At 33.4% G+C, this 57,671-nt stretch carries 47 protein-coding genes (2 of these 47 running past the window's edge); 26 read left to right on the forward strand and 21 right to left on the reverse strand.

What is annotated here, in order from left to right; genetic code table 11:
- The 6 genes from bshA to RT99_RS12275 all read right to left on the reverse strand — a co-directional run.
- Nucleotides 1-44, reverse strand: partial view of an N-acetyl-alpha-D-glucosaminyl L-malate synthase BshA gene (gene bshA, locus RT99_RS12250; RefSeq protein ID WP_042565047.1) — the 5' end (the start) only. The gene continues 1,102 nt to the left of window position 1, outside the view; the window shows 44 of its 1,146 coding nt (coding positions 1-44); its start codon is at nt 42-44; its stop codon lies beyond the left edge, outside the window.
- A gap of 1,155 nt (nt 45-1,199) precedes the next feature.
- Nucleotides 1,200-1,682 carry a hypothetical protein gene (locus RT99_RS12255; RefSeq protein WP_042565048.1) on the reverse strand — a complete coding sequence of 161 codons (483 nt, stop codon included), beginning with the start codon at nt 1,680-1,682 and terminating at the stop codon, nt 1,200-1,202.
- An 84-nt stretch (nt 1,683-1,766) separates the two neighbouring features.
- Nucleotides 1,767-2,558: a (Fe-S)-binding protein gene (locus tag RT99_RS12260; protein WP_042565049.1), complete on the reverse strand. Its 792-nt coding sequence runs from the start codon at nt 2,556-2,558 to the stop codon at nt 1,767-1,769.
- Between the two features lie 142 nt (nt 2,559-2,700).
- Nucleotides 2,701-4,032 carry a (Fe-S)-binding protein gene (locus RT99_RS12265; RefSeq protein WP_042565050.1) on the reverse strand — a complete coding sequence of 444 codons (1,332 nt, stop codon included), beginning with the start codon at nt 4,030-4,032 and terminating at the stop codon, nt 2,701-2,703.
- A 16-nt stretch (nt 4,033-4,048) separates the two neighbouring features.
- Nucleotides 4,049-5,014 carry an MlaD family protein gene (locus tag RT99_RS12270; RefSeq protein WP_042565051.1) on the reverse strand — a complete coding sequence of 322 codons (966 nt, stop codon included), beginning with the start codon at nt 5,012-5,014 and terminating at the stop codon, nt 4,049-4,051.
- A 51-nt stretch (nt 5,015-5,065) separates the two neighbouring features.
- Nucleotides 5,066-6,187: an N-acetylmuramoyl-L-alanine amidase gene (locus RT99_RS12275; RefSeq protein ID WP_042565109.1), complete on the reverse strand. Its 1,122-nt coding sequence runs from the start codon at nt 6,185-6,187 to the stop codon at nt 5,066-5,068.
- Between the two features lie 82 nt (nt 6,188-6,269).
- Between RT99_RS12275 and RT99_RS12280 the strand changes: the two genes are divergently transcribed.
- Entirely contained in the window at nt 6,270-8,966 is a 2,697-nt protein-coding gene (locus RT99_RS12280) for a putative LPS assembly protein LptD (RefSeq protein ID WP_042565110.1), read from the forward strand.
- A gap of 83 nt (nt 8,967-9,049) precedes the next feature.
- The gene (locus tag RT99_RS12285) at nt 9,050-9,430 is read left to right on the forward strand and encodes a RidA family protein (RefSeq protein ID WP_042565052.1); all 381 of its coding nucleotides are present in this window, start codon (nt 9,050-9,052) and stop codon (nt 9,428-9,430) included.
- On the opposite strand, the gene RT99_RS12290 is transcribed toward RT99_RS12285, so the two are convergent.
- The 5 genes from RT99_RS12290 to RT99_RS12310 form a co-directional block, all read right to left on the reverse strand.
- Nucleotides 9,411-9,785 (reverse strand): methylglyoxal synthase, encoded by a 375-nt coding sequence (locus tag RT99_RS12290; protein WP_029273108.1) that lies wholly within the window; start codon nt 9,783-9,785, stop codon nt 9,411-9,413. The two genes, RT99_RS12285 and RT99_RS12290, sit on opposite strands and share 20 nt — an antisense overlap.
- Before the next feature lie 10 nt (nt 9,786-9,795).
- Complete coding sequence (locus RT99_RS12295) at nt 9,796-10,647, reverse strand: N-acetylglucosamine kinase (RefSeq protein ID WP_042565053.1); 852 nt, start codon at nt 10,645-10,647, stop codon at nt 9,796-9,798.
- Nucleotides 10,648-10,778: 131 nt separating this feature from the next.
- Nucleotides 10,779-11,783, reverse strand: coding sequence for a type I glyceraldehyde-3-phosphate dehydrogenase (gene gap / locus RT99_RS12300; RefSeq protein WP_042565054.1), 1,005 nt, complete (start codon nt 11,781-11,783; stop codon nt 10,779-10,781).
- A gap of 92 nt (nt 11,784-11,875) precedes the next feature.
- Complete coding sequence (gene pfkA, locus RT99_RS12305) at nt 11,876-12,862, reverse strand: 6-phosphofructokinase (RefSeq protein WP_042565055.1); 987 nt, start codon at nt 12,860-12,862, stop codon at nt 11,876-11,878.
- A gap of 299 nt (nt 12,863-13,161) precedes the next feature.
- Complete coding sequence (locus RT99_RS12310; protein WP_042565056.1) at nt 13,162-17,649, reverse strand: translocation/assembly module TamB domain-containing protein; 4,488 nt, start codon at nt 17,647-17,649, stop codon at nt 13,162-13,164.
- A gap of 205 nt (nt 17,650-17,854) precedes the next feature.
- On the opposite strand from RT99_RS12310, the gene tsaD reads away from it, so the two are divergent.
- The 8 genes from tsaD to RT99_RS12350 all read left to right on the forward strand — a co-directional run bounded on the left by tsaD (nt 17,855) and on the right by RT99_RS12350 (nt 25,050).
- Nucleotides 17,855-18,877 carry a tRNA (adenosine(37)-N6)-threonylcarbamoyltransferase complex transferase subunit TsaD gene (gene tsaD / locus RT99_RS12315; protein WP_042565057.1) on the forward strand — a complete coding sequence of 341 codons (1,023 nt, stop codon included), beginning with the start codon at nt 17,855-17,857 and terminating at the stop codon, nt 18,875-18,877.
- A gap of 2 nt (nt 18,878-18,879) precedes the next feature.
- Nucleotides 18,880-19,590, forward strand: coding sequence for a 16S rRNA (uracil(1498)-N(3))-methyltransferase (locus RT99_RS12320; protein ID WP_042565058.1), 711 nt, complete (start codon nt 18,880-18,882; stop codon nt 19,588-19,590).
- Between the two features lie 254 nt (nt 19,591-19,844).
- Nucleotides 19,845-20,483 carry a DUF4159 domain-containing protein gene (locus tag RT99_RS12325; RefSeq protein WP_042565059.1) on the forward strand — a complete coding sequence of 213 codons (639 nt, stop codon included), beginning with the start codon at nt 19,845-19,847 and terminating at the stop codon, nt 20,481-20,483.
- Nucleotides 20,484-20,493: 10 nt separating this feature from the next.
- On the forward strand, nt 20,494-20,988 hold the full coding sequence (locus RT99_RS12330; RefSeq protein ID WP_042565060.1) for a TrmH family RNA methyltransferase: 495 nt from the start codon (nt 20,494-20,496) through the stop codon (nt 20,986-20,988).
- A gap of 158 nt (nt 20,989-21,146) precedes the next feature.
- Nucleotides 21,147-22,097 carry a zinc metalloprotease gene (locus tag RT99_RS12335; protein ID WP_042565061.1) on the forward strand — a complete coding sequence of 317 codons (951 nt, stop codon included), beginning with the start codon at nt 21,147-21,149 and terminating at the stop codon, nt 22,095-22,097.
- A gap of 111 nt (nt 22,098-22,208) precedes the next feature.
- On the forward strand, nt 22,209-23,300 hold the full coding sequence (locus tag RT99_RS12340; protein WP_042565062.1) for an AI-2E family transporter: 1,092 nt from the start codon (nt 22,209-22,211) through the stop codon (nt 23,298-23,300).
- A 2-nt stretch (nt 23,301-23,302) separates the two neighbouring features.
- A complete protein-coding gene (locus RT99_RS12345; RefSeq protein ID WP_042565063.1) occupies nt 23,303-24,490 on the forward strand; it encodes a class I SAM-dependent methyltransferase in 1,188 nt (395 codons plus the stop codon).
- Entirely contained in the window at nt 24,487-25,050 is a 564-nt protein-coding gene (locus RT99_RS12350) for a hypothetical protein (RefSeq protein ID WP_042565064.1), read from the forward strand. Before RT99_RS12345 ends, RT99_RS12350 begins: the two co-directional genes overlap by 4 nt.
- A 72-nt stretch (nt 25,051-25,122) precedes the next feature.
- Here the strand turns inward: RT99_RS12350 and RT99_RS12355 are convergent, their stop codons facing one another.
- Nucleotides 25,123-28,668: a T9SS sorting signal type C domain-containing protein gene (locus tag RT99_RS12355; RefSeq protein WP_042565065.1), complete on the reverse strand. Its 3,546-nt coding sequence runs from the start codon at nt 28,666-28,668 to the stop codon at nt 25,123-25,125.
- Nucleotides 28,669-29,235: 567 nt separating this feature from the next.
- Complete coding sequence (locus RT99_RS12360) at nt 29,236-29,901, reverse strand: M15 family metallopeptidase (RefSeq protein WP_042565066.1); 666 nt, start codon at nt 29,899-29,901, stop codon at nt 29,236-29,238.
- A 157-nt stretch (nt 29,902-30,058) separates the two neighbouring features.
- On the opposite strand from RT99_RS12360, the gene RT99_RS12365 reads away from it, so the two are divergent.
- A complete protein-coding gene (locus tag RT99_RS12365; RefSeq protein WP_042565067.1) occupies nt 30,059-31,810 on the forward strand; it encodes a CocE/NonD family hydrolase in 1,752 nt (583 codons plus the stop codon).
- A 5-nt stretch (nt 31,811-31,815) separates the two neighbouring features.
- On the opposite strand, the gene RT99_RS12370 is transcribed toward RT99_RS12365, so the two are convergent.
- Both RT99_RS12370 and RT99_RS12375 read right to left on the reverse strand, forming a co-directional pair.
- The gene (locus RT99_RS12370; RefSeq protein WP_042565068.1) at nt 31,816-32,511 is read right to left on the reverse strand and encodes a LytTR family DNA-binding domain-containing protein; all 696 of its coding nucleotides are present in this window, start codon (nt 32,509-32,511) and stop codon (nt 31,816-31,818) included.
- Entirely contained in the window at nt 32,508-34,226 is a 1,719-nt protein-coding gene (locus RT99_RS12375; RefSeq protein ID WP_042565069.1) for a histidine kinase, read from the reverse strand. Before RT99_RS12375 ends, RT99_RS12370 begins: the two co-directional genes overlap by 4 nt.
- 58 nt (nt 34,227-34,284) lie before the next feature.
- On the opposite strand from RT99_RS12375, the gene RT99_RS12380 reads away from it, so the two are divergent.
- Nucleotides 34,285-36,657 (forward strand): TonB-dependent receptor domain-containing protein, encoded by a 2,373-nt coding sequence (locus RT99_RS12380; protein WP_042565070.1) that lies wholly within the window; start codon nt 34,285-34,287, stop codon nt 36,655-36,657.
- Between the two features lie 113 nt (nt 36,658-36,770).
- Here the strand turns inward: RT99_RS12380 and RT99_RS12385 are convergent, their stop codons facing one another.
- The 3 genes from RT99_RS12385 to RT99_RS12395 form a co-directional block, all read right to left on the reverse strand.
- Nucleotides 36,771-39,044, reverse strand: coding sequence for a polyprenyl synthetase family protein (locus tag RT99_RS12385; RefSeq protein WP_042565071.1), 2,274 nt, complete (start codon nt 39,042-39,044; stop codon nt 36,771-36,773).
- A 637-nt stretch (nt 39,045-39,681) separates the two neighbouring features.
- On the reverse strand, nt 39,682-40,503 hold the full coding sequence (locus tag RT99_RS12390; protein ID WP_042565072.1) for a phospholipase A: 822 nt from the start codon (nt 40,501-40,503) through the stop codon (nt 39,682-39,684).
- Nucleotides 40,504-40,646: 143 nt separating this feature from the next.
- Entirely contained in the window at nt 40,647-41,666 is a 1,020-nt protein-coding gene (locus tag RT99_RS12395; RefSeq protein ID WP_042565073.1) for a hypothetical protein, read from the reverse strand.
- A gap of 200 nt (nt 41,667-41,866) precedes the next feature.
- Here RT99_RS12395 and RT99_RS12400 point away from each other — a divergent pair, with 200 nt between their 5' ends.
- From RT99_RS12400 to RT99_RS12445, 10 genes are all read left to right on the forward strand, one after another.
- Nucleotides 41,867-42,382 (forward strand): RNA polymerase sigma factor, encoded by a 516-nt coding sequence (locus RT99_RS12400; RefSeq protein WP_042565074.1) that lies wholly within the window; start codon nt 41,867-41,869, stop codon nt 42,380-42,382.
- 48 nt (nt 42,383-42,430) lie between these two features.
- Entirely contained in the window at nt 42,431-43,330 is a 900-nt protein-coding gene (locus RT99_RS12405; RefSeq protein ID WP_042565075.1) for a FecR family protein, read from the forward strand.
- A gap of 27 nt (nt 43,331-43,357) precedes the next feature.
- On the forward strand, nt 43,358-45,865 hold the full coding sequence (locus RT99_RS12410) for a TonB-dependent receptor (RefSeq protein WP_242607198.1): 2,508 nt from the start codon (nt 43,358-43,360) through the stop codon (nt 45,863-45,865).
- Between the two features lie 296 nt (nt 45,866-46,161).
- Complete coding sequence (locus RT99_RS12415) at nt 46,162-47,043, forward strand: hypothetical protein (RefSeq protein ID WP_042565077.1); 882 nt, start codon at nt 46,162-46,164, stop codon at nt 47,041-47,043.
- A gap of 80 nt (nt 47,044-47,123) precedes the next feature.
- The gene (locus tag RT99_RS12420; RefSeq protein ID WP_052483657.1) at nt 47,124-47,519 is read left to right on the forward strand and encodes a hypothetical protein; all 396 of its coding nucleotides are present in this window, start codon (nt 47,124-47,126) and stop codon (nt 47,517-47,519) included.
- 2 nt (nt 47,520-47,521) lie between these two features.
- Nucleotides 47,522-48,364 carry a DUF5777 family beta-barrel protein gene (locus RT99_RS12425; RefSeq protein WP_042565111.1) on the forward strand — a complete coding sequence of 281 codons (843 nt, stop codon included), beginning with the start codon at nt 47,522-47,524 and terminating at the stop codon, nt 48,362-48,364.
- Nucleotides 48,365-48,374: 10 nt separating this feature from the next.
- Nucleotides 48,375-48,725: a hypothetical protein gene (locus RT99_RS12430; protein WP_042565079.1), complete on the forward strand. Its 351-nt coding sequence runs from the start codon at nt 48,375-48,377 to the stop codon at nt 48,723-48,725.
- 12 nt (nt 48,726-48,737) lie between these two features.
- Entirely contained in the window at nt 48,738-49,283 is a 546-nt protein-coding gene (locus RT99_RS12435; protein ID WP_042565080.1) for a YceI family protein, read from the forward strand.
- A 133-nt stretch (nt 49,284-49,416) separates the two neighbouring features.
- Nucleotides 49,417-49,818, forward strand: coding sequence for a hypothetical protein (locus RT99_RS12440; protein ID WP_042565081.1), 402 nt, complete (start codon nt 49,417-49,419; stop codon nt 49,816-49,818).
- Nucleotides 49,819-50,327: 509 nt separating this feature from the next.
- Nucleotides 50,328-51,629, forward strand: coding sequence for a hypothetical protein (locus RT99_RS12445; protein ID WP_042565082.1), 1,302 nt, complete (start codon nt 50,328-50,330; stop codon nt 51,627-51,629).
- Between the two features lie 306 nt (nt 51,630-51,935).
- On the opposite strand, the gene RT99_RS12450 is transcribed toward RT99_RS12445, so the two are convergent.
- The 3 genes from RT99_RS12450 to RT99_RS12460 form a co-directional block, all read right to left on the reverse strand.
- Nucleotides 51,936-52,937, reverse strand: coding sequence for an NADP-dependent oxidoreductase (locus RT99_RS12450; RefSeq protein WP_042565083.1), 1,002 nt, complete (start codon nt 52,935-52,937; stop codon nt 51,936-51,938).
- Between the two features lie 22 nt (nt 52,938-52,959).
- Nucleotides 52,960-53,727 carry an SDR family oxidoreductase gene (locus RT99_RS12455; protein WP_042565084.1) on the reverse strand — a complete coding sequence of 256 codons (768 nt, stop codon included), beginning with the start codon at nt 53,725-53,727 and terminating at the stop codon, nt 52,960-52,962.
- Nucleotides 53,728-53,882: 155 nt separating this feature from the next.
- A complete protein-coding gene (locus RT99_RS12460; protein WP_042565085.1) occupies nt 53,883-54,473 on the reverse strand; it encodes a TetR/AcrR family transcriptional regulator in 591 nt (196 codons plus the stop codon).
- A gap of 267 nt (nt 54,474-54,740) precedes the next feature.
- Between RT99_RS12460 and RT99_RS12465 the strand changes: the two genes are divergently transcribed.
- The 4 genes from RT99_RS12465 to RT99_RS24695 all read left to right on the forward strand — a co-directional run.
- Nucleotides 54,741-55,316 carry a porin family protein gene (locus RT99_RS12465; protein WP_042565086.1) on the forward strand — a complete coding sequence of 192 codons (576 nt, stop codon included), beginning with the start codon at nt 54,741-54,743 and terminating at the stop codon, nt 55,314-55,316.
- 310 nt (nt 55,317-55,626) lie between these two features.
- The gene (locus RT99_RS12470) at nt 55,627-56,544 is read left to right on the forward strand and encodes a sensor histidine kinase (protein ID WP_165587199.1); all 918 of its coding nucleotides are present in this window, start codon (nt 55,627-55,629) and stop codon (nt 56,542-56,544) included.
- On the forward strand, nt 56,525-57,286 hold the full coding sequence (locus RT99_RS12475; RefSeq protein WP_042565088.1) for a LytTR family DNA-binding domain-containing protein: 762 nt from the start codon (nt 56,525-56,527) through the stop codon (nt 57,284-57,286). Before RT99_RS12470 ends, RT99_RS12475 begins: the two co-directional genes overlap by 20 nt.
- A gap of 193 nt (nt 57,287-57,479) precedes the next feature.
- On the forward strand, nt 57,480-57,671 hold the start of the coding sequence (locus RT99_RS24695; protein ID WP_052483659.1) for a DUF2141 domain-containing protein. 252 nt of this gene lie beyond the right edge of the window; 192 of the gene's 444 nt are visible here — the first part of the coding sequence; it begins with the start codon at nt 57,480-57,482; its stop codon lies off the right edge, out of view.

Genomic DNA, 57,671 nt, shown 5'->3' on the forward strand with positions numbered 1-57,671 from the left:
CCACTACCGCCAAATGTCGGATAACAAACTATAGCTATTTTCATGTATTAAATTTAATAACTACGAAAGTACTCAAAAATAGCTTTTAATTGATCGTTTAAATTGTTAGATTTTTGTGAATTATAGATTGATCAGATTATTAGAATGTTAGATTATTAGAATGTTAGATTATCGACTTTTTTATAGATTAAGATTTTACTGTTATCCTGAGCGAAGTCGAAGGACTTACCACTCATAATTCATAGCTTATAATCCATAATTTTTATCAGGAGCAGAAAATTTCGTTTTCAAAAGAACCAGTTGTCCCGCTGTCCACTATATCTTTTCTGCCGTCCCGAGGCTTCGGGACCGGCAAAAAAGGATGCCGCTCCCATCGGGGCTAAATTAGAGGTTTTGGCTTTCATAAGGGCCTCATTCTAGACCCGACAGTCCCGAAGTCTTGGGATAAAAACCTGTCGGGTTTACTGCGATTTATCTTTGTCAAAGTTTTAAACTTTGACAAAGATTTCCACAATCTTGTCATCGTATAAACAATAAACTGCACGAAATTCTACAAATATTGGTGATTATACAAAATATGTAGTCCCTACGGGACAATATTATTATGTGTGCATTTTTTTTGCTACCAATATGTAACTCCTAACGGAGTATTTAAAGATTTGCTTTTTAATAAACAGAACAGGCAACAAAATATTTAAACCGCAAAGAAGTGGTTACCTCGTAGAAGTTAAATATTAATAGTCTCTACGGGGCATATTATCATGTGTGTATCTTTTTTGCTACCAATATTTAGCTTCTAACGGAGTATTTAAAGATTTGTTTTTTAACAAATAAAACAAGTAACAAACATATTTAACCAAAAAGAAGCGATTACCTCGTAGAAGTTAAATATCAATAGTCTCTACGGGGCATATTATCATGTGTGTATCTTTTTTGCTACCAATATTTAGCTTCTAACGGAGTATTTAAAGATTTGTTTTTTAACAAATAAAACAAGTAACACATATTTAACCAAAAAGAAGCGATTACCTCGTAGAGGTTAAATATTGGTAGAAAAATATAATTAAGTTAAATACAATTTCCCGTAGGGAATACATAAACAACACGCACAAACTTTAAAAAAAATCAAACAATTTAATTACAAAAAAAGGCATAAAACCAAAGTTCCATGCCTTTTTAAATATGTTATAAATTTTCTCTTAGAAAAACCTGCTATGCCAACTATCAGCGGCAGGAACTTCCCATGATTCATTAAATTCTTCAATATTGTTTACGAGATTATTAAACACAATCGTATTCTCAGAAACTGATTTATCCTTAACCATTTTCTTGAAATCGATTAAAGGTTTGTGCGCGATATGTTCACCAAGTTTAAAAGTTACGTTCATTTTATCTAACAAATCAACGTTGTATTTTTTCTCTAAACTTTGAATAAATTCAACAGAACTATCAATAGAACATCCCGTAGCCGCTTGTACATCCTGATTTACAGCTAATATGATAAATCGGTTATATTTTAAAAGATATGAAGCTTCTAAACTAGTTCCGTGTGCTGCCCATTCTTCTACAAAAGCTTTTAGATCAGTTTCTATTTCAGAAAATTCTTCCTCAGAAAATTTTCTGTTTGATTGATAAATCCAGATTCTGGATTCACCAGGTAAATTTTCAAAAGGTATATACATTTTAATTCTTCTTTAGTTTAATTTGTTTCAAGTTTCAAGTTAACGCCTTTGTTCCTTTGAACCTTTGCAACTTTGAACCTTTATTTATAAATCCTGTGCATTAGCAATTAACTCTGCAATATCCATTACTTTTACTTGTCCTTCTTTTTCCTGATGTTTAATACCATCGGTTAACATGGTGTTACAGAAAGGGCAACCAGCAGCAATAATATCCGGTTTTACTTCTAAGGCATCTTCTGTACGCAATACGTTTACTTCTTTATTTCCTGGCTCAGCATCTTTAAACATTTGTGCTCCACCGGCTCCACAACATAATCCGTTTGCTTTTGAGCGTTTCATTTCGACTAATTCAACATCTAATTTCTGAATTAAATCTCTTGGTGCTTCGTATACTTTATTTGCTCTTCCTAAATAACAAGGATCGTGAAAAGTGATTTTTTTCCCTTTAAACTGCCCGCCTTCAACAGTTAATCTTCCATCATCAATTAATGACTTCAAAAACTCTGTATGATGAATTACGTCGTATTGACCTCCTAATTCAGGATATTCATTCTTTAAAGTATTAAAACAATGCGGACAAGCTGTAACAATTTTTTTTGCTTCATAAGCATTTAGAACTTCAATGTTCATCATAGCCTGCATTTGAAACAAAAACTCATTTCCTGCTCTTTTTGCCGGATCTCCAGTACAGCTTTCTTCAGTACCAAGTACAGCAAAAGAAACGTTTGTACGATTTAAAATACGTACAAATGCTTTTGTAATTTTTTTTGCTCTATCATCAAAACTTCCTGCACAACCCACCCAAAACAAAACTTCTGGCTGTTTTCCTTCGGCAAGCATTTCTGCCATTGTTGGTACTACTAAACTTTCTGACATCTTCCTTTTTTTGTTTTAATCGGTTAATCGCTTATTTGGTTAATCGTACTCTTTACTATAACCTCCACTAAAAAACCTTAAATATTTTATTCATCAATTAAACGGTTAAACAAATAACCAATTCAACGATTAAACTATAATTTTAATTTTCGTTTTTCCAATTCAATCTGTCTTGTTGATTGTATTGCCAAGGAGCCCCATTATTTTCGATATTGGTCATCATGGCATTCAACGACATAGGAGCAGCACTTTGTTCCATCACCAAATAACGACGCATATCGATAATAATAGATAACGGACTAATATTTACCGGACATTCTTCAACACAGGCATTGCATGAAGTACATGCCCACAATTCTTCCGGAGTAATATAATCGTTTAATAATGTTTTATTATCAGGAACAAAAACACCTTTATTGGCATCTATATTTTTTCCTACTTCCTGTAAACGGTCTCTTGTATCCATCATAATTTTACGAGGAGACAATTTTTTACCGGTTTGATTTGCCGGACAAGCAGATGTACAACGTCCACATTCTGTACAGGTGTAAGCATTTAATAACTGAACCCAGTTTAAATCCTGAACATCACTGGCACCAAATTTACTTGGCGCAGCATTTTCATCAACCGGAGCCGCAGCGAAAGGGTCAGCATTAGGATCCATCATTAATTTCACCTCTTTTGTAACTGACTCTAAATTATCAAATTTCCCTTTCGGATTTAAATCTGCAAAATAAGTATTTGGGAACGCTAAAAGAATATGTAAGTGTTTTGAGAAGTACAAATAGTTCATAAAAACTAAAATACCCGCAATATGCAACCACCAAAATACTTCAAATAAAATCACTACTAATTCATTTGACATCCCGTTAAAAATAGGCGCAATGAATTGACTTATTGGAAAACTTCCCGCTTTATGAAAAACTCCACCCGGTACATTTTGCAAATGATAATCAGATGCATTCATTAATAAAAACAAAATCATTAAAACTGTTTCAAAATACAAAATGTAATTTGCATCACTTTTAGGGAATCCCTTTAAATCTGAATGTATAAAACGTTTTAATCGGATCAGGTTTCTTCTTATCCAAAAAACTGTCACTGCAAAAATTACAAGGAAAGCCAATATTTCAAAAGAAGCAATTAAAACATCATAAACTACACCCAAAAAAGGGGCAAAAACTCTATGAGTTCCAATTAATCCATCAATGATGATTTCCAGTAATTCGATATTAATAATAATAAAACCTACATAGACAACAATATGTAATGCACCCGCTACCGGACGTTTCACCATTTTAGATTGTCCAAGCGCAATCAAAGCCATGTTTGCCCAACGTGCCTTAGGATTGTCTTTTCGATCTACATCACCTCCTAAATTAATGTTTCGGATAATTTTTTTTACACTCGTCGCAAAAAAACCAAAACCAGCTATCAGAAGTATAGCGAATAAAATATTGTCTAAATAACTCATTCTTTATTATTCTTAATTATTTTTTGTCAGTCGTTTTTGCATCATCTGCAGGCGCAACGTATGGTTTGTTCTTCTTTCCAAAAAGAGAAACATTTACGTAACGTGTTGGGTAAAGACGAACATCTTGCAATAACAATTCTAATTCTTTTGAAGTTTTAGAAAGATTGTTATACAAAGCATCATCGTTTAATAATTTACCTGCTGTACCTTTTCCTGAGTTTAGGTTACTCATAATTCCATCAACTTTAGCCAAAGTTTGGTTTAGGTTTCTCACTGTTTTACCTAAATCTGCTTTGTTTAAAGAATCTGATATTTTATTGAAGTTACTTGACATTTTATTGAAATTTGTCACAACTCCGTTAATCTGACCTTTGTTTGTATCCAAAATAGAATTTAAACTTCCGGAAGCTCTATGAAATTGCTCCATAGTCTCGCTCAATTCTGACAAAGATTTTTTAAGATCTTCCTGCCCTTTTTTATCCAGAACATTATTCAATCCTACAACCAGTGTATTAATGTTCTCAAGCATTAAATTTAATTTTGCCTGGATTGGCTCAATTTTACCTCCTAAAGATTCTGTTAATCCTAATTCTACAGCAGCTTCTAAATTTTGTCCATCAACTGCGGGATCTTTATCTGCAAGATTCGGAATAATTTTGATTTGTTTTCCTCCAATTAAACTTGGAGAATATAATGCAGCTTTACTGGTTTTAGAAATTGGAAAATCAGTCTTTAACTGAAGTTCTACTAATAATTTACCTGTAGTTTCATTGATTGTAATTTTATGTACTTTACCAATTCCAAGTCCGTTTAAAGTTACGGGAGCAGATTGTGGTAAATCTTCAACATTATCATATTCAACATATAATGTTTGATAATTTGTAAAAAGGTCTCTGCCTTTTAAAAAACTATAACCCCAAATAAATAATAATATTGACGCGATGACTAATATAGCCGTTTTAATTTCTCTAGTTATTTTCAAAATTCTAAGTGTTTAATACAAAATTAATATAAATATCCGAACTTGTTGCTATTATTTAATTGCGTCCTGAATATTGATTTTTTCTCCGTCTTTATAAGCAATTAAAAAAGCTGCTCCATATCCTTTACCTTTAGCCTCTTGCAGATATTTCTTTGCAGTTTCGTAATCTGAGGTTTCCTGATAAAAATACTTATATATATTGTTTTCAAATAACATCGTTACATTTTTAAGTCCTTTAAAGTTTTTAGGTTCTAATGGTGTTTTTTTAATGCTGGCAATAAGCTGTACCTTGAAAAATGTACCTTTTGGAGCATTTTTCACTACTGCGGGTGCTTCAACAGTTTTAGGCTTTGCTGTAGAAGTATCTTTTACCGGTCTTGTATCTGGTTCCGGAACTCCAGAGCCGAAATACTCTCTTTTATAACTTATGATTGCCTCTGCAATAGCTTTAGCAATATCATCTTGTCCTTCTTCAGAATTTAAAATATTTCCTTCTGTAGGATTAGAAACGAATCCTGTTTCTACCAATACCCTAGGCATATATGCTTTATGAAGCACCATAAATGGCGCTTGCTTTACTCCACCCTGACGTAATTTTTTTCCTAATTTATCAAAATTATCTTCAATTTTACTGGCTAATGAAATACTATTATCCAGATATTCTTCCTGCATTAAGGTCATTCCGATCATTGATTCAGGAGAATTAGGATCGAAACCTTCATATTTACGTTTATAATCTTTTTCTAATGTAATTACCGAGTTCTCTTTTTTCGCAGCTTCAAGATTCGACGCAACTTTACTCAAACCCATTACATAAGTTTCGGTTCCGTCTGCGGCAGTATTTTTATTTGCATTACAGTGAATAGAGACAAAAATATTCGAATTTGCACGGTTGGCAATATTGGCTCTTTCCACAAGATCTATAAAAACATCTGTTTTACGAGTATAAATAACATCAATATTAGGACTAGCTTCCAGTAATTTTCCAACTTTTAACACAATAGCCAGCGCAATATTCTTTTCGATCCTTCCACTATAAACGGCACCAAAATCATGATCACCGTGTCCTGCATCAAGAGTTACTTTAAATACATTTGTTTGACTGTAAGCACAAAAAGTTGTTATCGTTAGAAAAAAACTAAAGATTAGTCTAGTTTTGTTAAATATGTTCATAAATCTAAAAGTTAATTTTAATAAAATGCAACAGCTATAATTTTTACAATTGATTATTTTTGACAAAAAATTATATGTAAGTTTGACATGTCAAAAAACAAGCCATACTTTTACAAAAATAGCATTTAAACCTTTGCATACAAACTTATTTAATATCGTTTTATTATCATTTTTCCTAACACTAGGTTGTGGTAAATTATATTCGCAAGAGATAAAATCTAAAAAAGCTCCTTTATCAACTGAAAAACAAACAGATAAACCTGAAATTGTTGTTGCAGACACCATAAAGCTGGATACTGTTAGGCCAACAAAGACTTTTCTGGATGGAAAAGTAAAATACAGGGCAAAGGACTACGCAAAAATCGATCAGAAAAAGAAAAGAATCACTCTTTATAATGAAGGTGAACTATACTATAAAGATGTTGAATTAAAATCTGGTATAATTGTACTTGATTATGAGAAAGATGAAGTATATGCCGGAAGGATAAAAGATTCCGCAGGCGTATTAACTCAATATCCTAATTTTAAACAAGGAGCAAGCGAAGTTCAGCCCGACTCTATCCGTTTTAACTTTAAAACAAAAAAGGCTTTAATTTATAATTCACGAACGGAACAAGGCGAATTTAAAATCAAAGCAGCCGTTACCAAGAAAGAAAACGATTCGGTTTACTTTTTAAAAGGCGCCAGATTTACGACTTCTAAGGATATTGACAATCCTGAATATTATTTCCAGACCAATAAAGTAAAATTTATTCCGGGCAAAAAAGTAATTACCGGTTTAACCAATATGGTTATTGCAGATGTACCTACCCCACTGGCTTTACCTTTTGCTTATTTTCCGATGAGTGAAGAAAAAAGTGTTTCCGGAATCATTATACCTAGTTATAATGACTCAAATACACGTGGATTCTCCCTTCAAAATATGGGTTATTATTTTGCTTTAAGCGATAATTATGATTTAACCGTGTTGGGGGATTATTACACAAACGGAAGTTATGCCATGCGATTTGAATCAGCATATGCAACCCGATACAAGTATAGAGGGAATGTCAATATTCGTTTTGAAAACCTTATAAACAGTGAAAGAGGTTATCCGGATTATTCTAAACAGAATATTTACAACATTCAGTGGTCGCATTCGAAAGACACAAAATCGAATCCGAATTCCACTTTTTCTGCCTCTGTAAATATGGGTAGCAGTAAATACTTTAAACAATCTATCAATCAGGCCAACGTTGGATCTAATTTGAACAACACCTTAAGTTCTTCTATTTCCTACAATAAAACGTTTAATACGATTCCGCAGGCGAGAATATCGTTAACGGCGACGCACTCTCAAAATACACAAACCGAAGTAATCAACATGACTTTACCTACTTTACAGGCAAGTGTCGATCGTGTTTATCCTTTTGTTGGTAAAGATGGCGTGAAAAAAGGTTTTATAAAAAACATCAACTTACAATATAATTTAAGCGGTAAAAACAACATAGTAACTACCGATTCATTATTCTTTAAGCCACAAATGTTTAAAGATGCACAAATTGGAATGCAGCATTCGATTCCGATTAGTACCAATTTCAAGATATTTAAATATTTTAGTGCCGGAGCTTCTACAAATTACCAGGAAACATGGGTTACCAAAACAATAGACAGGCATTACGATACAAATCTAAGCAGAGTTGATACAACAACTGTAAATGGTTTTGATGCGTTTAGAACATATAATTTGAGTACAAATTTAGGTACTACTATTTACGGTACTTTTAATTTTGGTAATGATAAAAAAATCCAGTCTATTCGCCACGTAATGCGACCAACTATTACGTACGCATATACACCTAGTTTTGAAAAATATTATGATACTTATGCAGTAGATGCTTCAGGCAGAATTACGAGTCAATACACCCGATTTGAAGGTGGTGTTTATGGTGTTCCAAGCAAGGAAAATTCTAATATCGTGGCATTTGCTTTAAGTAATACCTTTGAAGCAAAAGTAAGGGACAGTGACAGTACAAAAACTGAACCTAAAAAAATAATGCTACTGAATAACTTAAACTTCAGTACAAGTTATAATTTTAATGCTAACGGTAAAGAAACTTTAGCATGGCAGCCTGTTCTTGTAAGTGGTGGAACTCAGTTTTTTGACAATAAAATGAATGTCAATTTTGGTGCAACTTTAGATCCTTATGCCATAGACAACTCAGGAACAAGAATGAATACTTATAACATTGATAATGGTGGAAGTTTGTTTCGAATGACAAGCGCCAACGTAACTTTGAATTATTCTTTTTCAAATAAAGGCACCAAGGAAGAAAACAAACAAAGTGAACGGAACGGAGGTCGTAAAGATGATTTATTTGGTACCAATACCGATTTGAACGACAGCCGAAACAGTCAGTTTGCAAATGAAAAAGACGATGACGAAGATGTAATAACGGAGTTCTTTAACTCAAAATTACCGTGGGATATGACATTGGCTTATTCATTGACTTATTCTAATGTAAATCGTGAAAACAAAATCACAGGAAACTCTATCATGGTCTCTGCCAATATGGATATTACTCCAAAATGGAAAGGCGGAATTTCTACAGGTTACGATTTTGTACAAAATGGAGTTACATTTACGCAATTTCGTTTTGAAAGAGATTTATTAAGCTGGAGAATGGCCTTTAACTGGAGTCCATTAGGAACAAATTCTAACTGGAATTTCTTTATCGGAATTAAATCCGGTGTTCTTAGCGACATTAAATGGAATAAACGAAGTACTTCTAATCGATAATAAAATCGTATTTTAGATCAATAATTTTCTCAGCCATGCTTAGTGGCCGAATAATCTATTTTGGTATTTAACAATCAATTACTATGAAAAAAATAATCTTTACAGAAAAAGCACCTGCTCCAATCGGACCTTATAATCAGGCTGTATTATCAGGAAATACACTTTATGCATCTGGTCAAATTGCAATAAACCCTGCTTCAGGAGAACTTGTAACTGACAATATAAATGATGAAACACATCAGGTAATGCAAAATATTGCTGCTATTCTGGAAGCCGCAAACATGACTTTTGAAAATGTAGTAAAAGCAACAATCTTCATTATGGACATGAATAACTTTGGCGCTATTAATACGGTTTACGGATCTTATTTTAACGAAAAAACCGCTCCAGCTCGTGAAACGGTTCAAGTGGCTTGTTTGCCAAAAAATGTAAATGTTGAAATTTCTATAATTGCAGTGCAATAGCATCTAATAGTAATTGTGCCGTTGCTTCGTTTGTTGCCAGCGGCACATTATGTACATCACAAACGCGAATTAACATATTAATATCAGCTTCGTGTGGATGACTTGACAATGGATCTTTAAAAAAGAAAACCATTTGTGTAATTCCTTCTGCCACTCTTCCTGCAATTTGCGCATCTCCGCCTAAAGGCCCGGAAAGCATTCTTTGAGTTTTAAAACCCGCAGCTTCTGCTTTTCCTCCGGTAGTTCCTGTCCCAATAAGCTTTATTTTTTCATGATGTAAAACTGCTTCATTTTTAATTAAAAAGTCAATTAAATCTGCTTTTTTACCATCATGTGCAATAATAGCAATTTCCATAAAACCGGAACTATTGGTTAGCAACATGGTATGCAATTAAACCATCAATAGGACGTCTTAAAACATTACCTAACTGAAGTTCATATTTATCAAATGTTTCTTGTAATTCATCTTTAAGATAAAAAGCAATAGAACCTACAAAATGAACAGGAACTTCTTTACAATTATCAAATTGTTTGATATAGTTTTTAACGAAAGATTTCATTCCTTTGAAAATGATTTTTCTGCAGAATTCTGAATCTTTATGTTTGATTAAAAACTTAGCAAAAGTTGCTAAATAAGCATTTGGATTTGGCTCTTTGTATAATTTGTTTTTGATATAATCAGCATCTAAATTATATTCTTTTTCAAATTCAACCGCCAATTCTTTCGGCATTTTATTGAAATAATATTTTCTGATTAATTCTTTTCCGAAAACATTTCCACTACAATCATCCATGGCAATATAACCTAATGACTGTACTTTTTGATGCAATACCTTTCCATCAAAATAGCTACAGTTTGAACCTGTTCCTAAAATACTAACAATTGCTTCTTCTCCTTTTGGAGTTGTAGCGTAAACTGCTGCATAAGTATCTTCGTGAACTTCAACAATAGCGTTATTAAAATATTCCTGGAATATTTGCGAAAGCGCAGTTTGCATTCTCTCTGTTCCACAACCTGCTCCGTAGAAGAACAAATGTGTTGCATTTTTTTTATTTTGCAGAATATCAAAACGATCATTTAATCTTGAAACAATTTCAGGACCGTCAAGAATTTCAGGGTTTAATCCCAAAGTTTGTGTCGTGAATAATACTTTTCCATTATCATCAATTGCAATCCAATCTGCTTTTGTAGATCCACTATCAACTATTAATTTCATTTTTTTTTAGTTTTTGGATTTAGTTTTTCTTCATCAATTTAAAAGTGTGTTTTTTACATTAATTAAAGTCAAAACAAAATAAGAAAATCCCGTTACCTTGAGATAACGGGATTTGCCAAATTTATACAATATTATTTTAAACCTGCGATATGCACAGATAAATCGATCAATTTAGAAGAGTATCCGTACTCATTATCGTACCAAGATACAAATTTAAAGAAAGTTGAATTCAAACCAATTCCTGCAGTAGCATCAATGATTGAAGTTCTTTTGTCTGAAATGAAATCCTGAGACACAACTGCATCTTCAGTATATCCTAAGATACCTTTCATTGTAGTTTCAGAAGCCGTTTTCAACACAGCTAAGATTTCTTCGTATGAAGTTTCTTTAGAAACTTTTACAGTTAAATCTACTACAGAAACGTCAGCAGTAGGTACACGGAAAGACATTCCAGTTAATTTTCCATTCAAAGAAGGAATTACTTTTCCAACCGCTTTTGCAGCACCTGTTGAAGAAGGAATGATATTGATTGAAGCAGCACGTCCACCTCTCCAGTCTTTTCTAGAAGGTCCGTCAGCTGTCATTTGAGTTGAAGTTGTAGCGTGTACAGTTGTCATTAAAGCCTCTTCAATTCCGAAGTTATCATGAATAACTTTAGCTAAAGGAGCTAAACAGTTTGTAGTACAAGAAGCGTTAGAAACAACTAAATCAGAAGCTTTTGCAGTTTCGTGATTTACTCCCATTACAAACATTGGAGCATCTGCAGACGGAGCAGAAATAATTACTTTTTTAGCACCACCTTTAATGTGCTCATTTGCAGTTTCGATAGTTGTGAAAATACCAGTACATTCAGCAACTACATCAACATCAACTTCATTCCATTTTAAGTCAGCTGGATTTCTTTCTGCAGTGATACGGATATTTCTTCCGTTTACATAAAGTTTTCCTTCTTTTACTTCTACAGTTCCGTCAAAACGACCGTGAACTGAATCATATTTTAATAAGTAAGCTAAGTGATCTACATCTAATAAATCGTTGATTGCTACTACTTCTACATTATCTCTATTGAATGATTCTCTAAAAACGATTCTTCCAATACGTCCAAATCCGTTTATTCCTAATTTTACTTTTGACATTTTACTTAATTTTTGCTTTTGTTTTTATTACACTAATTTAAAGTCTAATTTCCTCACAATAAACTTCATTCCTTTTTTAAACTTTTATCTTCTTATGTCGACATGATGTCAGACACTCTTAATAATTCTCTGTCAATCTCAGATTTTCCTTTGATTGCTTGTTCCAACGGAGTTAAAGCTACTTTATCCTGTTGTAAACCAACCATATAATTAGATTTACCTTCGATTAAAGATTCTACTGCTTTTACACCTAAACGGCTTGCAAGAACACGGTCAAAACAAGATGGAGAACCACCACGCTGCATGTGTCCTAAAACAGAAACTCTTACATCGTACTCCGGTAAATTAGCTTCAACATAATCTTTTAATTCGAATACGTTTTTACCAATTTTATCTCCCTCAGCAATAACTACTATACTTGATGATTTTCCTGAAGCTTTACTTTTTTGAAGAGAGTCCAGCAATCTTTCCAGACCTAAATCTTCTTCAGGAATAAGGATTTCTTCGGCACCAGCTCCAATACCTGCATTTAGAGCAATATGCCCCGCATCTCTACCCATAACCTCTACAAAAAATAGTCGGTTATGCGAACTTGCAGTATCTCTAATTTTATCAATACAATCTACCACAGTATTCAAAGCAGTATCATATCCTAAAGTATGACTTGTACCAAAAATATCATTATCGATTGTACCCGGAATTCCCATTACAGGAAAATCAAATTCTGAATTAAAAATCAAACCTCCGGTAAAACTTCCGTCACCGCCAATTACTACAAGAGCATCAACTCCTGCTTTTAAAAGGTTTTCGTGTGCTTTTTTTCTACCTTCCGGAGTTCTAAACTCAGTAGAACGAGCTGATTTTAAGATCGTTCCTCCTTTATTTACAATATTATTTACACTTCGGGGACCCATTTCTTTGAAATCTCCTTCGATCATTCCCTGATACCCTCTATAAATTCCTATGCATTCTATATTATGATAAGCACATGTTCGAACAACTGATCGTATTGCGGCATTCATTCCTGGTGAGTCTCCCCCTGAAGTTAGAACACCAACTTTTTTTATTGTTTTTGGCATTATTTAAGTATTAAAGTGTAAAATTAGCAAACATTCACCACTTTACAGGTGGTAATTGTCATAAATTAATAAAATATGTTAAATTCAAACGTTTTCGTTAATAAGTTTTTTGATATGAAAAAATTCATTTAAAATAATAAAAGGCACATATTTTAATTAAATCTTTAAAATTAACAATACATAAATGAAGTGTTATAAAAATCTGGATATAGCTGATTTTCAAAAAACTATTAATTTATAAATTTAGCATAAAAAAAACCATTATAAAAATGGTTTTAGAAAAGTTAACAATTCACAGACTAATAATCGTTATCGTCGGGAATATATCCCTGATTATTTCCTGGCTGAACCTTCGGTTTTTCTTCGTCTTTTTTATTCGGTTTCTTTTTATCCTTCTCTTTCTCTTTTGAACTTGAAAAATTCATATAATCGGGATTTGCATAAGAATCCGGCAAATCATCAGGAGAAGTTTTTAAGGCTTTCTCTAATTTATGGTTTTTGAAAATTTTATTTACCAGTTCGCTAAAAGTATCAAAATCTACTTCATACGAAATACCAACTCCCTGAGTATAACCAATTCCCTGACCAACATAATTAATATCATTTTCCTTATTAAACAAACGAAGGTTCATAGATCCGTCTTCGTTAACTCTGTAAAGAATTTCAATATCTCCCACAATTGCCGATTCGTTAACACCTCCAACCGGAACTCCAAGTTTTCCGTTTATGGATATTTTTTCATTAATCTGAGAAGATATATTAGCCACAAACTGACCGTCGGCTTCCTGACCAATTCGTTTGTCTGCCGATACAAAATTCAAATCAATATTAAATTTATCATTATCTGATTTAATAATTCCACCCAGTAAACTTGCGGCAGTTTCTGCAAATGTTCCGGATAAATCGCTTTGGTTAAATCCATCCGGACTCATAAACGAACCTGTTGACAATAAATACAATGCCTGCGTTTGGCGCACATCTTTATCATCTAACTTATATTGTATTTCTGATTTTAAAACATTACTTACAGATGGAAACTGAATATCAAAATTAGGTTCCGGGCTTGTTAAATCTCCCCTCAGACCAATAACAACTTCTACAGGCACTTTTTTATTGAAAGATGAATTATCCAACAATACAGCAGGATTTGCCGTGGTTCTGTAAACGGCTTCTAAATTTAACTGAGCCTTCATTGGGTTACCCTCCCAAATAATAGATCCTCCTTTTTTAACTGCGAATTTTTTATCAATTAAACCTCCGTACTTAAAGTTATAAGTCCCTTCGTATGCCTGGAAATCTCCCCACATATTAAATTTACCCAATGTATTGATCTTAAACAACAACGAACCGTATCCTTTTCCTTTCATTCCATGACCGGAATTTCGATCCAGAATTACCTCGACTTCGGCGTCTGGCGTAATATCAAAATCAAATTCTAACTCAAGTCCGTTATAGTTTCTGGTTTTCTCGACAATACCGTTTGCTAAATTATATTTCTCTTTTGGCGTCACAAAATGTATCCAACTGCTCTCTCCTACACTTTGTACATTATTAATAGGTATCTTAACTTCTGTTCCTTTTTCAGACTTGGCATCTACCTTAATAAATAAACTTTCTGTTGGTCCTTTTATACTTGCCGTACCATTAATAAATGCTGTACCAAAATAAGCGGCATCGTCACTGTCTTTTGTATCAAGTGCCAATAATCTTTTGGAAGTTATAGTTAAATCTAATTTCCAATCGCCAAAATTGTGATGTTCGATACTTCCGTTCAGTAATCCTTTCGTACCATATTTAGTATCTGTTAACTGATTATTTCTAAACAAAAACTTTTCATCAGTTAAATCAATAACTGTTCGATCGCTTAATTCATAATCTGTATTAAGGTACGGAATTGTCATTCCTGCTTTTTCTACATATAATCTACCATTGATTTCAGGTTTTTTAAGATTACCCACAACAGCGGCATTTCCGGAAACACTTCCTCTCACATTCGACAAAACATCTCCACCAACCGTTCCTAAAGTTGCCAGATTAAATCCTTCGAGTTTTAGCTTTAAATCAAGAAAAGTCTCTTTGTTTTCTATCGAAAAATTTCCGTTGGCACTAAACGATTCTGTAAAACCATTTTGTATAGACGAATTTATGGTAAATTTTCTCAGGCTCTCATCTCCGGAAATATCAAAATTTAATGTTCCAAGTTCCGTTTTATTTAAGTTAAGATGGTCAATGACAATAGATGCCGTGGGCTGATATACATCTTTGTTTTGTTTAAAATTGACGCTTCCGTTCAAATTACCATTAAAGACAAACTTCGAAGTGAGCGGTGTAATTTTATTGATATCAACATCTTCAAAATTCAGTACTAAATCTTTATAATCGGTGCCTTTTATAACTCCGTTTAAGTCAATTTTCTGATCTTCATGCGAAAGAACAATATTGTCTATATTAAAGTTGCTGAAGTTTTTATCAAAAATAATTTGATTATCTGATCCGTCTTCTTCATTTAAATACCATAAATAATCTTTAAATTTCATTTCAGATTTTTTGATACCAACAATATTGTTTTTGTTTTTATCAATAGTATGGTACAAGTTCATATTAAAATAATCATTGCCCTTTTCGCCTCCTTTAAACTCTGAGCGCACAAATAAAGTATCTTTTGAAGTTACATTAATTAAATTAAAATCTCGGATTTTATAATAAGGCGTTTTAATGCTATCCAACTCTATAAATGCATTATAAAGCGGGTTTTTATTATCGATATTGATTCTGATATTATCAAAAGTATTTTTTGCTGCCGTAATTTTTTGTGATTTAAATCTAAACTTAAATTCATTTAAATCGGCATCAATTCTACCGCGCACAACAGTTGAAGAATCTATATTAATTTCAGGATAAAGCATTTCGACAACTTTATCATAAACATGAAAATTGAAACGCAGAAACTGTCCTTTTTTAATTTTATATGGCTTATAATTGGTGTAAAGACTTCCTACTGAATTCATCACCAATTTATCTAGTTGCGCAAACTGAAATTTACCCACAATTTTCCCGTTAACTACATCCGTAGAATTTATAGTTATGGTACGCAATTTATCCGCATCAAAACTAGAATTGATTGTTAGTTCATCAAAAGCATAAGTCGACTTTGGATTTTGATATACAGCATCTTTTATATAAATATTTCCCTGAAGATTTTCGATAGAATTTCCTGTAACTTCGACAACTGCATCGCCTTGAAAATGAGATATGGAATCGTTTACAAACTTCAGTTTTTTCAAATCGGCATTTTCAACATTGATGTGGAAATCATATTTACTTTCACGCTTGCTCAAATCAACTAAACCATCAAATGTTAAAGTCAAATTAGGATCATTGACAGAAATTTGTCCTTTATAATAAGGCAATTTAAAATTACCATTTACTACAATATTATTATAAGTGTATTTATTATAATCCAGTTTTGCAATATCACCTTTTATAATTGTGTTTAGATATTTCTCTGTAAAACCAACACCGTCAACATCTAAATTTAAAGTAGTCCTGCCGAGATCCTTTCGCTGCAATAGTGCACCAACATCAAAATTATCCAAAATAATATTTCCCGAATAAGAAGCTTTATCAATAAAATCCATGTGGTTCAGATGCAAATCTACCTGACCATTTCCTAAATCTGTCGCAATTCTAAAATCACTTTCTAATTCTGTTGTCGAAACCTTTGCTTTTCCAACAATATTAAATTTACCAATTCGCTTAAGCTCTTTAGGAAGTTTTTTTCCTAAAACAATTGGCATCAAAACCACCAAATTATCATAGCTGGAAGTTAATCTGTCAAACTTTCCCTCCATGGCAAACTTTTGCTCTTTTGTACCTAAAAGATTTCTGAAATTAATGTTTCCGATAATTCTTGAACCATTTGTATCAGAAAGCCTAAGTTTTTTTAAATTAAGATTATTAAGCGTTCCTTTTATCTTAGATCGAAGTTTAAAATGCTGATTTTTACCCAATCCGTCATAAAAATAACGAATATCATTTGTAGCAATTGAAGCCGAATCAAGCGCAACATCAAACTTAACTTTATCTGTAAAAGCAAGAAAATCTCCTAGTTTATAATTTAAAATCGCTTTACCATATATTGATGATCTTTTGGTTTTTATGGCTAAATTTTCAAGCTTAATTTGTTTTTTGGTATAACTGAATTTCGCAGCCAAATTAGAAACATACAAACCACGATGATCCAGAAAAGAAAACCTGTGAATCGTCGTATTTACATCCGGCCCATATAATTTGAAATCACTGATATAAGCATTAAGCTTTTTAAAATCAAGAAATTGTGGGTTTTTCTTATTTTCATCCACAACCGAAAAAGTACCTTTTGAGATATAGGCATTTTTGGCCGTCAGTAAAAAATGTTTATTGGTTTTTGAAGGCTTATCAGAATCAAATAAGCGAATAAATTTATTGATATTATTTTCGTTTTCGCCTTTGTAGGTTTTCAAATTAAAAATCAAACCCGTTAAACGAAGATCGCCGAAAATCAAATCACCATCAAGAAGTCTTTTAATACTCAAAATATCAGTACTAATAATGTCTGAATAAATTAAAGTCTTTTTATGATGATCACGAATCAGGACCGTTTTTAGTTTAACTCCGCCAAAAATATTGATGGCAACTTTATCTACAGTAATATCTGTTTTAAAATCTTCATTTAAGGAATCTGTAACATATCGTGCAATTTTAGTTTGCACAATAGGCAAAGAGAGTGTTATAGCCAATGCCAACAAAAGTAAAATTAACCCAATTAGGGTTCGTGATATTATTTTCTTTACTTTTTTGATAGCTCTTTAATTTTAGTTTTCTTTTAAATTTACTTTGAACAGACAAAGAACGACTGTTTTTGATAAAAATTCTTTAATTTTGGCTTCTACTTCAATCAAAGAAATTTAAAAATTTGATTTGTCAAATATAATCCAAAATTCGTGCCTTTATATGCAAAATTCAGAGGTTTTTATTCTTGCCATCGAAAGTTCTTGCGATGATACTGCGGCTGCAGTTTTACATAACGACAAAGTACTTTCAAATGTTGTGGCTAACCAGCTAATTCATAATCAATACGGCGGCGTTGTTCCTGAGTTGGCTTCGAGAGCACATCAGCAAAATATTGTTCCTGTGATTGATGCTGCACTTCGCAAAGCAAATGTACAAAAAGAACAATTAACTGCCATTGCCTTTACACAAGGACCTGGCTTGATGGGTTCTTTATTGGTAGGAAGTTCTTTTAGCAAATCACTTTCATTAGCATTAAATATTCCGCTAATTGCTGTAAATCACATGCATGCCCATATTTTGGCGCATTTTATTGATGAAGAAGGTTTTGATAAGCCAGAATTTCCGTTTTTGGCCCTGACCATTAGTGGCGGCCACACGCAAATTGTAAAAGTAAATGGTTTTTTTGATATGGAAATTATCGGTGAAACCACTGATGATGCAGTTGGAGAAGCTTTTGACAAGAGTGCAAAAATTCTCGGACTTCCTTATCCCGGCGGACCTTTGATCGATAAATATGCCAAAGAAGGAAACCCAAAAGCTTTTGCTTTTACAAAACCAAAAGTACCCGGACTGGATTTTAGTTTCTCTGGTTTAAAAACAGCAATTTTATATTTTATTCAGAAGAAAAAATTAGAAAACCCAAATTTCATCGAAGAAAACCTCAATGATATTTGCGCTTCTATTCAATATACAATTATCGAAATTTTGATGGACAAGTTAAAATTAGCGGTAAAAGAAACCGGAATTAAGCAAATTGCCATCGGCGGTGGGGTTTCGGCAAACTCCGGAATCAGAACGCGTTTGAAAGAAAGTGAAGGCAAATATGGCTGGAAAACTTTTGTTCCAAAATTTGAATACACTACAGATAATGCTGCCATGATTGGAATTGTAGGATATCAAAAATATTTATCAAATCGCTTTGAAACTCAGGCAGTAGTTTCAAAAGCACGAATTCAATTTTAATTATGCAATTATTTTACAATCCGGATATAGACGAAACGACTAAAACTTTTTCTTTTGATAAAGAAGAAAGCCGTCACATTATAAAAGTTTTACGCAAAAAAGACTCTGATATTCTTCATGTTACAAACGGCTTAGGTTTAGTGTTTGAAACAGAAATTACACTGGCTTCAGACAACAAATGTATTGTTGAAGTACTTTCGATAAAAAAAACTCCGGAACCAAAATTCCGTTTGCATCTGGCGGTTGCGCCAACCAAAATGAACGATCGTTTTGAATGGTTTTTAGAAAAAGCTACAGAAATTGGTATTCAGGAAATCACGCCAATTTTTTGTGATCGCTCTGAAAGAAAAGTGGTTAACAAAGAACGGTTTGAAAAAATTATCCTTTCGGCGATGAAACAATCGAATGAAACGTATTTGCCAAAATTAAACGAGGCTATTTCATTTAAGGAATTTATCAAACAAAAAAATGAAGGTTTACAATTGATCGCACATTGCGAAGAAACCGATAAAAAATCATTGAAAGAAGTTTTAAAACCAAATGAAAACGTAACCTTATTAATTGGTCCCGAAGGCGATTTTTCTGAAAAAGAAATTGCATTGGCTTTAGAAAATAATTTTCAGCCGGTAATGTTAGGAAATACACGATTACGCACTGAAACTGCTGCTGTTGTGGCGTGTCATAGTGTTGTGTTTTTTAATGAGAATGTTTAATTAGCTCAAAACCTTTGTCAAAGTTTCGAACTTTGACAAAGGTAGCTGCAGAGATCTTTCCTCCGTCGAGATGACAAGATTGTGTAAACCGGACAGGTTTTTAAAACCTGTCCGGTTTAATTAGCGTAAAACCTTTGTCAAAGTTTGAAACTTTGACAAAGGTTGTTGAGGAGCTACTTGCGGAGATTTCTCCTCCGTCGAAATGACAAAACAGGCCGCATATAAAAGCAAATTACCAGATAATTTATAATTAAATGAAAAAAATATTTTACTTATTATTCCTTCTTTCCCTTCCTTCTTTTTCGCAGGAAATAGCTTTATTAAAATACAGCGGTGGAGGCGATTGGTATGCAAATCCAACCTCTTTGCCTAACTTAATTCAGTTTTGTAATTCAAATATCAATACGAGAATAAAAGCGAAACCATCAACGGTTGAGCCGGGAAATCCTGACTTGCTTTCGTATCCTTTTGTACATATGACAGGTCACGGAAATGTGGTTTTTAGCGATACTGATGTCGAAAACTTAAGAAATTATCTTACTGGCGGAGGTTTTCTTCATATTGATGATAATTACGGAATGGATCAATATATTCGAAAAGAAATCAAAAAGATATTCCCAAATAATAATTTGATTGAAATTCCCGCAAATCATCCTATTTTTCAAAAGCCATTTCCTTTCCCTAATGGTTTGCCAAAAATTCACGAACACGATGGAACACGTGCTCAGGCATTTGGCATTTTTATCGAAAACAAACTGGTTTTATTATATACGTACGAATGCGATCTGGGTGATGGCTGGGAAGATGCAGAAGTACACAATGATCCGCTTGCAGCAAGAGATAAAGCGCTAAAAATGGGCGCAAACATTATCAATTATATTTTTACTAATTAACATCTAAAAGGTGCAGCTTACTCACGAAGAAAATCAATTTGAGCGAAAAACATTTCCCATAACTTTGGTTTGTGATCATATTTATTTTCAACAAAATATCGGTTCTCTCTTTAGAATTGCCGAAGCTTTTGGTGTAGAAAATATTATTTTTTTAGGAAAAGATATTCCGCTTACGCCAAGAAAAATTAATAAAACGTCAAGAAGTACACATCTTTATGTGCCACATACTGTAATAGAACAAACGGCTGAAGTTGTCGATTATTTAACTTCAAATAACTTCGAAATCATTGCTTTGGAAATTGCAAGCAGCAGCAAACCTCTTAAAGAAGTTACAATTCCTGACAATCAGAAAATTGCATTGATTGTAGGAAGTGAAATTAACGGAATATCAGATGAAATTTTAAAAATTTCGAACCAAATTGTGCACATTAATATGTTCGGAAAGAACAGTTCGATGAATGTTGTACAAGCCGCAAGTATAGCTTTGTACGAAATTACTTCTTAATAAATTTTGTTAAATTTTTGTAAGAACTAGATTATATAAGGGATTGTAAAATTCTCACAAATAATTATTTGTAAATATTTTGCTACGTAAAACTTTTGTTATAAAATTGCGATATTGTTTAACTAATCAACAATATTATAACAAAAACCCCTATTATTATGAAAAAAGTTTTTTTATCCGCAGTTACAGCCTTGTTGCTGTTTTCTTGTCAAAATGACTCAACAGAATCAGGAGATTCAAATGTAAGTGCAATTGCCCACAGAGGATGTGCGACTCAGGAAGTTTTAGAAGCACAATTAAAAGCTGATCCGACGTTAGCTATCAGAATGAATGAAATTGAAGCTTTTACAAACAACGCGTTATTAACCAAACGCTTAGTAAACGGAAAAGTTGAAATTCCGGTAGTTGTAAACGTACTTTACAGAACAACAGCACAAAACATTTCTAATGCTCAGATTCAATCTCAGATTGATGTATTAAACAAAGATTTCAATGCTTTAAACTCTGATTACAACAGTGTTCCTGCTTTATTTTCTGGTGTTAAGGCTAACGTAGGAATTACGTTTGTTTTAGATCAGGTAATTAGAAAGTCGACTACAAAAACATCTTGGGGAACAAATGATGCCATGAAAAAAACGGCTCAGGGTGGTATTGCTCCAACTTCTCCAACTACAAAACTTAACTTATGGTCTTGCGCTATTGGCAATGGAATTTTAGGTTATGCACAATTTCCAGGCGGGCCTTCTGCTACTGACGGAGTTGTAATCGATTCAAGATATTTTGGATTGTCAGGATCTGCAAATGCTCCGTTTAATTTAGGAAGAACTGGTACTCACGAAGTGGGTCACTGGATGAATTTACGTCACATTTGGGGAGATGCAACTTGTGGAAGCGATTTAGTATCTGATACTCCAACTCATAACGAAGAAAACTATGGTGTACCAGCTTATCCACACTACAGTACTTGTTCTGGTACTCCGGTAGAAATGACAATGAACTACATGGATTATACTGATGATAATGCAATGTACATGTTCTCTAACGGACAAAAAAGCAGAATGGCTGCGATTTTTGTAACCGGAGGTCCAAGAGCTGCATTTGGTATCTAAAAAGACATTCAATTTCATACACTAAAAGCGAGATAGTATATATCTCGCTTTTTTTGTTTTACCCCAAAAATCTAAAAGCTTTTTCCTATATTTATAATCTAAAACTGAATCATGATCACTTCAAAAATTATTTCTAACGGGATATTACGAGCTTTAACCACTATCTTAGTTGTTGGTATAATTTTATATTTTTTATACGAAATTCAAACCGTAATTGTCTATTTATGTATTTCATTGATATTATGTTTGATAGCAAATCCGTTAGTACAATTTTTAAAAAACAAATTAAAATTCAGTAACTCATTGGCTGCCACAACTACCATAATTGTTTTCATATTAACAATGATTGGTTTTATATTTTTGTTTGTTCCGTTGATTATTTCACAAGCCAATAATTTATCTCTTTTAGATACAAATCATTTACAGGCGCAATTTTTAGAAGCCGAACGAAGCATTGAAACTTACTTTAACATTCCTCACGTAGATTTGAATAAAGTATTGAAAGAATCTAAGATAACATCCATGCTTAGTTTTAGTTATTTTACAGGATTTATCAATTCTATTTTAGGATTCGTTGCTGATATGGGAATGGGATTAGTCTCTGTATTTTTTATTACTTTTTTCTTTATTAAAGATCAGGATAATTTTAAATCGACAGCCAGAAAAATTTTGCCAGATAATAATGAAGATAAAATCATCAATTCTGTTACTAAAATCAATCACTTTTTAACCCGTTACTTTATTGGTTTGCTGCTTCAATTAACGGTTGTTTTTATTTTGTATTTAATTGTCTTAATGATTTTTGGAAACAGAAATGCCTTCGTAATTGCTTTTCTGTGTGCTATACTAAATATTATTCCGTACATAGGGCCAATTATTGGAACTGTTTTAGCAGGACTTTTAACAATGATAAGCATGATTGGAAGTGATTTTCAAACAGAAATTTTACCAAAAACTATTTATGTAATCATCGGTTTTATGATTGTTCAGGCAATTGATAATAATATTAGCCAGCCGATAATTTCATCAAAAAGTGTAAATTCGCATCCGTTAGAAATATTCCTGATTACTTTAATTAGCGGAATTACTTTTGGAATCGTAGGAATGATTATTGCAATTCCGGTTTTTACAATGGTGAAAGTAATTTTGAAAGAATTTTTTCCTGACAACAAAATTGTCTCCGTATTAACCGAAAGAATTTAGCATTGAACACTTCTATTTTACAACAAAATATTCAAGAATTCATTACCCAAAATAGCGGTGTTTCGATTACAAAATTAGCGCTTCAGAAAAGCCCTTTTCCTGAAGTAGAATGGATTTTAATTCTAAATCAAATTGAAGCCAAATCAAAAGCAAAAGACAAATTGCCAAGCTGGTTTTCAACAGAAAATATAATTTATCCAAGCAAAATTTCTGTAGAACAAACCTCATCAGAAAAAACAGCAGCTTACAAAGCTTCTTTAATTTCGGGTGAAAGTTTAATTGATCTTACAGGAGGTTTTGGTGTAGATGATTATTATTTTTCTAAAAACTTTAAAGCTGTTGCACATTGTGAAATAAACGAAGATTTATCGGCTATTGTAAAACACAATTTTGAGCAGTTACAAGTTGATAATTGTACCTTTTATGCTGATGATTCTTCAACTATTTTAAATAATTTAGAGCAAAAGTGGGATTGGATTTATATTGATCCTTCTCGAAGAAATGATGCAAAAGGCAAAGTTTTTATGCTGAAAGACTGTTTGCCAAATGTTCCGGAATCTTTAGATTTTTACTTCGAAAAAAGCAATTCAATTTTAATTAAAACAGCGCCTTTATTAGATATTTCGGCAGGTTTATCTGAATTGAAATTCGTAAAAAATATTCATATCATTGCTTTGGAAAATGAAGTAAAAGAATTGCTTTTTGAAATTCACAATCATTATTCAGGCGAAATAACCATCAAAACAGCTAATATTTTAAAAGATAAAACTGAAACTTTTGAATTTATTTTGGGCGATCAGTTAGATTTGCCTTTTTATCATTTACCACAAAAATTTCTGTACGAACCCAATTCGGCCATTATGAAATCCGGTGGTTTTGATGAAGTTAGTACTTCTTTCCAAATAAATAAACTGCATAAACATTCTCATTTATATACTTCTGATGAATTGATTGATTTTCCGGGAAGAGCTTTTGAAATTGAAAAAGTGATTTCATACAGCAAAAATGATATGAAAACCGAACTCTTAAATCAACAGGCAAATATTACCACGAGAAATTTTCCGGACACGGTAGAAAACATTAGAAAAAAATGGAAAATAAAAAATGGAGGAAATTTGTATTGTTTTTTTACAACAGATAAAAATGATAACAAAATAGTTTTAATTTGCAGAAAAATAACTGAAAAATGAAACAACTAATTACATTAACTTTTTTCCTATTAACCTTTACCGCTTTTGCTCAAAAACCATGTGAATACAGTGCAAATGTATCTGATTCTATTGGTACTTATAAAGTTACAAACGAATACATGATAAGCGAAAAAAACTTTGGCGGAACTTCAAATTATGTGTTCTTTTCATTGGCACAAACTGATGGTTTACCAACTTTAAACCTGCAATTGATTCAAAAAAGCAAAGATTTTGTAAAAGCAAATTGTTTTGACAAAAACTCAAAAGTATTTTTACAATTGCAAAACGGTAAAATTGTAACGCTAATTCATATCGATCAGGAAAACTGCGGAACTCTTATTCGCGATAAAGAATATAATAACAGGGTAACTACCGGAATTTTCATGTTTATGAAAGATAATTTTGAAGAACTAAAAAAATCTCCTGTTACGATTATGCGAATTAAATATTTAACTGATATTGAAGATTATATCGTAAGAAGCGAATTAACTTCTGAAATGAACAAAAAAGTATATCATCCGGATACTTACTTTATGGAAAACATTCGTTGTGTAGAATAACTATTCGCTCTATCTCATAAAAAAACCATTCCGCAAAACGGAATGGTTTTTAAATTTTAACCTGAATTCAATTTAATAACTTACTTTTTTTGTCTCAGTTCGATTATTATCTAAAACAACTTTTACTATCAAAATCTGATGACGGTTGGTTAAATTATCTATAACCAATTTAGAATCGCCAATTTTCTCTTTTTTGTAGAGTAAACTACCTGACATATCATAAACAAGAACCTCATCAATATTTTCATTGAAAGTTTCAACGTTAATCACTTTGTTTGCAGAAGCTATTGAAATTGAATTGTTTGCCGATTTTGCACCTTCTGGTGCGAAAAATTGATAAGGAACTCCAACTGTTACGTCCTGATCACAACCTTGCTCTGAAATTATTTTTAGAAGATAAGTACCGGATGACAGGTTATCAATAAGTAAAGAACCTGTATTTGATTCGTAAATTGTTCCGCCTGGACTAATCGCTACCAACGAATTACCCTCAGGTAAATTTTCTACAAAAATACTCCCCAAAGATCCAGATGTTTCTGGTGTAGTTGTAATTGTAACTTCTGGCGATTGGTTAATAGGTACTGTAAAAACCGAACCTGTACTTACCACACCGTTCGCATCTTTTACAGTCAATGTTCCGGTATAAGTTCCGCCAATAGTTCCCGCAGGAATCAGAATCTTGATTGGGCTGGCAGGTAATTCTACATCTGTAACGGCTGCAAAACTATTTGCAGGAGAAGAATCCCAAACAATACTATAAGAGACCGGAGATCCCGTTGTTGCACTGTAGCTTAACGCTGTTCCTTGCAGATCATTACTTGAACAAACAGTATTTGTTGATTCTGCTAATGTTATTGTTGGTGGTACAACCGCATCATTAACTATTATTGTTACTGCTAGATCCGTTTTACAAGTTCCGCTATAAATAGTCAGTAGTCCAACATAGCTTCCCTCCGGAATATTTGGAGATATTTCAATTGTATTGATTACGCCCCCGCCCGGAGCAAAAGTGAATGGAGTTAAACCTTGATTATCTATTGGACTATTAGTTGAAAAAACGTCCCAATTAATAGAATATCCTGTAGGGTTTCCTGTAACTGCAGTATATGCTAATGATGTTGTCTGCGAGTTGGTACTTGTAAAAACCGGAGAGATTGTTCCATTTGTTGTAATTGTAGGTTTTTCATTTACAAATACAGTAAAAGCCGTACCAATACTAACATCACCATTTGCGTTTTTTACGGTCAACAAACCGGAATAATCATCGACAGGAGTTCCGGCAGCAACTGGAATCGTAATTGCACCAGGCGGTAATACTGCATCAGTAACATTTGTAAAGTGTACCAGAGCAAAAGAATCCCATGCTATGCTGTAGGTAACTGGTGATCCGGTTGTTTCAGTATAATTTAACAATATACTTTGCGGATTAGAACTAAAACATACGTTATCTGAACTTAATCCGCTTATAGTTGGTAAATCCTCAACTGTTACAGTTGTGGGATCAGAATTTACAATTTCACAATTTCCACTTCGTACAACAGCTCTAAATTGTGTAGTTTCTGTTAATGCCTCTGAAAAATAAATAGAACTTACATTTGCGATATCAACCCATGTCGTAAACGGGCTTACAGCTGACTGCCACTTAAGAACGAATCCTGTATGACCTGATAAAGTCAGCAAACCACTTGTTTCACCAGAATTAATTGTTGTGCCACCAGTTACTGTTCCGCCAACAGTTTCTGGAGTTATTGTTATAGTTACCGGATATTGAGAACTGCAAAATTCATTTTTCAATATAAATAATCCTTCGTAGGTTCCCGGCAAAACATTTGCTGGTATTTCGATTTGGATTTTACTACCAGTGGGATCAAAAATGTTTGGAGTATCAGGAATATCATCTAAGAAAGCTGCATTTGCTGTGCTGTCCCAATCAATAGCATAACTTGTAGGATTTCCGGAAGAAGCACTATAAAATAAAGTTGATATTTGCGAAGTGTTGTTTGCACAAACTTCAGAAAATATTCCATCAAATTCAATTGTTGGAGTTGCATTTACGGTTACAGTAAAAACTGAACCTGTACTTACACCACCATTTGCATTTTTCACAGTCAATGTTCCGGTATAAGTTCCGGCAACAGCTCCCGCAGGAACTGCAATCGTAATTGGACTAGATGGCAATGCTGCATCTGTAACAGCTGCAAAACTATTTGTTGGAGAAGAATTCCAAACAATACTATAGGTAATTGGAGATCCCGTTGTTGCACTGTAACTTAACGCCGTACTTTGTGCATTAGCACTTGTACATACATTACTTGCAGCTAATCCCGTTATAGTAGGTAAAGGCACTACTGTAACCGTTGTTGCAGCAGAATTTGCTGCTGCACAAGTCCCACTTTGTACAACTGCTCTAAATTGCGTAGTTGCTGTTAATACTCCTGAAGTATAAGTTGTATTTGTATTAGCAATATCAACCCATGTCGTAAACGGACTTACAGCTGACTGCCATTTAACCACAGATCCTGTATGACCGGATAAAGTTAATAAACCACTTGTGCTTCCTGCATTAATTGTTGTTCCGCCTGTTACTGTTCCGCCAACTGTTGCAGGCGAAATAATTACTGTGGCTGTATTATTAGAAGTAATAGTTGAAGAACAAGTCGCAGAAGTAATTTTGGTTACTGTTATGGTACTAGAACCCACGGTATTTAATCCTACTGCCGTAAAAACACCGGTGCCTGCTGTGCTTACTGTTAAATTTGCTGTTAATGCTGTAGCACTGGGATTACTTCTGTTATAAGTCACTACGTAATTACCAACCGGTAATGATGATGCGCCAGAAGTTAACGTTACTGTTGATGTTGTACCACTAGAAGCACACACATTAGTTGCTGTTGTACTGGTAACATTATAAGTGGGACACGTATAAGAAATAGTTAGCTGACCTGCCGCACCAGTTCCTCCAACTTGAGCGGCACCTAATGCAGAATTTATTGCCCCACCGCCACCGCCACCTGGAGATGAACCAGCATTTCCGGGTGCAGTACCCAAAATTAGACTCGATAACCCCGGACCTCCCGCGCCTCCTGCGTTGGCCCCCGCACCACCAGCTCCTGAAGAAAGCAATAATGATAATAGTGAGGTACTGCCATTGCCTCCTGAAGTTCCTGCAAAACGAACTGTTCCTTTAGAATTGGCAACTGTTCCTCCAATGCCACCAACAGGTGTTCCACCTGCATTGTTTGCTCCTCCACCTGAACCACCAGCGGCTAGAAATAAAGATTCATAACCTGAAATGGTAGAATTGCCTCCTGCTGTGCCATTAGCTCCGGAAGCTCCCAAAGTTTGACCAGCCACCACTACATTCAAGGTAGCTCCGGGAGTAACTGTAAGTGTGGAGCTTGCAAAGGCACCTCCACCTCCACCGGCAGCACCTCTTCCTAAAAGCAATCCGGCACCGCTCGCACCTCCACCGGATCCTCCTCCGCCCCATGCACTTACATTAATAGAAGTTACACCATTAGGAACAGGAAATGCTCCATTGGTGACAAATGTTTTCGTGGTCTGCGCCCAGGAAAAAGTAATAATAAAAACGAGCAATAAACATAATTTTAGTCTCATAATAATTTTTTTTAATGGTTAAAAAAACTTTTGTTAATAATGAGGCTTATACAAAAACAGAAGCATATCTGACTAAAGGAGCTAGTCAAAGCATTCTTTCCAAGGAGGATATAAAATCACAACTATCTAATATATAGGTAGTTAAAAAACTAGGATGATGAAATTAACCAAAAAAAATTAATCAATAATATATAATTCAGTATATTATTATGCACTTTGACAGATAAAATAAGATTATTCTCTCTTTTTTAACATCCGAAATAATAATTTGTTAGAATTAACTTTTTTTTACATCTCAATACATAAGTTTAATCCTATATAAGTGAAAATCAAATTATTATATCTTCAAGTTTTATAAACAGATATAAATCACGACAAAAAATAGAATACGGAGTAATTAAAGAAATTTTATGTGCATGGAAAACAATTTTAAAGAACTAAAAATTGTCTGCTACGATTAAGCGAGTTGAATATTTTATTGATATTAATAATAGTATCTAAGAAGCGATAAACTTCTTAAATGAATAACAAAAAATACTTTTGTGGATATCTGGATATGCGGAATAGTTATTCGCAATCCCATTTTTGATTGGAAACCTTATCTTTTAAACCGGTTTTTAAATTATAATGCCACCACTCTGAATCGAATGAATTAAAGCCATTGGCAATCATTATTTTTTTAAGATAAGCACGATTTGATTTTATTTTGCTTGAAAGTTTGGTATAATTGTGACTTGCTTTAATTCCGAAGAAATCAAAAGGAGTTCCCATATCAACTTCTTTTCCATTGGCGTCAACAATAGAAATATCAACCGCACCTCCTCTATTATGGATAGAACCTTTTTTTGGATCTGCGACATACTCCGGATTCGATACAATTTCCCACATTCTCTTTTGTATAAATAAAGGTCTGTAACAATCGTACAGCTTTATTTTATAACCTTTTTTCATAAAATCTTTATTGGCAGCAATTAGCGCCTGCACCGTTTTTAATCGTAAAACACATTCGGCGCAATCATATACTTTGGCTTTCAGAAAATTATCTTCAGTTGCATATTTCATGTCGTAGATAAAATCTTTGCTATAATCTTTTAAATTCACAAAAGTCGTATCTGCAATCTCGTGTTTTACCGGGCTTGAATAAGCTTCATGTTGAGCATTCATGGAAATTGCAGAGAAAAAAAATCCAAAAATGAATGAGAATTGAATATATAGCAGAAGATTTATTTTCATTGTGAAGATTTATTGTATGAAGTAAATATAGTCAAAACAGCTTAAAACAAAAAACCGGCTCTAAAATCAAAGTTAATTATAGCTAAACATCTGCTTTAATTGTAACACTTTTCAATAATTGTTGTCTATTAATTAGAATTCATTTAACTTTCTAATTATGTGCAATAAAAGAATCCTATTATTTATAAGTTTATTTTTAGTTGTTCTCAATTTATCGGCTCAGCAAAGAAAGGCTACTAAATTGACGAGCCAAACAAGCGATTATGATATTCAGGATAGCGTTTCGGTAAAAACCCGTGATGGCGCGATTTTATCAGCCATAATTGTTCGCAAAAAAGAAGATACTACTCCGAAACCGGTAATTCTTCAATATACAATTTATGTCAGAGACAAAGGCAGAGATCTAAAAACCTTAAAAGAATCTGCAGATCATGGTTATGTTGGTATAATGATATATAGCAGAGGAAAACGGTTTAGTCCAAATGAAATAAATCCGTACGAGAATGAAAACACCGATGTGTATGACGCCATTGACTGGATTAGCAAACAAAAATGGTGCAACGGAAGTGTTGGAATGTTTGGTGGCAGTTACAATGGTTTTACGCAATGGGCGGCTTGCAAAACAGTTCATCCGGCATTAAAAACAATTGTTCCTTATGTTGCTAACAGACCCGGAATGGGTTTGCCAATGGAAAATAATATTTTTATTAATCCAAATTACGAGTGGGCTTTTTATGTTAGCAATAATAAATATTTAGATACGGTTTCGGGAAATAACAGGCAGCGTTTTAGAACAATGCAATCGAAATGGTGGGAATCCGGTACGGCCTACAAAAAACTGGACAGTATTGATGGCGAACCAAATAGATTGTTTCAAAAATGGATAAGTCATCCTGCATTTGATAATTACTGGCAAAAAATGGCTCCGTACAAATTAGATTTTGCACAAATAAATATTCCCGTTTTAGCTTTTGATGGCTATTATAACGATTCTCAAAATTCAAGTTTATATTATTTAAGAGAACTTCAAAAATACAATCCCAATACGCCGGCTTATTTAATTATTGGTCCATACGGGCATTTTGGAACCCAAATTGGCGGTGAGGCTGTTATAAATGATTATAAAGTTGATTCGTTGGCATTAATCGATATCAAAAAAATTACGTATCAATGGTTTGATTTTATTTTGAAGAACGGAACTAAACCAGAAGTGCTAAAAGATAAAATCAATTATGAAGTTATGGGCGCAAACTCATGGCGAAGTGCTCCTTCAATAGATAAAATGCACAACGGCTTTCTGACTTTTTATTTAACAAATACTAAGTCCGGAAATTTTTATACGGCAAACTCTAAAAAATCCGGTAAAAATGATTTTCTATTACAACAAATAGATCTTGCTGACAGACAGAAAAGCAGCAATAACGATTATTATCCAGATCCGATAATTAAAAAAGAAATTGATACAACGAGTGGATTTCGTTTTATAAGTGATCCATTAAAAGAACCTGTAATTGTAAACGGTTCCTTTTTAGGAGAATTAAAAATAAGTATCAATAAAAGAGATGTTGATTTGGGTGTAACTGTTTATGAAGTATTGCCAAATGGCGAATATTTTCATTTGTCCTATTACATTGGCCGCGCCAGTTATGCAAAAAATATTGAAAAAAGACAATTGCTAAAGCCTGATGCTATTGAAACAATTTCTTTTTCGAATACGCATTTGGTAAGCAAGCAATTAAGCAAAGGAAGCAGATTGCTTATTGTTATCGATGTAAATAAAAATTCGTTTTCTCAATTAAATTATGGAACTGATAAAGAAGTAAGCGATGAAACTATTAAAGATGCAAAAGTGCCTTTGCAAATAAAATGGTATACCGATAGTTTTGTGAAAATTCCTGTTTTGAGATAACAAAATCAAATCATTTTATGGCGAATTTCCTTGTACTTAGATCGGCCTACAGGCAAAAGTTCGGCATTTTTAAGTAACATGCTGTATTTCCCTCCGGGTTCTACAATGAGTTTATCGGCTTCGTTCCAGCAGACAATAAACGATTTGTGTATTCGCTCGAAAGTTGAGGGAAGTAATTTTTCCAGAGATTCTAAAGATTTATCATGAAGTTCAATACGGTTATCTGATAAATGCAATTCGGTATAAATTCCCGCGCCTTTAATGTATCGGATATCTTTAATGGAGACCAGTCTAATGGTTTTCCCTTTTTTTACTGCTAAAAACTGAAGATCTCCATTGGGTTGTTTTTCTGGTGAAGTAAAACGTCTAAAAGCTTGTGTCAATCTGTTTTCATCAAAGGGTTTGCCTACAAAGTCCAGAACTCCATAACCAAATGCTGTAATTGCCTTATCTGTATAAGCCGAAATAATAATGGTTTGAAATGACCTTGCTACCACATTTTGCAGAACATCAAACCCATCTTCGCCGTTTAAATTCAAATCCAGCAATAGCAAATCGATTGAATTTTGGTCAATGATACTTAATCCGTTTTCAACTGAATCACAAAGTAAAATCCCGGTCTCCTTATCAAAAAAATCCCGCGTCATTCTTTCTATTCGTTTGGCAATTCTGGCCTCGTCTTCAATAATCAGAATCTTCATCTTTTATCAAAAATTTTAATTGTTGTCATCCAGCCTTCCTCTACTTCATGAGAATCAAAATGCCAGTTGGTACCGTAACTTTCATTCAATCTGGCACTGATATATTTAAAACCTGTTCCGTTACTTTTCTCTTTTCTAGTTTTTCGGTTTTTTGCAATCGTTTGTAATGTATATTCTTTATAGTTTTTTTCTTTTGTAAAACTTAAACAAAAACAAATACAGCCTTTTTTGGGTGGTAAACTGTGTGTAATTCCGTTTTCAATAATGGTATGAATAATCGCAGGCGGAATTTCTTCATTTTCATCAATATTTTTTTCCTCCCAATCATAGCAAACTTCTTTACGAAAAGACATTACTTCCAGATGTTTTCGACACAATTCAATTTCTTGTCTAATAGGAATAAGTGTATCTTCGGAAATGGCATTCATAATATCAAATTCGTCTGCCAGTGCCCGAATAAATACAACGCCTTGCTGTGGTGATTCTTCAACCCAATCGATCAACGAGGTTAAAGTATTTCGAAGAAAATGCGGCTGAATATTTTTCTTGATCAGTTCTAACTGCAATCTTGACGAAAGTAATAAGGATGCATTATGAGCCTCTTCGATTGCTTTTGCCCGAATGGTATGAAGATACAACATAGAAAGTACGATAATGGTAAAACCGATAAACAATCCAAAATCATAGAAAATATAGCGATTAACAACAACACTTACCAGTAAGCCCGCGACAACAATCGATCCGCCTTTGATTTTTCGGAATGTGGCATTTGCTGCTATAATAATAGAAATAAGACACATGGCATAGCTAAAATAAATCGCCGTTATATCATAATGTCCATAATTAGTAATATAGATTACAATAAGACTGGTAAACAAAAGAAACAAAAACAACCGCTTTTTTTTGAAGTCAAACTGCAGCATAAAATACCACGGAACCAGAATTGAAATGGCAAAGGTGAGCAAGCCCACGATTTGTAAACGGGTATAAAATTGAGTATATGGAATGTCTACATAAAATTTGACATATTCTATAATTAAAAGACAGAAGAAAAGCAGACAAATTATGCCAAAAACCAAAACAGTTGTTTCTTTACGAGTGCTGTTTATGTATAGAAAAAAATAATAAATAGCAGCAATAAGAAAAGCTCCTGCCATGAGATTCATAAAAGACATTACAATAAGCGGCGAGCGATGAAGTCTTAAAAAGCTTTCGAGTCTTATATCAATTCCACGATTTGCTTCTCGCAATTGCGTTTGTGTTCCAATAATAGTGATCATGTGCAAGCCAATATTGCCTCTTTTTTCGGGTATTTCATAATACGTCGTTTCAGTGCCAGCTACTTCGGGCTGACCAGATTGGACCATTTTACCGTTGCTTCCCACAAAAATACCATCCCAATAAACATCAAAAGCACCAAAACCATTCACCTGTAAACCTAATGGTCCGGCATTATTATCACGTTTAATCAACTTTACCGGTATTTGAACTTTAAAAAGATCTTCTGCAGATTTACCCAGATAATCTTGTACACGATCTTCATTAACATAATAAGAATAAGATGCATCCGATTTCACATAATCAGTATACTGTTTACACGAGGTAAACAAAAGCAGTAAAAAAGCGCTAAAAAAGGTCAGTCGATACATAAGATAAAGATAGAATAAATATCGAATTGAGAAATGCATTTCAAAAGCTCTTAGAGCCGTTTGCATGTTTTAAAAGGTCTCATTTTATTTTATCAACTAATCTTGTACTATATAACCAATCAACATGAAAACCCTAATAACCAGTATTTTAATTTTACTATTTCACTTTTTGGCCAATGCGCAGCAAGCCACTGTTTCCGGAAAAGTTCAGGACAATACCACCAAAGAAGCATTGCCGTATGTAACAATAGCGGTAAAAGACAGCGCCTTAAAAACAGTACTAATTGGTGTTACTGATGAGCATGGCGTTTTTAGTTTAGAAAAATTGCCAATAGGAAAAATGACCATTTCTTTTAGTTTTATGGGATATCAAAATTATACGCAGCCATTGGAGATTATTTCGGGTAAAGCAAAAATAGAATTAGGAACTATTGGTTTAGCTACTGATGCAGTTCAATTGAATGCCGTAGAGATTAATGGTCAAAAACCAAACATTAGTTTAAAACTGGATAAAAAGGTTTTTGAAGTTGGTAAAGATGTGCTTTCGCAAAATGGCTCTGCCAATGATGTTTTAAATGGAGTACCGTCTGTTGCAGTTAGTCCAACCGGCGGAGTGAGTCTTCGTGGCAACAGCAGTGTATTAGTCCTTATTAATGGACGACAATCCGGTCTTACCCAAACCAACGCGCTTGATCAAATCGCTGCCGACCAAATCGATCGTATAGAAGTTATTACGAATCCTTCGTCAAGATATGATGCTTCTGGTTCTGCAGGAATTATTAATATTATATTGAAAAAAAACAAAAAAAGTGGTTTTAATGGTCAGGTACGATTGGTGGCCGGTTCACCAAATGATAGCCGTCTTAATCCAAGTATCAACTACAAATCAGATAAAATCAATATTTTTTCAAATTTCAGCATTCGCTCATCTGATTACGTTGGTTTGTATACAACAAATCAGTCCACTATTAATAATGGCACGCCAAGTCTAATGAACCGTGTGCAAAATGAAGACCGTCACGACGATGGAAAACTGATGTATCTTGGGGCTGATTATTTTTTTGACGATCACCACACTATTACCGCAGCTTTTTTAAAGAATGCCACACATGATAATGATAAAACTCACCTAAAATACGATTACAGCAACGATACGAGCCTGGATAGCACTTTAATAAGAGAAGGCAAATCACTGGAAAAAAGGGATTACAATCAATTAGAATTTAACTATACACAAACATTTAAACAAGAGGCAAAAAAATGGACTATTAACGTTCAATACGATTGGTGGAACAGCGATAAAAACTGGAATCTTTCAACAGAGCGTTTATTTCCAACTCCAGTAACTTATCGCGGAATTAGAACAAAATCAATAGGCAACAGTAAAGATTTACTTATCCAGAGTGATTTTTTACAACCTATTGATAGTGTTTCGGTATTTGAATTTGGTATAAAAAGTGAGATTCGCAAAGTCTCCAGCGATTTTTTGGCCGAACAGCAACAAGAAAATGACTGGACAATTTATCAAAACATTGATAATAATTTGAAATATACTGAGACCATTTCCAGCGCATATGCTCAATTTAGCAACAAAGCAGGCCAATTCAATTACATGCTGGGTTTGCGTACAGAACTAACCCAAATTTCTATTACAGATATTAAAAACACATACGACGACAAGAAAAATTACGCAAAACTATTCCCTACTGTTAATATGAGTTATAAGTTTGAAACTTCGACTTTGCAGCTTAATTACAGCAAACGCATTAACCGCCCGGCTTTGTATGCTTTATATCCTTTTAATGAACTGACGGATTTAAACGCACAATATATTGGAAATCCAGATCTTAATCCTTCTTATACCGATGCATTTGAACTGGGTTTTCTTAAAACCTGGAAAAAACTAACCCTGAATCCTTCTGTTTATTACCAAAGAGAAAAAAATTATATTCAGGATTTTACTTACCGTGAGAATGATATATTTTATACAACACCAATTAATATTGACTACGAAACGCGCACTGGTTTTGAACTTTCTACATTATACAATCCGTTAAAATGGTTACAGATAAATGTAGAAATGAACTTTTACAGCTTTGTACAGAAAGGAAATTATCAGGAAAAAAACCTTGATTATAACGGAGAAACTTTTACAGGACGATTAAGTACGCAGATTAAATTGCCGGCCAAATTTAGTTTTCAGGGACGCTATAACTTTCGTGGAGAACAGCAAAATGCACAAACCACAAATGCAGCATTGCAATCAATCGATTTTGGTTTGAGCAAAACTTTATTAAAAGACAAAGCAACAATTGTATTTGATGTAAGCAACGCTTTTAATTTGCGTCAGAACAAAAACACCACAACTGGCACCGATTATTTATTTAAAGAAGTAAGCATACCTAACGCTGCCCGATACCGACTAAGTTTTGTTTATCGTTTTAACCTAACCGATCCAAAAGTGATCAGACAAGCCAATAGTGCTAATCGTAATTAAATTTAAGCTGCTAGTTAATCAAATGAAGTTCGAATGGTTTGTAAAAAAGTATAAAACACAAAACCACTCGATTGGAGTGGTTTTTCAGAAGAAAATATATTCTTCATATCACATTATCCTTTTTTCAATGCAAACCAGCCAAAGGCCCGGATTCTTATTTTAAAAAATGAATCTTCTACTACTTCATCTACTTTTTTCCAGGCCTCCTCTACAAGCTCTTCTGCTTCCTGCCTACAGGCGGCAATGGCACCACAATTTTGCAATGTAACAATTACAGATTCTATAATCGCTCTGTCTGTAGGCATTGTTTGAATTATTTCCCAAACATATTCACGTTTATCCAAAGGCAATAAACCCATTGCTTTGGCAACAGGCATGGTTATTTTTCCCGCTGTAATATCTTCTCCTTTATCTCTGTTATTGTCGTACCCCTGCAAATTCAATACATCATCCATTATTTGATAGGCGACACCAATGGCTTCAAAAAAAACACCAAGCGCATTTATTTCTTCCGGTTTGCCCCCTCCTAACAGTGCTCCCATTTTGGCCAATGTACATGAAGAGGCTGCTGTTTTTAACCGGTGTATCGTATAAATCCTCTTTTCCAGTAATGTGTTATCCCCACTATTTACTGCATCTGGCATGAGATAATGAAGCCCGCTAATATCCATTGCCTGGCCTGCATGCCCAGCACGCATCATTCCAAAATAAAATTCATATACCTGCAGCCGGATATGTTCTGGAAGCTTCGGACTATGCATCATCAATTCTCCAATAAAATAACAGGCATTGCCCGCATTAATTGCAAGTGCTTCTCCGTACATCAAATGCAAAGCGGTGCCTCCTCTGCGTGTATCAGACTTGTCCTGCACGTCATCTACAATTAATGATCCTGTATGTATGATCTCTAGCATGGCGAGCCAGTCGACAAACGGCTGGGAGTTTCCGCCAACAACGTCTATACAAGCTAAAAACACATAAGACCGCCAGGATTTTTTATTACGATCAACAACTTCCCTGATTGGTTTGATAACCGTCGAAACATATTGTTCTTTATCAGCAGTGCTAAAAAAAGAAGTTCCCAGCGAACTGTTTACCAATCTGTAAAACTCATCGTCAGTAGGGTCTAAAGGCAGTAATGATTCTATCGCCTTTTGCGTTGCCTTACCAACATTTTTTAAGAAATTTTCAATATTTATAGTAGTATTAAATCCGTTTATTTCAATATATCCAGGGCCGGAAACTTCTGCTGCCATAAAACTTCCTGTAGCATTTACACATCCTTCCCAAATTGCCGGCGGAGAGAGAATCGTAATAAACTCTTGTTCCGGAAATTCAGCTTTAACAGAAAGAGAAATATTAAATTCTGGGATTTCCAATCTCCAGGAAACGGGATACGAAATAAAAGTTTGAACGCTTGTCCAGTAATCTTCAGGAGTAAATGAAAAATCTTCTGTTCTGTTTATTTCACCATCCGGAGCTATCATAATTACTATACCTCCAGCATGTGCACCATTAATTTTATTATCAAAAAGATTATATCCGGATATCTGGCAGCCATTATCCAGCTGGAGTGCTATCCAGTTCCAGGCCAGATCATGCTCAAGGTCAAAGTTTGGGTTTTCATCTACAGACCTGCCGAATTCATGATCATACCAACCACTGCCCTCTACATTGTAAACTGTATTATCGATCAGGATCTCCCCGCTTACCTCACATTTTGGAATAAAATAATAAAACAGATCTTCTCTTCCTATACTGCTCCCCACTCCATTGTTTCCATGTCTTACCGGATTTGTTAATGGAACAAAATCAAGTCTGCAAGCGATTCCTTTCGATGGGTTTTCCAGATTTAAATGATAGTTGCCCTGTTCCTCTTTCTTAAAAGAATTCTCATCATATTCAAGTGAAAGATTCTTCGTCCCTACAGTAACAGTTTTTTTAAGAAATCTGTCAGGCAGCGGCACATTTCCTTTCTCATACACCTCTTTTAATGCACGGCGAATCCATTTGGTTCCCACATTTTTTTCGTCGTATTTCTTAATCATTTTTAATGCTTCACTTGGTAAACTTCTATCTACAAGAGAGTCCGTATAATACTTTTTCCCGTCGATGTCTGATAAGGACCAGATTACAGAATGTGTATGGTTTAAATTTCCTGTATGCTCATCTCTTTTTGCCGCCCTGAAAAAGGAAGCGAATAAAGAAAGCCGTTTACCATCTTTAGAAGTCAAATGACAATTTTGATACCACCATTCGATTCCGGATGCATCGTGTGGAAGGTCATGAATATCTAAATCGATCGGGCCATCAGCGGGCCATGTGGAATCATAATCAGCTAAAATAATTTTTAAATCTGTTTGTTGAGCGTCGGTTTCTTGTTTCATAGTTTTAGACATATTAGTTATTATTAAATAATATATTTACCTCCGCTCTCCAAAGTCTTTTCGATTGCGAAAATAGTATTAGAAATTAAATGCTATGCAGCTCAATACAGTGTAAGACTGAAAACAGGAATAATGAATTCAGAAATTAATATAATTGGAGAGTTATAAATCAATCATTTTGTTAATGTAAAATACTTAACATTTCTATCTTCTCTCATAAATCTCTAATACCGTAAATGAGTCTAATTCTATAAAAATATGGCTTGTAATTAAAAGGCAGATATGCCTTCTTTAGATATATTATCTGACTGGACCCAAACCGCCAGCGCTCTTTATTTATGCGTTATCTGATTCTGCAGTATACAAATTCCTGGAAAATCAGGATTATATAAAAGTAAATTTTATAAGAATAAAGATACTAAAATTAATTTATCAACCAAATAGCACCCAACATATTTAACTGACTTATAACCACTTATACACTAAAGCAATTACAAATCAGTAAAAAAGATATTTTGTATTTTTGTTCTTGTAAGATGAAAAAATTGGATAATACCTGAAATGGTTTTATTGCAAACAAGGAATATCTTTTTACTTCGTTAGTTAAAGTAAAAAGTACAATGAAATATAAAGTAATTTAGAAAATGCCCATATTTTCAGGCTTGATTGTAAATCCCAAACGAATCATGCTTTTGTGTTCCTGATAATCAATCAAACTTTCTGTATAACCCACAAACCACTGTAGTGTGAGATAATAATTTTCATTTTTGTATGGTCTCCAGTTTACCTGTGTCTGCAATGATCCGTAATTGATAAGGCCGCTTCCTTTTCTAAAAAGAACGTCTGCGCTCCATCGTCCCGGCTTTATCTGGTAAGTTGCACTTGCTTCGCCATAACCGACATATTTTGTAAGTCCGGGATTATCTTCCTTATCAACAAGCGGAATCCATCCCCGTAACCCAACTGTCCATCGTGGGGAAATCTGTGATTTTAATGAAAAGGCAAGCATATTCCATGTTCTGGAATAAATAGAATCTCTGCCGTTTGATTCGTGTTCAAACGAAACTGTTCCGTAGGTTAGCCTTCCTCCTTTTAAATAAAATGGTCGAACAATAGCCACACCAGGATTAAAATTAATTTCGGAAAATGGTTTTGAGTTGGCATAAATATCCCAAAAAGCTTTTTGAGTGTATAGTAAATAGGGATAAAAACCTGCGAATATAGGCTTTGAGCGCAATCGTAACTTAAAACTAACCTGATATTTTACATCGGCAGAGTTTTTAGTAATTGGGGCATTTATTGGCACACCCGTTAAAAAATAATTATCCCTATGAACAGAAAAACTATTTTCCTTTAATAAGGAATCTGCTGCGCGAAAATTTTTTTTATCTTCTACAATTTGTGAATTTGCGTTGAGTGAAAACAAAATGAAAAAGATCAATAGGTATTTGAAATGCATTTATATGGATTAAATTGAGATAATTTATTAATTTCTATAAATATCCATGATTTTAATAAACCATGTTAACTCAATAAAAAGGAGAGTTAACTCAAAAAATGCAAGAGGAATATTTTATTTAAAATTCTTTCAGGGAAAAGAACTTATAATTTTTCAAAATAGAGATAATTGGTGCTATCAGTTACATCACGTAACCTTATTTGGGAATTATTAAATTCAAACAATTTCCAATTACAACTTAATTTACCAAGTAATTCTGAACTGAAATTTATTTTTAATTCCCTAACGTTATTCACCACCGTACTTTCCCATGTTCCAGTTTCTGCAATTGCTCCTTTTTTAGCAATTACCGATTTGTCACTTTTAAATATAAACCAATAATCACTATAAGAAAGCGTTTTTTCTGAATCATCAAAATAATAAGCTATTTTCCAGGAACCATTTGTTAGTGTCTCTGTAAAATCAAGTGTTACAATGTTATTTTCCGGACAGTAATCAATAGCATATTTTATAGCATTTTCGAACTCCAAATTATTCGTAATCGCCTTTACCTGATTATGATAATCTACTACAGAAATTGGATAATTTAATGAAATATACTGACTGCCATTCAGTTTTTTTATAAAATTAAAAAAGGCCTCATCACTTATAATCGACTGAGAACTTGCAAATTGACTGGCGCTGTTATAGATGTTAATTGTGATAGGATAATTAATATTTAACCCATTAATTTTGGATAAAAGATCAGGGTAAAGATTCCAATAATCGATTAAATCATTAAAATCATTTTCATTCTCAATTAGTTTTTGTACGTAATTGTAGTAAACCATCGTTACCGGAAAATCTATTTTTACAATATCGTCATCGTAAGTATTTGCATTGATATTATCTACTACTTTTTGATAATCAGCAGTTGTATTAACGGCAATTTGCTCATTATTAACAGTAACAGTATAAGGAAGTTTTATAGTACAGTAAGTAGAACCGTCGATTACATTATCCTGTACTGTTGGTACCATTGCCACTCTTTGCAAATAAGTGGTGAGAGGAGAAACACTTGTAATTGTTCCCTGCGCATTGTTTCCCTGCTCATCTCTGTCGTTTTGACAAGACAATAAGACTAAAAGGACTGCTATTGATAAATATTTTTTGAAAGGGAACATACTTATATTTTTACAAAGGTAATAAAATTTAAGAAACTGCTTTTTAATAAATCTGGTATTAAGGGTTTCTGTTTCACTTTTTTAAATTGTTAATTATCATAAGAAAATTTATTTTTTACTCTTATAAAACAATCAGCTTTACTTTTACCCTACTTAAAGTAAAAACAAATACTTTTGCTACTACAAATTGAAAAATCCAAATGCCAAATAAAACCGAATCAAATACTTGTGATGAAATAGTCTTTTCGTCTTTTTTTAAAAGTCACATAAAAGCACTTCGCAATTTCCTTTTTTACAAATTTGGCAATTTAGATCAGGCAGAAGATATAGCACAGGAAGCATTTGTAAAACTTTGGCAAAACTGCGCTTCGGTACCTTTGGAAAAAGCAAAATCGTACATCTATACGATTGCAAACAATAGTAGTCTTAATGAAATTGCACACCAGAAAGTGGTGTTGAAATATGAAAAAAACTTCACAGGCTTAGACAAAACAAATGAAAACCCGGAATATCTTTTAGAGGAAAAACAATTTCAGTCTAAACTTTTGAAAGCTATCGAAAACTTAAACGAAAAACAGCGTGTTGCCTTTTTGATGCATCGAATTGATGGAAAAAAATACAGTGAAATTGCCCTGGAATTAAACATTAGCGTAAAAGCTGTCGAAAAACGCATTCACTTGGCATTGTTAAGTCTTCGTAAAGAAATTGATTTATAAAGTAGGGTAAATTTAGTTCCAATTGTTTTAATATATAATAGTAGCACAATGAAAAAGAATCGCTTATTAGCAAAATGGCTCAACAATGATTTGTCGGAAGATGAATTAGCTGAATTTAAAGCAAGTCCCGATTTTGAAAAATACCAAAAAATAAAAAATTATACAGAACATTTGGAAATAGATGATTTTGATGAGAACGCTATGCTGTCGAACATTCTTAATCAGAAAAAAGAAACTCCAAAAGAGATTCCTTTACACAATAACTGGATGTTTAGAGCAGCAGCTATTTTTGTTCTGGCACTTGGGATAACCTTTTTGCTGAAATTTTTTGTACCACAAACGGAAACTGCAAGTTTTGGAGAAAAAACAACTTTTTTATTACCTGACAATTCTGAAGTTGTACTAAATTCAGGTTCTGAAATAAATTATAAAAAATGGAACTGGGATAATAACAGGCGTCTTGAACTAAAAGGTGAAGCTTATTTCAGGGTAGCCAAAGGCCGACGTTTTGAAGTACAGACCAGTCTGGGAAAAGTATCGGTTTTGGGAACTCAATTTAACGTAAAAGCCAGAAAAAACAGGTTTGATGTAGTGTGTTACGAAGGTCGTGTAAAAGTAAATTACGCAAACTTTCAAATTTTATTGACACACGGGCAAAGCGTTAGTTTTGAAAACGGAAAACAAACTAAAATGACAGTACGTTCCTTAAAACCGGAATGGACAGAAAATCAAATATGTTTTTATAAAGAAAATATCCGAACGCTGTTAGAAGAAGTCGAAAGGCAATATAATATTAAGATCGAATTAAACACAAAAGATACAGTTTCCTTATTTACGGGAAAATTACCCGCCAAAAACCTTGATATAGCTTTGCAGATTATTAGTACAACGTATCATTTGGAGACTAAAAAAGTCTCAAAAAATAAAATAATTTTTGACGAAAAATAAATGTTCTTCCCCAAACAATTTCATTTTTTGTTTTTTCTGTTTTTCCTTGTCCTGAATCTTTTTGCTCAGGACAAAGGAAAACTTATGCCTTTTAAAAAAATCATAATTGATATTGAAAAACAGCATCAGGTTAGCTTTAATTATACTGAAGACAATATTGCCGACCTGAAATTAGTTCCGCCAAAAAAATCACTTTCCCTAGATCAAAAATTGCACTATTTAGCCAAAAACACCAATTTATCTTTTGAAAATATAGGAAACAAATTCATTAATATTTATAAAAAAGAGATTGAATTACAACTAATTTGCGGCTACATTTTTTCTAAAACAGATAAAAAACCCATTGAAAATGCCAATATTAGTTTAGCCAACAACAACCAAATTACAACTGACTCAAACGGTTATTTTGAATTTAACGGGGAGGATAAAAGCACAGTCCTGATTAGTCACATCGGCTTTCTGGCCAAAAGAATTGTGTTGACTAATTCCGATTCTAAAAATTGTATTCAAATACTATTAGATCCTGAAATTACAGAACTTGCAGAAATTAAAGCGAATGCTATTTTAGCTTCGGGAATTTCAAAAAACAACGATGGATCGTTTGAAATTAAACCCAAGAAATTTGGAATTTTGCCGGGGCTTATCGAACCGGATGCCTTGCAGACCATGCAGCAAATTCCCGGTGTAAACAGCATCGACGAGAGTGTATCAAGCATCAATGTTCGCGGTGGCACACACGATCAGAATTTATTTTTGTGGAACGGAATACGAATGTACCAAACGGGACATTTTTTTGGTTTAATATCGGTTTTCAATCCCAATTTGGCACATACGATTTCTATTTATAAAAATGGAAGTTCGGCATTTTTTGGAGAAAGTGTTTCGAGTGTCGTAGCGATTTCTTCTACTCCCGAAACAGCAGAAAAAAATGCTTTTAGTGCAGGAATAAATATGATTAATGCCGATGTTTATGCGAAGTACAATCTTTCGAAAAAGAGTTCTATCGAAATTTCAGCCCGCAAATCTATTACCGATTTTGTAGAAACACCTACTTATAAGGAATATTTCAATAAAGTATTTCAAAACACAACAATCACTGATTTTTCACAAAACCAAAATATAGATTATCGCAGTGACAAAAAATTTGGCTTCTATGATGCTACGCTCAAATTCGCTCAAAAAATTGGAAGCAAGGATCAGATTATATTGGATTTAATTACCATTAAGGACAATCTGGAGGTTTTTCAAAGTGCTATGGTGTATGATATCAACAGATCTGAAAACAACATTTTGCGTCAACAAAATTACGGCGGAAATTTGTCCTGGAAAAGAAACTGGAACCGTTTCAATACTACCAAAGTGAATGTTTATAACTCTGCCTATGAACTTTTGGCCAATCAAAGAACTACTATTGGAAACCAAATCGTTATTCAGGAAAATACGGTTAACAATAATGGAATTAATTTAGAGAGCAATCATATTATTACTTCCAGATTTAGTTTTAATGATGGCTATCAGTTTAACGAAGTCGGTATTTCTAATTTAGAAAAGGTAACAAATCCTGATTTTTATCGTAATGTAAAAGACGTTCTGAGAACTCACGCCCTGATTTTGGAAGGAAAATACAACGATACGCTCGCCAGAATATATTTTAAGGCTGGAACCCGAATTAATTATATAGAAAAATTTAAAAAATTTATTGTAGAACCAAGAATGCAATTTGGTTACAGCATCAATAAAAATCTAAATTTAGAATTGCTGGGGGAACTAAAAAGTCAAAATTCGCAACAAATCATTGATTTGCAAAAAGATTATTTTGGTATTGAAAAAAGACGCTGGATTATATCGAATAACACCACAATTCCTATTCAAAAGAGTAAACAGGTCTCTTTAAATTTATTCTACAAAAAGAATGACTGGCTGTTGGATATAGAAAATTTCTATAAAAAAGTAAGCGGAATCACAACTTCCAGTCAGGGTTTTCAAAACCAGTTAGAGTTTATCAGAACGACTGGCGATTATGAAATTTGGGGAGCAGAAATGCTAGTTCAGAAAAAAATGAATCATTTTCTGACTTGGTTAAGCTATACGTATAATCATAATAATTACCATTTTTCTAATTATGAGTACCCAACTTTCCCTAACAATTTTCAGTTAATGCATACGGTTTCATGGGCGGGAATTTATGAGAAAAACAATTTTAAAATTGCTTTGGGTACAAAATGGTCTTCCGGAAGGCCAAAAACTTCTCCTGATTTTTCTCAAATTGACCTTTCAAATCCCCAATTGGTTTACAATAAACCTAATAATACGAACCTGCATATTTTTTCGCAGGTCAATATTTCTTCTACTTATAAGTGGGAAACTGCAAACGGAATTCAGTACAAATTAGGAATTTCTATCTTAAATATCCTAAACCGAAAAAATGAAATCAGCGAATATTACAGAATAAGTTCATTAACAAATTCTATAGAAGAAGTTGAAACATTCGCATTGCAAAGAACTCCAAATGTGAGCTTTAGAGTTTCACTCTAGCCCTATTTCCTTCAAGATTTGTAACCCCTTTCTGTCTCTTTTTTTATTTTTTTTATAAAATAACAATTCTTTGGTAGGGTAATCTGCATTAAAGCTGTTTTACTACTGAATCTATCAGAAGAAGAAAATGGCTCACCTACAAAACGTAATACTAGATTTTAATGACAGTTCGTAACAATAAGCAAATCTGATTATTGAACGAAATGCTCGTGGACTATAATCAAACAACAAAATGCTTTACTGTTTCTGTAAAGTAGCTTCTCCCCCTTTTTATAATTAATCAAATACAAAAAACAATGAAATTAAAACAAATTAAATTCGCTTTAGTTGCTTTTGCAGCAACAACATTTTTCCTAAGCTGTAGTAGTGATAATAACAACGATGACACTCCTACAACTCCGGAAGTAAAGATTGAAGTTAAACTTTCTACAAGTACAACATTAGGCTCTTATCTTTCAGATAAGGATGGAAGATCTTTATACTTTTTTTCAACAGATGCTAATGGACAAGTTTCTTGTACAGGAGGTTGTGAAGCTGTATGGCCTGCTTTTATAGTAGATAATTTAACTGCAGATAAAATAGGTACAGGATTAACATTCTCTGATTTTGGTACTGTAACTACTGCCTCTGGTAAAAAACAAGTAACCTATAAAGGATGGCCTTTATATTATTATGCACCAAGTGTAAACGGAACTAACACAGCAGAAGCTGCCGGTGCAACAACGGGCGACGGAGTTGGTGGTGTTTGGTTTATAGCAAAACCGGATTATTCGATTATGATCGTAAGAAGCCAGCTTGTAGGACATGATGGTAAAAACTACAAATCAGATTATACTGTTGGAGATGGCCAGACCACTTATTTTACTGATGCTAAAGGATTAACGTTGTATGTTTTTAAAAACGATAATTTCAATAAAAACAATTTTACCAAATCTGATTTTTCAAACAATCCTGTTTGGCCAATATATGAAACCGATAAAATTGTTGTGCCTTCGACACTTGACAAAACTAAATTTGGTGTTATCACTGTATTTGGTAAATCTCAGTTGACTTACAATGGCTGGCCTTTATATTATTTTGGACAAGATGCAAGCGTAAGAGGCGCTAATAAAGGAATTAGTTTCCCAAGCCCTGGAGTTTGGCCTGTACCGGTAAAAGATTTGCCACTTGCTATATAAACAATAGTTTTTGTAAATCATACTATTTAAAAAAAGAAAGTTCTACTCTACTACAGTAAAATTTAAATCAGAAAATCCAAATGACTAAAACAATAATTAAAGTACTGGTTCTTCTACTGGTAATTAGTTTGGGCTCTTATTATATCTATAAAAATATTTTATACAAAGATGCCAGAGACATCAATAGTGAAAAATCAATACTTACGATTTCTGCCACAGATTTAGAAAATGAATATGTTTTAGATCCTGCAAAAGGGGATTCAAAATACTTAAATAAAACAATTGAAGTTGAAGGAATCGTTTCTGAAGTTACAGATTCGTCAATGGTAATCGACCATAAGGTATTTTGTAAAATGAACAAAAAGGCTGAAAAGACTTTAATGAATAAAAAGATCAATATAAAAGGCAGATGCATTGGTTTTGATGATTTATTCGAAGTAGTAAAATTTGATCAATGCAGTATTCAACAACATTAAATATGAAAAAAATATTCTTAATAGTCAGTTTCTTAATCTGTCTTTATAGTAATGCGCAGGAAGATTTACTCTCCGGCCTGGACTCAACACAAGTGGTTGACAAAAACGTAACAGCAACATTTAAAGCTTTGCAGATTATAACCTTGCAGTCGACAAAATTACCTGCAAAAAAAGAGTTTTACATGGTAATTTCTCATCGATTTGGTACTGTAAAAGGCGGGATTTCGGAGTTTTTTGGTTTTGATGATGCCACTACAAAAATTGGCGGAATTTACGGAGTTACCGATTGGCTTGCTGTAAGTGCATCACACCATACTTTGCTGAAAATGAATGAAGCATCTTTAAAATATAGACTAATAAGACAAAGTGATAAATTTCCTTTGGATATTGTTGGCTACAGTACAATAGATTTTAATAGTGGATTAAAAAAAGACGATTATCCTAAAATTGAATTTTCTGATCGCTTAACGTATGTAAATCAAGTGCTGATTTCAAGAAAATTCTCTGATAGATTATCTTTAGAATTGGTTCCTTCTTATATCCATAAAAACCTATACAATCCTGCTATTGAAAATGATAATCAATTCACTTTGGGTGCAGGCGGACGTTTAAAATTAACCAAAAGACTTTCTCTTAATTTAGAATACGGCGAGAATTTTAATAAACCGGACTTCTATAATAATCCGCTATCAGTAGGACTTGACATAGAAACGGGAGGTCATATTTTTCAATTGATTTTTACAAATTCGCAGTCAATGACCGAAAGCGGTTACTTAACAAGTGCTGCCGGCGATTGGGGCAAAGGCGATTTCTTCTTTGGGTTTAATTTATATAGAGTTTTTTAAAAATATAAACATGAAAAAATATATTTATTTATCGATCATCATTCTATCCTTATACAGTTGTGAATCTAATACTTATGAAAGTCTGGAAGAACCAACTGTGATAGTTGATAAAGCTACTTATACTAAAAATGTCAAATCTATTATTGACCAAAATTGCATTGGCTGTCATCCTTCTACAGGTCAGCTTATACCTTTAGAAACCTATGACCAGGTAAGAGATGCTCTTTTAAATGGTGAATTGTTAGACAGAATTCAAAGACAAAACGGCGCTGCAGGTATAATGCCAAGATCAGGAAGAATGCCACAGGATAAAATCAACACCATTCTGCAATGGAATACGGATGGATTATTAGAAAATTAAAATCACATTAAAATGAAAAAAATAATTGTACTGCTATTTTTATTTGTTGGAATATTACATGTTTCGGCTCAAAAATATGCAACAAAAACAGGTAGTTTAAAATTTGAAGCAACTGTTGATGCTGTCGAAGAAATTGCAGCTGAAAACAAAAATACATCGGCTATTTTAGAATCATCAACAGGAGATATTGCGGTTTTAACGCTTATGAAAGGATTTCGTTTTAAGGTTGCCTTAATGGAGGAACATTTTAATGAAAATTATGTAGAATCGGATAAATTTCCAAAAGCAACATTCAAAGGAAAAGTAGAAGATTTTGACGCATCAAAGCTTTCCGCTACGGCAAAAGCATTTAAGATTTCCGGAGATTTAACCTTACACGGAAAAACACAAAAAGTAACTGCAAACGCCAAAATTTCAAAATCTGGTGATAAAATTACGGTTACAGGAAATTTTGATATAAAAGCACAAGACTTTGATATCGAAATTCCAAAACTGGTTAGCAATAAAGTATCTAATAAAATCAAGGTAAGTTTCAATCTCTTACTAGCCAAATTATAATTAGAAATATAACCACTTCCTTATTACAATAGAAAATTCTGATTTCATCTTTAGAAATCATTAAACATGACTACTATTTGAGGTCAGTTTCATTCAGACTGACCTCTTTTTTAATAACCTCAACTAAATTTAAATGATCTGCAAAAATTATGTTGTCGCCGGAGAAGATGTAAATGATGTTATGGTAATGGAAAGCAATGCCTATATTTCATACACGCTTAGATTATTACATCATTTTTTGTTTAATAATGGATTCTCAAAAGAGAAACTCAACGCTTTACATCTGGGTTTGCAAGAGGGAAATCATGTTTTAGTCTGTTATAAAAATCTAATGTTTACCGAACCTTTTTTTGTTGAGATGAAACATTGTTCCATAGAAGACAAAATCAACATTAAAAGCTCTTTCTTCAACTCAAAAAAAGAATGTTGTGCAGAGGTTACCAAAGAAATGGAATGGTTCGATCCTATTCGAAGAGAAGTTATAGCGGCACCTAAACAGATTCTACAGCATTTTAATTCAAATATCAGATTGTAAGCTAGGAATCATGGTCTTATTGACCATGTTCTATTTTATACTTACTCCAAAGTAGATTCTGAATCTGTTCTTTGCAGATATTTTCTTTGTTTTATTCTACATCTCCTATTTTCCTCTTTATTATTTCTCTTTTTTACATTGGGCATTATTAGAAATAATTGCCCTTAATTCTGCTATGCTTTCATCTTAAAATCAATAAAAACATTTTAAATGATTCCAAACTTTCACAGTCACTTTTAAATAGTCTTTAAAAGCATGGAATTAAACTCCTGCACAATAACCTTTTGTTAACAGTATCATAATATTTTCAGATAGTACGATTTCTCCTTTTAAGTACTTATATGCAAGTAAGAATTATAATTCAAAAGAAATCTGTCGACAAGATTTTCAAAAAACAAATTTTCTACTGCTGATGAGTATTTTTTATTTCTCAGTTGGTTATAGCTATTAATAATTGCATCAAAATCAAGGAATTTCAAATTAGGTTATTAACATTAAAAACTAGAATTATGAAAAAACAGAATCGAAAAAAGGTTTTAAGTAAAGTATTTATTATTATGTTAGGTGCCGTTACATTCTCCTGTCAGGACACGACATTGGATGAAGCACAAGAGACCAGTGTGACAAAAAAACAACAAAACACCAGCAAAATCAGTGCAGCAGCTATTTCTGATTTGGCAAGAAGATGGGCGCCTATACATTATAAAGATGTAGATGCAACTGGAACTTATGCCGAAGGAGGAAAATCAGATTATCTTACTGCAATTAATTATGACAATGACTGGAATGCCGAAAATAACTGGAATAACCTTCCTGCTTATGCCAATTCATTATCTGCTCATTGTTACTATTCGATAGTAGAATCAAATACGCATTGGTTCATTACTTATGCATTCTTTTCTCCTAGAGATTGGACAGATAACCCACTTTTATACTCATTAGACCAACATGAAAATGATTTAGAAGGAGTATTAATGATTGTACAGAAAGATGGATCCACCTATGGTTCCTTAAAAGGAGCTGTTACAGTAAGCCATTCAGATTTCTTTTCTTACGTGCCATCCGGCAGTTCTTTTGTAAGCGGACTGGAAAGTGTTGACGGAACATTACAAATGAGAGACTATAACGGCGAATTGCATCCTATAACAGCACAAGATGCTAAGGGGCACAGTCTTAAAGCCTGGCCTCAGCACGATATAGATGGAGATGGAATTATTTACTACCCTTCTGCAAGCGGAACTGCACAAATACCAGCTGATAATTATGACAACTATGTTGAATACAAACTTGTTGATATTTTTGAAAGCGGAGGATTATGGGACCAAAGATTTAACACCGAATTATTTTCAAGCCCGGCTGGAGGATTTAAAGGAAACGATTTTAAAACTGGTGGCGCAAACGCTCCATGGGCATGGAATGACGGAAATGATGGAATTGTACAAGGAGGTGAATTTGCAACCGATCCTGCAAAATTAGCAGATAATTATTTTGATGGTGTAGGTAATTTATCCCGCACTTATGTTGATAATAAATACAATACTTCAGCTGGTGGTATTGTAACTGTTTACCAAAACTGCAATTATACCGGTTATGCCATTGCTTTGCCTGTTGGTAATTACACATTAGATCAGCTAAAATCGTATGGTATCGTAAATGATGATTTGTCTTCTGTTCGCTTAGAAAATGGATACAAAATTACAATGTACCAAAACGATAATTTTGGAGGAGAATCTGTTGTAATAACCGGAAATAATGGTTGTTTAGGGAATTTTAATGATAAAGCAAGTTCTGTGAAGATTAGCGTTCTATAAACTATTTTTACATTTTTGGATGTCAAATAGAGCCACTCGATTGAGTGGCTTTTCTATGAAGAACTTATAGAAAAAATCAAAATCTTTTAAGTTTAGAACAAATCACATACTTCCAATTCAAAATAAGCATTCGGTTTTGGTTTAAATCAGTTAAATCCCATTCCCGAATTTAAATCATAATTGATTCTCTTTTAAATTACATTATAGGGCCTCAATGAATGAAATCAAAAAAATTTCATTTATAACTATTCTGTAAGTTAGATGCTCATTTCAAATTGAAAATAAGTGACCAATTTTATAAAACAATTATTTTATTTTAATAACAACTTTTCCCTTCGCACGCCCACTTTCTACGTAAGACAATGCTTCGTTTGTTTTATCGAACGGGAAAACTTTATCCAGAACCGGTTCAATTATTCCGGCCTCAATAAGTTTGGTAATTTCATTTAATTGTTCGCCGTCAGCTTTCATAAATAAAAAAGAATAGTCCACATTTTTAGCCTTTGCTTTTTTACGAATGCCAGAACTTATTAGGGAAAGAATTATTTTTACAAACCAGAGCGCTTTGATTTCTTTGGCAAAATCCGGAGTTGGCGGTCCGGAAATAGAAATTAGTTTCCCGCCTGATTTTAATATTCTTAACGATTTTTCGAGTGTTTCTTTGTCCTGACTATTTAGCACAACATCATAATTACTTAATCTGTTTTCGAAATCGCTGTTTTTATAATCAATAACAATATCAGCTCCAAGTTTTTCGAGGAAATCAAAACTTTTGGCGCTTGCAGTTGTAGCAACTGTGGCTCCCAAATGTTTTGCCAGCTGAATTGCAATAGTCCCTACTCCACCTGAACCTGCCTGAATAAATACTTTTTCTCCTTTTTTGATTTTTGCTCTTTCAACTAAAACCTGCCAGGCCGTCAAAGCAACTAATGGAATAGATGCTGCTTCTTCCATAGAAAGATTTTTAGGCTTGAGCGCAGCATCAGCTTCATTTATGGCAATAAATTCGGCAAAAGTACCTATGCGATGATCTCTTACTCTTGCATATACTTCATCGCCAACTTTAAACTTTTCGACATTTTTTCCGACTTTGGTAATAACTCCCGCAACATCATGTCCCAGAATTAACGGAAGCTTATAAGGTAAAATGAGTTTAAATTCTCCCGTTTTTATTTTAGAATCTAAAAGATTGACCCCGGCTGCGTGTATATCAACCAAAATATCATTTTCTTTTACTTCCGGAACAGACATTTGGGTAAGCTGTAGACTTCCGTTTTTACTGTATTTATTAATTACAAATGCTTTCATTTTATAAACTTTAGAATTTTAGTTATTGTTTCAGGCTTGCATAAATCTTTTTAGGATTTACTAAATTGAAAGCCAATTGCGGAAAAAACTTGTTTACCATATAAAGTAATTTTGCATCGCCTACCCTAATCGTGAATTTATCTTTTTTGATTCCCGAAATAAGTGCTTTTACCAACTGTTCCGGTGTCATTTTTTTATCATTTCTGTTCGCTGTCATTTCTGTTGCCACAAGAGGCGGAAGCAGTTCAAATACTTTTACATTGCTGCCTAAAATTTCTAAATTCTTTCTAAGCGTTCTGGTATAAAAACTTAAAGCTGTTTTTGTTGCTGCATAAGTTGGTTCTTCTAAAGCAGGTATAATGCTCAAAATAGAGGTTATATTTATTATCGCTGCTTCCCTTCTTGATTTCAGCATTTCTATAAAAAGGTTGTTTAACCTTATAACACCAAAATAATTAACATTCATTTCGTAAATCGCGTTGTTCAAAATTTGGTCATTTGCAATTCCCAGATTAAGTGCCGGACTGCCAACCCCTGCATTATTATATAAAATATCGATTCCGCCCAAAGAAACTACGTGATCAAAAAGTGAAATGGCATCTTCCTGATTTTCGACATCACTTTTTATAATGGTTATTGACGGAAGCAGCTTTTTTGCAGCCTCTAATTTTGCCTGATTTCTACCCGTAATGATGACTTTGGCACCTTCATCTAAAAATTGCTTTGCAGATTCTAAACCAATTCCGGAACCTCCGCCGGTAATTAATATCGTTTTACCTTTTATATTCATTGCTCGATTTATTTAAAGAATTTAATTATGAATAGTGTGTTTTCTGTTGTTTTCATTTATATATATTTTCTGTTGTTTTTCTTTAAAATTACCTTTTTTAGACTTTTTAGTCTATTTAAAAATATACTTTTTAGTTTATTTTAAAACAAAAAAAATTAGATGACGTATTGTTCTAATTCAGACTTTAGACTTTTAATAAGGCCTTGCATTGGTTTTGCTGTATCCATAACTCTGCACATTACAATTCCGCCTTCTACAGAAGCTACTAATTTGAAAGCAAAAACAGCAGGATCAAGAGATTTGGAAAATTCACCATTATTAATTCCTTCCTGAAGCAATGCAGTCAATTCCTGCTGACCAATTCTAATTACCTTAGCCACTTTTTCTTTTATAAAAGGATAATTATCATCTGCTTCTACAGCGGTATTAAATATCGGGCATCCACCGGAAACATAAGTTTCAATAGGATTTTTATAAAAATCTAAAAATGCAAATATTTTACCTTTTATTGTTTTTCCTTTATAAACTGCAGCCCTAATTTTCTCAGAAACCATCTTAAGCGATAAGTCAATTACTTGTGCAGACAAATCTTCTTTGTTTTCAAAATGTCCATAAAGACATCCTTTTGTAAGTTTTGTAGCTTCAAGGATATCATCAATATTAACTCCCGAAATACCTTTCTCATTATAAAGAGGTATTGCGGTTTCAAGTATAAATTGTTTTGTTCTTTCTGCCTTTGTAAGCATCGTAGTTTTTAAATTAGAGGGCAAATATACTAAAAAGTATATTTTAAAACACAAAATATTAAAAATTTAGCTTTTTATTAATTTTTACTCCCCAATACAAAATAGAAAAATTCAAGATCGTGAAAAAAAGAAGTGACAATAACGTTTCCCGGCACATTTTGTCCGTTTGAGCCAATTTTTTAACTGTTCAGAATTTATTGCCTTTTATGTTTGCAGCATCAAATTAATAAAAGGCATAAAGCCTCATAACATTAAAATATATAAATCATGAAAAATTTATTCTTGCTCTGCATTGTTCTGGTATCCTCAAGTGTTTTTAGTCAAAGTCTTTTTGACAGACTTCATTTTGGAGTAAAAGCCGGAGGTAATTACAGCGATTTTTCGAATGCTAATTTTGATACAGAAGGACTTCCCGGATTTCATGCCGGTGCAATAATAGCATTTGACATTAATGAAAAATGGTCTGTTCAGGAAGACTTTTTATTTTCTACTCAGGGTGCCAAAATAAAAGGAGGATTCTCTGATGGCAAAGATCTTAAATTATCGTACGTTTCTGTACCAATTGTTTTAAAATACAAAACCAGTTTCGGTCTTTATTTTGAAGCAGGTCCTCAGGTTGGCATTCTGGTTTCGGAAGATTTTAAAGAATTAACCAACGACGATTTTGCAGAAAAAATTGATGCCGGTATGGTCGGCGGTATTGGTTATCAATTTCCAAACGGGCTTGGTATTGGCGCCCGTTATTATTATGGCTTAACAGATATCAGTAAAATAAAATCAACTACTATAAATACTGATTTTCAAAACAATATGTCGCAAGTCAGTCTTTTTTACATTTTTTAAATTTAGAAGATTTCCTTTTTTTTATCTAAAAAAACAAATAACACTTCCTGACTTTTACAGGAAGTATTATTTGTTTATCAAATATCTTATAACGGCTATTATTTTTTGTACTTTTCCTTCATTTGAATAAAGAAAAACGAATGCTGAATAAAAATGTAAAACCATATAAATGAACAATATCTCAAAATCTTTCTCTCCTTTAATTCTGAGGGAAATTTATAAAATGAACTTATTTCTAACGTTCTTAATATCGTTTATTGCTTTATTTTTTCTCGTTATATTCAAAAATTCAGTTCTTCTTGTTGTGGTAATGACCTTAAAAAGTTTTTTTTACATTCTTCTGGTCACGTTTTCACTTTCTGCAATTTTAGAATTGTGCGTTGTAAAGTTTCCCAATGACATTTTTAAATTTAGACTCTGGCGTTACGGTGCGAGTTTTTGCAGTTCGATTATACTGGAAATGCTTTTGTGGCCATTTTTTGCTTATATGGCAGATATTTCCTGGCGTCATGATGATTTAGAACTTATTGCCACTTTTTTAACCGAAGCACTATTTGTTGCTACATTAGTATTGCTGCTGCAGGATTTTGCTATTTTAAGATTGGCCAAAACAAAAGCCGAAATGGAAAATTCGAAACTACAGCTTCGTACGGCCGAAGCAGAAAATTTGCTTTTAAAACAACAGATTCATCCGCATTTTTTATTCAATTCGCTCAACACTTTAAAAGCACTTTACAAAAAAGACCTTACGCTTGGAGAACATTATTTAATACAGCTTGCCGGATTTCTTCGCGCTGCCGTATCGCTTAACGACAGTATGATTACGACGCTTGAAGAAGAATTGGATTTTTGTCAAAACTATCTCGAAATGCAGAAAATGCGTTTTGGTGAAGCTTTAGAATGGGATATTAAAATCAATGATCCGGAAATGCTAAAAAGCACCGTTCCTACTTTTTCACTTCAGCCATTGGCAGAAAATGCGATCAAACACAATCGTTTTACCAAACAACAGCCTTTGCATATTAAAATAGAACAAAAAGGGGATTATATATCAGTATCTAACACCATAAACCTAAAAGAAGCTGGTGAAACATCTTTAAAAAGCGGCTTGGCAAATCTCGCAGAACGATGCCTGATTTGGTCCGGAAATGAAATTATAATTAATAACGATGGCATTACCTTTTCTGTAAGCTTTAAAGTAAATACCGATGAAAATCATAATTATTGAAGATGAATCGCTTGTAGCCGAAGATCTTGCCAACAGCCTGAAAAACTGCAATGCCGAAATTCAAATTACAGCCTTTTTGGGATCTGTAAAAGAAGCTATTGCTTATTTCAAAAACAATCCTCAGCCAGATCTTATTTTTAGCGACATACAATTGGGCGACGGTTTGAGTTTTGAAATCATAAAAGCGGTACCTCTTCATGTTCCCGTTATATTTTGTACGGCTTTTAACGAATATGCACTTGATGCTTTTAAAGCAAATGGTATTGAATATATCCTGAAACCCTTTAGTGGAAACGAACTGGAAGCCGCTTTGGGCAAATTTCAGAACATGCAAAAATTAATGAGCGGCCAGCTTGCGCAACAATACCAAAAGGCAATGGAAACGATTTCAAATCTGCAACAACCTGTTAGCGAAACTATAATGGTAAAATACAGAGATCGACTGCTTCCTTTTACGCTGGATAAAATTGCCCTTTTTTATGTCGAAGCAGAAACTACGGTTATGCATGCGCACAATGGCAAAAGTTATATTTTGACCGAAAGCCTGGAAGATCTGGAAAAAAGAACCAATAAATTTTTCTTTAGAATGAACAGGCAACAGCTCGTTAACCGAAACGCCATAATTGACGTAACAGATTATTTTCCCAGAAAACTAAAAGTAAACCTTTCATTTTCTTTTCATAAAGATGTTTTTGTCAGTAGAGAAAAAAGATCAAAAGTATTGGCCTGGCTTGCAAGTTAATCTTCAAATTCAAATAAAATCATCTACTTACAGACTTTCAAAAACAGTCTTCATTTCTCCGTTTCCTATCCTTTATCACACATTAGTTCAGGCATAACGCCTCAACCGTAATATTGTCCGTTTGAACTTATTTTTTTGGCTTTTAAAGCAATTGCACTACTACTTTCGCAGAGCAATCTTAAATTTAAATGTGATGATTAAAATCAAAATTCCCAATGCCACGTGGCTTATAATGCTGATTGCTATTTTATGCTTTAGCAGTTCGTACGGGCAAAACACCCAGATTAGAGTTTCGGAAATTCGATCCGGAAAAGGACAAATTATACTCAACGTTTTCAAAAATAGCGAAGATTATGAGGAAGAAAAAGTTTCTAAAAAACTGGTA

The organism is Flavobacterium sp. MEB061, assembly GCF_000834715.1.
Classification (GTDB): Bacteria; Bacteroidota; Bacteroidia; order Flavobacteriales; family Flavobacteriaceae; genus Flavobacterium; species Flavobacterium pectinovorum.

What these genes read in the sequence shown, in the direction of transcription:
- gap (WP_042565054.1), bottom strand. Translation starts at nt 11,783, where the DNA reads ATGTCAAAAGTAAAATTAGGAATAAACGGATTTGGACGTATTGGAAGA.
- RT99_RS12395 (WP_042565073.1), bottom strand. Translation starts at nt 41,666, where the DNA reads ATGTTCCCTTTCAAAAAATATTTATCAATAGCAGTCCTTTTAGTCTTA.
- RT99_RS12340 (WP_042565062.1), top strand. Translation starts at nt 22,209, where the DNA reads ATGATCACTTCAAAAATTATTTCTAACGGGATATTACGAGCTTTAACC.
- RT99_RS12335 (WP_042565061.1), top strand. Translation starts at nt 21,147, where the DNA reads ATGAAAAAAGTTTTTTTATCCGCAGTTACAGCCTTGTTGCTGTTTTCT.
- RT99_RS12365 (WP_042565067.1), top strand. Translation starts at nt 30,059, where the DNA reads ATGTGCAATAAAAGAATCCTATTATTTATAAGTTTATTTTTAGTTGTT.
- RT99_RS12255 (WP_042565048.1), bottom strand. Translation starts at nt 1,682, where the DNA reads ATGTATATACCTTTTGAAAATTTACCTGGTGAATCCAGAATCTGGATT.
- RT99_RS12390 (WP_042565072.1), bottom strand. Translation starts at nt 40,503, where the DNA reads ATGCATTTCAAATACCTATTGATCTTTTTCATTTTGTTTTCACTCAAC.
- RT99_RS12450 (WP_042565083.1), bottom strand. Translation starts at nt 52,937, where the DNA reads ATGAAAGCATTTGTAATTAATAAATACAGTAAAAACGGAAGTCTACAG.
- RT99_RS12400 (WP_042565074.1), top strand. Translation starts at nt 41,867, where the DNA reads ATGCCAAATAAAACCGAATCAAATACTTGTGATGAAATAGTCTTTTCG.
- RT99_RS12375 (WP_042565069.1), bottom strand. Translation starts at nt 34,226, where the DNA reads ATGCAAACGGCTCTAAGAGCTTTTGAAATGCATTTCTCAATTCGATAT.
- RT99_RS12455 (WP_042565084.1), bottom strand. Translation starts at nt 53,727, where the DNA reads ATGAATATAAAAGGTAAAACGATATTAATTACCGGCGGAGGTTCCGGA.
- pfkA (WP_042565055.1), bottom strand. Translation starts at nt 12,862, where the DNA reads ATGCCAAAAACAATAAAAAAAGTTGGTGTTCTAACTTCAGGGGGAGAC.
- RT99_RS12465 (WP_042565086.1), top strand. Translation starts at nt 54,741, where the DNA reads ATGAAAAATTTATTCTTGCTCTGCATTGTTCTGGTATCCTCAAGTGTT.
- RT99_RS12350 (WP_042565064.1), top strand. Translation starts at nt 24,487, where the DNA reads ATGAAACAACTAATTACATTAACTTTTTTCCTATTAACCTTTACCGCT.
- RT99_RS12370 (WP_042565068.1), bottom strand. Translation starts at nt 32,511, where the DNA reads ATGAAGATTCTGATTATTGAAGACGAGGCCAGAATTGCCAAACGAATA.
- RT99_RS12430 (WP_042565079.1), top strand. Translation starts at nt 48,375, where the DNA reads ATGAAAAAATATATTTATTTATCGATCATCATTCTATCCTTATACAGT.
- RT99_RS12415 (WP_042565077.1), top strand. Translation starts at nt 46,162, where the DNA reads ATGAAATTAAAACAAATTAAATTCGCTTTAGTTGCTTTTGCAGCAACA.
- RT99_RS12260 (WP_042565049.1), bottom strand. Translation starts at nt 2,558, where the DNA reads ATGTCAGAAAGTTTAGTAGTACCAACAATGGCAGAAATGCTTGCCGAA.
- RT99_RS12405 (WP_042565075.1), top strand. Translation starts at nt 42,431, where the DNA reads ATGAAAAAGAATCGCTTATTAGCAAAATGGCTCAACAATGATTTGTCG.
- RT99_RS12435 (WP_042565080.1), top strand. Translation starts at nt 48,738, where the DNA reads ATGAAAAAAATAATTGTACTGCTATTTTTATTTGTTGGAATATTACAT.
- RT99_RS12445 (WP_042565082.1), top strand. Translation starts at nt 50,328, where the DNA reads ATGAAAAAACAGAATCGAAAAAAGGTTTTAAGTAAAGTATTTATTATT.
- RT99_RS12385 (WP_042565071.1), bottom strand. Translation starts at nt 39,044, where the DNA reads ATGAAACAAGAAACCGACGCTCAACAAACAGATTTAAAAATTATTTTA.
- RT99_RS12460 (WP_042565085.1), bottom strand. Translation starts at nt 54,473, where the DNA reads ATGCTTACAAAGGCAGAAAGAACAAAACAATTTATACTTGAAACCGCA.
- RT99_RS12265 (WP_042565050.1), bottom strand. Translation starts at nt 4,032, where the DNA reads ATGAGTTATTTAGACAATATTTTATTCGCTATACTTCTGATAGCTGGT.
- RT99_RS12320 (WP_042565058.1), top strand. Translation starts at nt 18,880, where the DNA reads ATGCAATTATTTTACAATCCGGATATAGACGAAACGACTAAAACTTTT.
- tsaD (WP_042565057.1), top strand. Translation starts at nt 17,855, where the DNA reads ATGCAAAATTCAGAGGTTTTTATTCTTGCCATCGAAAGTTCTTGCGAT.
- RT99_RS12475 (WP_042565088.1), top strand. Translation starts at nt 56,525, where the DNA reads ATGAAAATCATAATTATTGAAGATGAATCGCTTGTAGCCGAAGATCTT.
- RT99_RS12380 (WP_042565070.1), top strand. Translation starts at nt 34,285, where the DNA reads ATGAAAACCCTAATAACCAGTATTTTAATTTTACTATTTCACTTTTTG.
- RT99_RS12285 (WP_042565052.1), top strand. Translation starts at nt 9,050, where the DNA reads ATGAAAAAAATAATCTTTACAGAAAAAGCACCTGCTCCAATCGGACCT.
- RT99_RS12275 (WP_042565109.1), bottom strand. Translation starts at nt 6,187, where the DNA reads ATGAACATATTTAACAAAACTAGACTAATCTTTAGTTTTTTTCTAACG.
- RT99_RS12295 (WP_042565053.1), bottom strand. Translation starts at nt 10,647, where the DNA reads ATGAAATTAATAGTTGATAGTGGATCTACAAAAGCAGATTGGATTGCA.
- RT99_RS12420 (WP_052483657.1), top strand. Translation starts at nt 47,124, where the DNA reads ATGACTAAAACAATAATTAAAGTACTGGTTCTTCTACTGGTAATTAGT.
- RT99_RS12470 (WP_165587199.1), top strand. Translation starts at nt 55,627, where the DNA reads ATGACCTTAAAAAGTTTTTTTTACATTCTTCTGGTCACGTTTTCACTT.
- RT99_RS12440 (WP_042565081.1), top strand. Translation starts at nt 49,417, where the DNA reads ATGATCTGCAAAAATTATGTTGTCGCCGGAGAAGATGTAAATGATGTT.
- RT99_RS12360 (WP_042565066.1), bottom strand. Translation starts at nt 29,901, where the DNA reads ATGAAAATAAATCTTCTGCTATATATTCAATTCTCATTCATTTTTGGA.
- RT99_RS12425 (WP_042565111.1), top strand. Translation starts at nt 47,522, where the DNA reads ATGAAAAAAATATTCTTAATAGTCAGTTTCTTAATCTGTCTTTATAGT.
- RT99_RS12290 (WP_029273108.1), bottom strand. Translation starts at nt 9,785, where the DNA reads ATGGAAATTGCTATTATTGCACATGATGGTAAAAAAGCAGATTTAATT.
- RT99_RS12325 (WP_042565059.1), top strand. Translation starts at nt 19,845, where the DNA reads ATGAAAAAAATATTTTACTTATTATTCCTTCTTTCCCTTCCTTCTTTT.
- RT99_RS12355 (WP_042565065.1), bottom strand. Translation starts at nt 28,668, where the DNA reads ATGAGACTAAAATTATGTTTATTGCTCGTTTTTATTATTACTTTTTCC.